Genomic DNA, 57,671 nt, shown 5'->3' on the forward strand with positions numbered 1-57,671 from the left:
TGAAGCTTTCAGTGAATGAAAACCAAGCGTCTTGTGGGCTAAAATTAAATACCAGTTGGTTTAACGATAGATAGTTAGCTGAGTTAATTGGCATGTCAGGGGTATTACTTAGCAGTATTAATACTAATAACCCGACGATATTTATTAAACTGGGCATACTGACCCATACCGACATAGCATACCAACTGCCATAAGATCTTTTATGGCCAGGGTTACCAACCAGCATAATATAAACCGCTTGAATTGCGAGCATAATAGGTAGGTAAATTAAAGTTAACAAAGAAAAATATTTTGACTTATCAGCCATTTGCCCCATAACCGCGCGCGTGTTCTCAATTTCTGCCGGGGTTAATGTATGGGCAACCGCGAGCATTTGTTGTTCGACTATCCAGCTTGGGCTCATCCCTGCAAAAAACACATACATGACCACGGCAGACGTTATTAACAATAATAAAAAAGGCACAATGCTCCAGCCTTTTTTGTCTTGTAATGTATCAAACAAACTTTTCGGGTCGACATAAATGTCTATTAAACCCTGTGCAATACTTTTGCTCATGATGTTTCCTTTAGTGATGAGTATGTTGTTAAAGTATCATGCAAGGTGGAAGAGAAATAATGATTTTTTGTAACAAAATATAATAAAAGACGTGTTTTATTCAGTTAGAGGGCTATCTTGCCCAATATATTGAAAGCGGGGGAGCAGCTCGCCAGCAATGTCTACGTTTTCAGTAAACATAGCTAATGGTCTGGCCCATAGGCCAAAATCGCCATATAAAGCGCGGTAAATAACTAGCCATTCTTCGGTTTCGCTATGTCGTGCACAACCAATAACCTGATAATAATAGCCTTTATAATGCTGATAATAACCCGTTTGTAGTGGGGCGTTAATGTTGTTGCTCATACCAGCTCTCAAAAATTATTTTTGCGGAAAAACTATCAACTTTATCTTTGCTTAAGTTTTTAAAGCCGCCTGCGGCAAATAACTGACTACGTGCTTCGGCGGTGGTTAAACGCTCGTCTTTTAATTCAACCGGTAAGCCAAACCGGCCATGTAAGCGGTTAGCAAACTTGCGGGTGCGTGCGGTAAAATCTTGTTCTGTGCCGTCCATATTCAGTGGTAAACCCACTAATAATAGCTGTGGTTGCCATTCTTTAATCAGCTTTTCTAGTTGTAGCCAGTCTGGTGTGCCATCTTGGGCTTTAAGCGCGCTAAGCAGCGACGCGGTGCCAGTAAGCTCCTGGCCAACCGCGACGCCAATGCTTTTGGTGCCGTAATCAAAAGTTAATACTGTGCGATTCATTAGGCGTGTCCGGCCTCGCTAGTTAATTGCCACGTTTTAATGCCAAAAGTAGCGGTGGCTGATTGCCATTTTTCAGCGTGGGTTAAATCAAATATAATACTGTTATCAGCAGGGATAACTAGCCATGAGTTATCGGCAATTTCTTGTTCTAGTTGGCCAGCAGTCCAGCCGGCATAACCTAGTGCTAATATAAACTTTTCTGGTGCGTGTTCAGTGGTTAAATCAAACAAAATGTCTTTGGAAGTGGTAACCATTAGCTCGTTATTTAAATGCATGCTACTGCTGTAGCCTTCTTTTGCAGTGTGTAAAACAAACCCACGGTCGTGCTGCACTGGGCCGCCGGCGCAAACGTGCGCGGTAGCGGCAGGGCTGTCGGTGTTAAATTCTATTTGTAATTGTTTAAGCAAATCTGCCACTCTTACATCTAGCGGATGGTTAATAACTATACCCATCGCGCCTTCGTCGTTGTGTTCGCAAACATAGGTAACACTGCGTTTAAACATCGGATCGTCTAGTGCGGGCATAGCAATTAAAAAATGATTTTGAAAACTCTGCATAGTGACCTCGCTACAACTGGGTTGTCACTGGCTAGCTGCCAGCAGCTGTTCAATTTCGTCAAATAACATAGCAGTAATACTGATTGGAAACGCCGCTTCAATTTCGCGGATACAGGTGGGGCTGGTAACATTAATCTCGGTAAGCTTATCACCAATTACATCTAAACCAACAAAAATTAACCCTTTTGCCTTAAGTGTTGGGCCAATAGCATTGGCAATAGCCCAGTCTGACTCTGATAATGGCCGAGCTTCGCCGCGACCACCCGCCGCCAAATTGCCTCGGGTTTCGCCGCTGGCAGGAATGCGTGCTAATGAGTATGGCACGGGTTTGCCATTTACTACTAAAATTCGTTTATCACCGTCAGTAATTGCTGAAATATAACGCTGCGCCATCGCATAACGCGTGCCGTGCTCAGTTAGGGTTTCTAAAATTACACTAACGTTAGCATCACTGGGTTTTAAGCGAAAAATTGATGCACCGCCCATGCCGTCTAGTGGCTTTAAAATTACGTCTTGCTCAGCTTGGTAAAACGCCTTTAGGCGCGCTATATCGCTGGTAACTAGTGTTTTTGGCGTAAACTGATTAAACCAACTGGTATAAAGTTTTTCATTCGCATCGCGCAGGCTTTGCGGTTTATTCACAATTAATGCCCCCGCGTCTTCTGCCCGTTCCAAAATGTAGGTGGCGTAAAGAAACTCAGTATCAAACGGTGGGTCTTTACGCATTAAAATAACGTTTAGTTCGCCAAGCGCGATATCTTGTTGGCTGCCAAATTGGTACCAGTCATCTTTATTTTGCGCAACGTTGAGTAATTTAGTGCTGGCACGGGCTTCGCCTTCTAGCAAGTAAAGGTCTGCCATTTCCATATAGTGAATTTCATAGCCGCGTTGCTGGGCTTGCAATAACATGGCAAAACTGGAGTCTTTAGTAATATTAATGGCGCTAATTGGGTCCATTACGATACCCAGTTTTATGGTTTTGCTCATGCTGTTAATCCTTATGCTAAATCACCAAATTGTAACTGCAGTGCGCTAATAGCGGTTAATGCTGCGGTTTCAGTACGTAATACGCGTGGGCCTAGTTGTATGCCGATAAAGCCAGCGTCGCTGGTTTGGCTCATTTCGGCATCAGTAAAACCACCCTCTGGGCCAATAACCAAGCGAATTCCAGTGCTGGGCGCTAGGGTCTTAATGGTGTCTTTTGCCCACGGATGCAAGGTTAGTTTTAATTCTTTTGTTTGCTGGGCCAACCACTGCGTTAGATTAATAGCAGGGTGCACCTTAGGCACAATACTTCGGCCACTTTGTTCACAAGCGCTAATCGCGATTTTTTGCCATTGCTCAGTGCGTTTCGCTAAGCGTTCAGTATCTAGCTTTACACCACAGCGCTCGGTAAATAGCGGCGTTATTTCTGTTACACCCAGCTCAACCGCTTTTTGAATGGCGAAATCCATGCGATCACCGCGAGAAATGCCTTGGCCTAAATGAATGCTTAGCGGTGACTCTACAGTGTTAGGTTGCTGCTCTGAGGCAATAACGCTAACCCGCTTTTTATCGCTACTACTGATCACGGCCGCATAGTTAAAACCGTCACCATTAAACAGGGTAATGGCGCTGCCGACCGGCATACGTAATACGCGGCCAACATGGTTTGCTGCATCGTCATCAAGATTAAATTCACTGTTTAGTGAAATGGCACTGCTATGAAAAATACGAGGAATACGCATAGAAATTACACTATTGAAAATATGTTGGAATGTTAACAGGCAAAACTGTTTGGTGGTAGAAAAACTAACCCTGCAACAGCAGGGTTAGTTTTTTTAGATAGCGTATATAAATATAGTTTAACCGGCTGCAGGGTAGGTGTAACTTGCACCTACGCCAAGTGGTAAATCTAACGCCCAAAAGCCAAGTAAGAACGTCGTCCAGAGTAATAACATCGCAATAGAAAATGGCAGCATTAATGCGATAAGTGTGCCTATACCGGTCGACTTAACGTATTTTTGGCAAAACACCACTATTAACGGAAAATACGGCATTAACGGCGTAATAATATTGGTTGATGAGTCACCAACGCGGTATGCTGCCTGAGTTAAGTCGGGTGATACACCAAGCTCCATTAACATAGGTACCATAACTGCACCAATTAATGCCCATTTAGCTGATGCTGAGCCGACTAGTAGATTAATAAAGCCAGATAAAAATACGATGCCTACTAAGGTTACTCCCATAGGAAAAGCCATGTGTTGTAACCAGTTCGCGCCTTTAATGGCGATTAGTGCACCAAGATTACTTTGGCCAAACGCATAAATAAACTGGGCACAGAAAAACGCCATAACGATGTAGTAACCCATGCCGCTCATGGCTTTGGTCATGCCTTTAATAATATCGCGATGATTTTTAGCGTTGCCAGAAACGTAGCCATACACTACACCCGGAATTAAAAAGAACACAAAGATAATGCCAACAATAGATTGCATTAACGGCGCCGAAGAGTGAGTGAGTTCACCATTTAGCGGAGAGCGCCATGCTGAAGTTTCTGGCACTGCTGAAACCATAAGTAACACGCCGCTTAATATCATAGCAAAAGTGGCCCAGCGTAAACCTTTACGCTCATGGGGTTTTAATGCGTCCATTTTCGGTAGTTCAGCCGGATCACCATCGATAGGCGTGTTATTTAACCGCGGTTCAATAAATTTATCGGTAAGTACCCAACCAATAATAATAATAAGAAAGGTCGATGCCGTAGTGAAAACATAGTTATTCAGTGGGTTAATAACCAGTTCAGCGGCGGCTGGATCGGCTGATAATCGAGCCGAAGCTTGAGTTAAACCGGCTAGCAGCGGATCTAGGCTTGAAGGCACGAAAAAAGTAGCAGAAAACCCACCTGATACGCCTGCAAATGCCGCGGCAATACCTGCTAACGGATGACGCCCCGCGGCATAAAAAATAACGGCACCAAGGGGAATAACTAATACATAACCGGCATCTACTGCAACATGACTTAACACACCAACGCCAATTAATACCGGCGTTAATAACATTTTTGGTGTAACCGATAAAATAGAGCGTAAACCGGCATTAATATAACCAGTGTACTCGGCAACACCTAAACCTAACATGGCAACTAGTACCACACCTAGCGGTGGAAAGCTAACAAAGGTAGCAACCATCTTAGCCATAAAGGTGGTAAGCGACGTGGGTTCTAATAGATTATTAATTACAATGGCTTCGCCGGTACGAGGGTCTACTTCAGCGAATGTCACCCCTGATAATAACCAAGAGCCAAGCCAAACGATAATCATCAGTAGCGCAAACAGCACTGCCGGATCGGGTAACTTATTGCCTACTACCTCAATGGCATTAAGTGCCCGGTTAAGCCAGCTGCTTTTAGCTGCAGTGGCGGTTTGTTGGTTCATACTGGTTCCTTCCTTTCTTATTGTTTTGTATTTTAAGCGCCGCCTATCATACACAAAATAAACCGGATGATAAGTGGCGAAAGGGCAAGTGATAGTTATAAAAAAGGAGAGCTAGACTCTCCTTGTTAAACCTAATTAAGGTTATTTGGCATACTGGCGCAGTAGTTCAGCTTTATCGGTTTGCTCCCATGGGAACTCATCACGGCCAAAATGGCCATAAGCCGCAGTTGGCAAATAAATAGGCCGTTCTAGCTGTAACATTTCAATTAGGCCATAAGGGCGTAAGTCGAAATGTTCGCGTATCAGCTTTATTAGCTGCTCTTCACTTAACTTGCTGGTGCCAAAAGTTTCAATGCTAATAGAGGTTGGCTCTGCTACACCAATAGCATAAGACACTTGTAGCTCACAGCGCTCAGCAAGGCCCGCAGCAACAATGTTTTTTGCCACGTAACGTGCCGCATAAGCAGCTGAGCGGTCAACTTTTGATGGATCTTTACCCGAAAAGGCACCACCACCATGACGCGCCATACCACCATAGGTATCGACAATAATTTTACGACCGGTTAAACCGCAGTCGCCCATTGGCCCACCAATAACAAAACGGCCAGTTGGGTTAATAAAATACTTGGTATTCGCCGTTAACCATTCAGCAGGTAATACTGGCTTAATAATGGTTTCCATTACCGCTTCGCGTAAATCTTTAGTATTAATGCTGTCACAGTGCTGAGTTGATAACACCACGGCATCTATACCTACTGGCTTACCATCTTCGTAAATAAAACTTAATTGTGATTTAGCATCTGGGCGCAACCAAGGTAAGGAGCCGTCTTTGCGCACTTTGGCTTGTTGTTGCATTAAGCGGTGTGCGTAGGTAATAGGTGCTGGCATTAGTACGTCAGTTTCGTTACTGGCATAACCAAACATTAAGCCTTGGTCACCGGCGCCTTGCTCTCTTGGATCTGTACGATCAACACCTTGATTAATATCAGGCGATTGTTTACCAATGGCATTTAGTACGGCACAAGAGCCTGCATCAAAACCCATTTCTGAATTGGTATAGCCAATTTCACGAACGGTTTTACGGGTTAATTCTTCAATATCAACCCAAGCGGTAGTCGTGATTTCACCGCCAACTAATACCATACCGGTTTTTACATAGGTTTCGCATGCAACACGTGCTTTGGGATCTTGCTCTAGGATTGCATCCAATACGGCGTCGGAAATCTGATCAGCAATTTTATCCGGATGCCCTTCAGATACTGATTCAGAAGTAAAAATGTGTTGTGCCATAGGTTGTATTCCAAAATAAAGTTAATACAGTTAGCCCAAATACGGCATTAAGCGTAAACATTAGGCCAAAAATAGGCGGCTATTTTAGATAAAGTACTAATACTTTGCCAGACAAATCTGCCGCCCAGACGTCTTTAATGCTATTTTAGGTTGGTTTATACGTTATGTTCTGCGCTTGGATCTATAAAGCGTAATTTTATCCGTTGAATTAGATTTAAATTTGCCATATCGCGGGTGCTCTGGGAAAATGGCGCCCATATCGCTTTAATCTTTCAGCTTAATAATAAATAGCTTCGTTAAATTGAAGCCGTGCAATATCAGGAGTGAACATGCCATCTCGTAAACAACTCGCTAATGCAATTCGTGCTTTAAGCATGGATGCAGTGCAAAAAGCTAAATCAGGCCATCCAGGCGCCCCTATGGGTATGGCTGATATAGCCGAAGTATTATGGCGTGATTTTCTTCAGCACAATCCACAAGATCCGCAGTGGCCAAACCGTGACCGGTTTATCTTATCTAATGGTCATGGTTCCATGTTGCTATATTCGCTACTGCATTTAACCGGTTATGATTTAAGCATTGAAGATTTAAAACAGTTTCGGCAGTTACATTCAAAAACGCCTGGCCACCCAGAATATGGTTATGCGCCTGGGGTAGAAACCACTACGGGTCCTTTAGGGCAGGGCATTACCAATGCGGTGGGCATGGCGCTGGCAGAAAAAGCGTTGGCAGCACAATTTAATCAGCCTGGTTATGACATTGTTGATCATTATACCTATACCTTTTTAGGCGATGGCTGCCTAATGGAAGGCATTTCGCATGAAGCCTGTTCGTTAGCTGGTACCCTAGGTTTAGGTAAGCTAATTGCGTTTTGGGATGACAACGGCATTTCAATTGACGGTCAAGTAGAAGGTTGGTTTACCGACAATACCCCTAAACGGTTTGAGGCCTACGGCTGGCAGGTAATTAGTAATGTTGATGGCCATGACGCTGCCGCGGTTGAAGCGGCAATTAAACAAGCTAAAGCACAAAGCGATAAGCCAACACTAATATGTTGTCGCACTGTTATTGGTTATGGCTCGCCCAATAAAGGCGGTAGTCAAGATTGTCATGGTGCACCGCTAGGTGATGCTGAAATTGCTGCTACTCGCGAATTTTTACAATGGCCATATGCCCCCTTTGAAATTCCAGCAGATATTTATGCCGACTGGGATGCCAAAGATAAGGGCGCTAAAGCACAGCAAAACTGGCAGCAATTGTTTGCCCGTTATAGCGCTGCATTTCCGGCACAAGCCGCCGAATTTAGTCGGCGTATCGCTGGGCAGTTGCCTGCCAACTGGGCAGAACAATCTAATGCCTACATTAAAAAGCTACAAGCTAACCCTGCGAATATTGCTAGCCGTAAAGCATCACAAAATGCATTAAATGCGTTTGGCTCTTTACTACCTGAATTTATGGGTGGCTCTGCCGACTTAGCTGGTTCTAACCTGACTATATGGGATGGTAGTAAGGCGGTTACCGCGAAAGATGCCAGCGGCAACTATATTTATTATGGCGTGCGTGAATTTGGTATGTCGGCAATGATGAATGGTATTGCTTTGCACGGTGGCTTTATACCCTACGGCGCAACCTTTCTCATGTTTATGGAATACGCACGTAATGCAGTACGCATGGCCGCGTTAATGAAGCAACGTGTCATTTTTGTGTATACGCATGATTCTATTGGTTTAGGCGAAGATGGCCCAACTCACCAACCGGTTGAACAATTAGCCGCCCTGCGCGCCACTCCTAACTTAATTAACTGGCGCCCTTGTGATCAAGTGGAATCTGCTATTGCTTGGCAAGCGGCCATTGAGCGCGCTGATGGGCCAACTACACTGATTTTCTCTAGACAGAATTTAGTGCAACAAGCACGTAACGCTGAGCAATTAGCTAACGTAAAACGTGGCGGTTATATTTTACGTGACTGTGTCGGTACGCCTGAGTTAATTATTATTGCTACTGGTTCAGAGGTCGAACTGGCGATGCAAGCGGCTACGCAGTTAACTGAGCAAGGTAAAGCTGTGCGCGTTGTGTCTATGCCATCAACTGATACCTTTGACCTGCAAGATGCCGCTTATCGCGAAGCCGTGTTGCCAGCGGCAGTAACCAAGCGTATTGCAGTAGAAGCTTGCATAGTTGATAGCTGGTACAAGTACGTAGGCTTAAACGGTAAAATTATTGGTATGACCAGTTTTGGTGAGTCGGCGCCAGCCGAGCAGTTATTTGCCTATTTTGGTATCACTACTGAAAAAGTGCTTGAAGCCGCGCAGCAATTGCTGGCGTAATAATTAACCTAATGGGATCAGTGTTGATCCCATTTTTCTATGTGGTGTTATGGCAATCAGATTAGCAATAAACGGCTTTGGCCGCATAGGGCGCAATATTTTGCGCGCTGTCTATGAAAACGGTTTGCAGCATGAACTGCAGGTGGTGGCCATTAATGAACTGGCTGATGCTAAGGGTGTGGCGCATTTACTAAAATACGACAGTTCGCACGGCCGTTTTGGTTTTACTGTTAGTTCATACGCTGGCGGCATTAGCGTAAATGACGACAAGATTGCGTTATTCTGTGAAGCTGATCCGCAAGCTCTGCCTTGGGCGGAGCTAGATGTTGATATAGTACTGGAATGTACAGGTGTGTTTCATAGTCGCGAACATGCCAGTTGGCATCTGCAAGCTGGGGCAAAAAAAGTGTTGTTTTCGCATCCAGCGGATACTGACATTGATGCCACTATTATCTATGGCATCAACCACCATAGCTTAACTGCCGATATGACCGTTATTTCAGCCGGTTCTTGTACTACTAACTGCATAGTGCCGGTTATTCAGACGCTTGATCAGCATTTTGGTGTTGAAAGTGGCACCATAACCACTATTCATGCCTCGATGAATGATCAGCAAGTTATTGATGCTTATCACCCTGATTTACGTCGTACTCGAGCCGCTAGCCAGTCGATTATTCCCGTTGATACCAAGTTAGCTTTAGGCATTGAACGTATATTGCCAAAATTTGCTGGGCGCTTTGAGGCTATTGCCGTAAGGGTGCCAACCTTAAATGTTACCGCGATGGACTTAAGCGTAAGTTTGCAGCAAGACGTGAGTATTGCACAGGTGAATAAGGTATTACGCCAAGCTAAGCTTGGTGAATTAGCGGGTATTTTAGATTACACCGAAGAGCCATTAGTCTCGGTAGATTTTAACCATGATCCACATTCGTGCATTGTAGATGGTTCGCAAACCCGAGTGAGTCATAAGCGGCTAGTAAAGTGTTTAGTTTGGTGTGATAACGAATGGGGTTTTGCCAACCGCATGCTCGACACGGCTAAAGCTATGCTGCAACCGAATTTATAACAAGGAGCTAAAAATGTCTGTTATTCGCATGAGCGATTTGGATCTTAACAGCAAACGTGTCTTGATCCGTGAAGATTTAAACGTACCAATAAAAAACGGTAAAGTAACCTCAGACGCGCGTTTAAAAGCCGCAATACCCACCATTGAGTTGGCATTGCAAAAGGGCGCAAAAGTAATGGTGATGTCGCATTTAGGCCGCCCAGAAGAGGGCGTTTACGACAGCGAGTCGTCGTTGCAGCCAGTAGCGGATTATCTTGCTGCTGTGCTAACTGTGCCGGTTCGTTTAGCCAAAGATTACTTAAATGGTATAGAAGTAGCCGCGTCAGAAGTCGTTATTTTTGAAAACGTACGTTTTAATCACGGTGAAGCTAAGAATGACGACGTGCTGGCAAAACAGTTAGCCGCGTTATGTGATGTATTTGTTATGGATGCCTTTGGCACCGCACATCGCGCGCAGGCATCAACACACGGAGTGGCGAAGTTTGCGCCTATTGCTTGTGCTGGACCATTATTAGTGGCTGAATTAGATGCCTTAGCCGCTGCATTGAAAAACCCGAAACGTCCATTAGTGGCAATTGTTGGTGGTTCTAAAGTATCCACTAAGCTTACGGTGCTAGAATCCTTATCTGGCATGGTTGATCAGCTTATTGTCGGTGGCGGCATTGCCAATACCTTTATTGCGGCTAACGGTAACAATGTAGGCAAATCATTATATGAAGCCGATTTAATTCCTCAAGCCCAGCGTTTAATGGCCGCAGCTAAAGCACGCGGTGCGAATATTCCGGTACCAACCGATGTCGTAGTAGGCCAAGCCTTTAGTGAAACTACGCCGGCTAGTTTAAAAAACGTAGCGGATGTTGCCGATAGCGATATGATTTTTGATATCGGGCCAGACACCAGCGCAGAATTGGTTAAGATACTTAAATCTGCCGGTACTATTGTTTGGAATGGACCCGTCGGCGTATTTGAATTTGAGCAGTTTGCTGCCGGCACAGAAGCAATAGCCAGAGCGATTGCTGATAGTGATGCATTCTCTATTGCTGGCGGTGGTGATACCCTAGCGGCAATAGATAAATATAATATCGCGGATAATATATCCTATGTGTCTACTGGTGGCGGTGCATTTTTAGAATTTTTAGAAGGCAAAACACTGCCAGCTGTAGCTATACTGGAACAGCGCGCAAAAATATTATAATAAACTGATTATTAAAACGGCACATTAAAAAGATTAAGAGAGGATTTCATGGCCCTTATTTCACTACGTCAAATGCTAGATCACGCCGCCGAGTTCGGTTACGGCATTCCAGCTTTTAACGTAAACAACCTAGAGCAGATGCGCGCAATAATGATGGCTGCCGACAAAACTGATAGTCCTGTCATCGTTCAGGCATCGGCGGGTGCCCGTAAATATGCCGGTGCGCCGTTTTTGCGTCACTTAATTTTAGCTGCAGTGGAAGAGTTTCCGCATATTCCTGTAGTTATGCATCAAGACCATGGTACGTCGTTAGCAGTTTGTCAGCGTTCAATTCAAATGGGCTTTTCATCAGTAATGATGGATGGATCTCTAGGTGAAGACGGTAAAACACCAAAAGATTATGCCTATAATGCCAACATAACACGTAAAGTTGTTGAAATAGCGCATGCGTGTGGTGTGTCGGTTGAAGGCGAGCTAGGTTGTTTAGGCTCACTTGAAACTGGCGCAGCTGGTGAAGAGGATGGTATAGGTGCAGATTGCATTCTTAGCCATGAGCAAATGTTAACTGATCCAGAAGAAGCGGCGCAGTTTGTGCGTGAAACGCAAGTTGATGCCTTGGCTATTGCTTGCGGTACATCACACGGCGCTTATAAATTTAGTCGGCCGCCAACCGACGATATTTTGGCGATAGACCGAATTAAAGCTATTCATGAACGTATTCCAGATACCCATTTGGTTATGCATGGTTCATCATCGGTACCGCAGGAGTGGTTAAAGATCATTAATGAAAATGGTGGTCAAATTCCTGAAACCTATGGTGTACCTGTAGAGCAAATCCAACAAGGGATTAAATATGGCGTACGTAAAGTAAATATTGACACCGATTTACGTTTAGCTTCAACTGGTGCTATTCGCCGTTATTTAACAGAACATCCCGCTGAATTTGATCCGCGTAAATATTTACAAGCATCAGTTAAAGCGATGATGGAAATCTGTGTAGCGCGTTACGAAGCGTTTAACGCTGCAGGGCACGGTAGCAAAATAAAACCGATTTCGTTAGATGATATGGTGGCTTTGTATTCAGCAGGAAAGTTAACGCCGAATATAAAATAAACTAAAAATTTAATGAATTTTAAGAAATTAATTTTCATTGCTTTAAAAGTAGAAAAACTGGGTAATAAACCATATAAAAAGCCGCATAAAATCAGCTCTACAGACGTCTTTGTTGTCTTGACAAGGGCGTTTTTACCTGTAATGATGCGGACGGTTTACCCTCTAACCGAGGGCCTTTTCTGTCTGTAAGAACAGCATGGCCCTTACAACTTCAGGTTACGTTAATCAGCAATAATTGGTTGGGAACTATGTTTAACAATAAAATTCGCAAGAGTCTTGTTGCAACAGCTCTGGCTGGCGCTTTCGCTTTATCAGCGAACGTTCTAGCAACAGATTTAAAAGCTTTGCATCAAGAAGGTAATCAGATTCAACGCGCAGCGGTTCAGTCTCAAGAAAAAATTAATAACATTTATGAGCAGTCGCAAGAGCTGTTAGGTGAGTACCGTCAGGTTGTTGACCAGACTGAAAACTTAAAAGTATATAACGACTTCTTAGCAACTTTAGTTGCCGATCAGAAGCGTCAGATAGACTCAGTTCAGCGCCAAATTGAAGGTTTAGAAGATACTCGCAAGGGTACTGTACCTTTAATGTTCCGTATGATTGATGCGTTAGAGCAGTTTGTTAAAGCTGACATTCCTTTACGTACAGAGCGTCGTTTAGAGCGTGTTGAGCGTTTACGTGAGCTTATGGGACGTTCAGACGTTCAACTTTCAGAGCAATATCGTCAAATTTTAGAAGCTTATAGCATTGAAGTGGCTTACGGTTCAGAACTAGCAGCATTCCAAGGTACGTTGCCACTTAACGGCCAGGAAACTACAGTAGATTATGTTCATGTTGGTCGTCTGTCTTTAATGGCGTTATCGCTAGATGGAAAGTCAGGCTGGGTGTGGGACAAAGAGACCTCAAACTGGGACGAATTGCCAGGTTCATACCTGACATCTGTAGCTCAGTTTATCAAGATGGCACGTCGTGAAGCCACGCTTGAAATGGATCGCGTACCACTTATCGCAGCGGAGTAAGAACACATGAAACTAGTATTCAAATCAATGTTAATCGCTGCCGCTGTGACTTTGTCAGCTGGTATCGCTTTTAACGCGACTGCTGACACTGGCAAGCTAGATCAGCTTTTAGAACAATTAAAGAAAGAGCGTACTGTTGAAGGTCGTGTTAACCAAGATCGCGAAAAAGCATTCTTGGCTGATCGCGCTGCACAACAGTCATTATTAAACACAGCGAAAAAGCAATTTTCTGATGAAGAAGGTCGCGGTAAGCGTTTACAAAAAGAATATGCTGATAACGATATTCTTATTGGCCAGAAGCAACAAGAATTAGAAAGCGCTTTAGGTACAATGGGTGAGTTGTTTGGTGTTGTACGCCAATCTGCTAACCAATCGATCGGTACTATTACTGGCTCTCTTGTAAGTGCTCAGTATCCTGGTCGTGATGTACCACTGCGAAGCGTAGCGTCAGCTACTGAATTACCTACGTTAAGCCAGATGGAAGATTTATGGATGGCTTTATTAACTGAAATGACAGAATCAGGCAAAATTGCTGATTTTGACGCTGAAGTAGTAAAGTTAGACGGTGGTGTTGAAACTAAACGTGTTACACGTTTTGGTACATTCCACTTAACCACTGCGACTGAATATTTAATTCTGAATTCATCTACTGACCAAATTCAACCTTTGGGTCGTGAACCACAGTCAAAAATTCATGATTCAGTTGCCGCATTCCATAATGCTAAAAAAGGTGAGATCACTGGTTTATACCTAGATCCAACCAAAGGCAATAGCTTATTACGTTTAAACCAGCAGCGTTCAACGTTGATGGAATACTACCACGCAGGCGGTGAGGTTGGTTATATCATCACTGTAGTATTCTTTATCGGTTTATTAATAGCGCTTGAGCGTATTATTGTACTAAGCGTTGTTGGCAGCAAAATTCGCGCACAGCTGAAAAACTTAGGTAATCCATCACCGCAGAATCCATTGGGCCGTATTTTACGTGTATACAATGAGAATAAAACGTCTGATACAGAAAACTTAGAGTTGAAATTAGATGAAGCCATTTTACGTGAAACACCAAAGGTTGACCGTGGTATTGGTTTAATCAAGTTAATCTCTGCTGTTGCTCCGTTACTAGGTTTATTAGGTACGGTTATCGGTATGATCTTAACGTTCCAGCAAATTACTTTGTACGGAACAGGCGATCCTAAACTGATGGCTGGCTCAATCTCTTTAGCGTTGGTAACAACTGCTCAGGGCCTAGTTGCAGCAATTCCATTACTGTTCGTGCACTCTCTTGTTTCAGCAAAAGCTCGTACTATTCTGCATGTTTTAGATGAACAAGCTGCTGGTATTATTGCTGCGCACGCGGAGAAGGAGAAAGCCTAATGATGCTCCAGCTAGTAGGGCTGTGGGAATCTGTTCAGGATTTTATCCATACTGGTGGCAACGTATTATACGTTGTCGCCTTGGTACTCTTCGTCATGTGGGTATTGATGATAGAGCGGTTCTGGTTTCTTAAAGCCGAATATCCAAAGTTAAAAAAGGATATTGTGGCTCGCTGGGATGCCAGAGCAGATACCACATCATGGTATGCGCATAAGATCCGTGAGCGCTGGATTTCCGAGGCTTCAGAAAAATTAGAACAGCGTATGCTGATTATAAAAACCTTGGTTGCACTGTGTCCATTGGTTGGATTATTAGGAACGGTTACTGGGATGATTGCGGTGTTTGATATTATGGCAACGCAAGGTACGGGTAACCCAAGAACCATGGCAACGGGTATCTCAATGGCAACTATTCCAACGATGTCAGGATTAGTAGCTGCGATATCAGGTGTATTTTTCAGTGCGCGGTTAGACTTAACGGTTAAACGGGAAAAAGCCAGTTTAGCCGATAGTTTACCGCATCATTAAAGAGAGTGTTTTATGGCCCGCAAACCTATACGCGAAGCTGAACAGGCGGAGATTGATATCACGCCGATGATGGATATCGTATTCATCATGTTAATTTTCTTCATTGTAACCACGTCTTTCGTGAAGGAAGCTGGTATCGATGTAAATAAACCAGAAGCTGCTCAGGCTCAGAAAAAACCAAGTGCGACTATCTTTATTGCGATCCGTGCAAACGGTGAAATATGGATGGATAAGCGCCCAGTTGATGTTGAGCGTGTTTCAGCAAACATCGAACGGTTAAGAGCAGAATCACCAACTGACACCATTATCATTCAAGCTGATAAAGAAGCTAAACATGGTGTGGTAATGGAAGTTATGGATCAGATTAAAACTGCAGATCCGTCGCTGGTGATTAGCGTAGCTGGGGAGACTAAGTAATTATGGTACGTTTCCTGTCATCGTTAATAATCGGTGCGGTGGTAACGTTTCTGTTGTTCTTAATGATGGCCACTTTGCTTAAGTCAAGTGGCGATCGTAAAGTCGCTGAGCAAGAGCGTATTGTTATAGAAATTAACACTACGCCACCTGAATCAGAAACACAGACCCGGCGGCCACCACCGCCACCACCGCCACCACCACCGGCTCAGCCGCCAAAAGCGCCTCAGCCACAACCGGATACGGCCAACGCTGCTGGTGCTATAGGCTTTAATATGCCTGGTTTGAACTTAGGTTCTTCATCAGGTGGTTTAGGTGATCCATCGAGTATGATGCGCGATGGTGACGCTACGCCAATAGTACGTATTGAACCGCGTTATCCCGTTCAAGCAGCACGTGATGGTTTACAAGGCTGGGTAAAACTTCGTTTTAGCATTATGGAAGATGGTAGTGTTGATGAAGTTGAGGTTATCGAAGCTGAACCACGTCGAGTGTTTGACCGTGAAGCTATCCGTGCCTTACGGCGCTGGAAATACAGTCCGAAAGTGGTTGATGGTAAAACAATGAAGCAAACTGGACAGCAAGTTCAGTTAGATTTCACCTTAGATATGGCCGGAGGTTAAGATGATTAAGCTTAAAAAACTTACCTCAGCATTGGTTGTTTGTGTAGCGCTTAGCGTAACCGCAACGTCAGTTATGGCTGCTGTGCAACCTAACATGGCTAAGGTAGAAGAGCGTAAAGCGCGTAAAACCCAAATAGTGGGCGAACGTGTTGGTAAAACGCTAGTTAAAGCTTTTGATTTGTATAACGAAGAAAAACTTGACGAAGCACTTGCCGTGTTGCTTGACGCAAAATCTAGTAATGAATTTGATACCGCTACCTTAAATCGTTTTTTGGGTAACCTTTACGCGACTAAAGATGAAAAACAGGCAATTAAATATTTAACAATGGCAGTTAAGCCTGACTTGTTAACTTTTGCCGACCAAGCTGCATCGATGAAACTACTTGCTGATATGTTGCTACAAGATAAGCAGTATCAAAAGGCAGTAAAAGCATATGAAGACTGGATTATGTTCACTGGTGAGCAAAATTCAGAAGTTTATATGCGAATTGCTAATGCTTATTACCTTATGAATCAGCACGACAAGGTGTTAGCGCCAGCAGATGATGCAATTCGCTTTGCTACTAAGCAAATTGAAGGGCCTTATCAGTTGAAAATGGCGGCACTTTATGAGCTTAAGCGCTATAAAGATCTTATTGCCGTCGTTGAAACCATGGTGCAGTTATTTCCAGAAAACAAGCAGTTCTGGGTTTACCTAGGTAACTTTTATACGTTAACTGAAGAATATGGTAAGTCTTTATCGACTCTGCAGTTAGCTTATAGCCAAGGTTACTTAGAGAAAGACTCTGAAGTAAGAATGTTAGCGCAAATGTATGCTAACAATAGTATTCCTTACAAAGCTGCAACGGTCATGGAAAAGCACATGAAGAGCGGGTTGGTCAAGAAAGACAAAAACAACCTGACCTTTATCGCATCAAATTATTTAGCTGCTCGTGAATTTTTAAAAGCTGCTGAGTATTATGGTGAAGTTGCTAAGATGACGAATGAAGCTGACGCTTATCGTCGCCAAGGTTCTGCTTATTTATCTATTCAGCGTTATAACGATGCGATAGTTGCGTTTGATAAAGCCTTGTCAATGAATGTTGATAAGCAGTCAGGTGTTTATATGAACTTGGTAGATGCTTATTTCTATCAGAAGAAATATAAAGAAGCCTATGCTGCTTTAATGAATGCGAAGAAAGATCCTGCTATGGCACGTCAGGTGCGTAGTTGGGAATCGTATATCAAAGATAAAGCAAAACAAAAAGGCGTAAGCCTTTAATAAAAAACCCCACAATTGTGGGGTTTTTTTTTAGCTTGATTTTTAGCTAAGGCTTAAGTTAAACCTAGCCTTCTGTTTCAGTATTACGCAAGTCGTGCAACCGATATTTATCAATTAGAGCATAGAGCGTAGGCCGTGTAATGCCTAATGAGTCTGCCGTTTTTGATAGGTTGCCAGACGCCAGTGTATAGGCTTGACGTATCGCTTTAGTTTCTGCCAACTCACGAACTTTGCGCAAGGTATCAATTTTAATATCACGCATCGATAAACCAAGATCTTCTGGCGTAATGTATTTGCTATCAGCCAAAATGACCGCCGATTTTAACTTGTTCTGTAATTCACGAATATTGCCTGGCCAGGCGTGCTGTAACATGGCTTGCATAGCCGATTCGGTAAAACCTTGTACGTGGGTATTAAACTCTTGGTTAAACTTACCTAACAGCGCCTTAGCGATAATGATAATGTCATTACCTCGTTGGCGTAGTGGCGGAATTAGCAGAGTAATTTCACTTACTCGGTAATATAAATCTTCACGAAAGGTTTGTGCAGCAACCATTTCAGCTAAGTTGCGATGGGTAGCACAAATAACCCTAACATCGACTTCTAATTCCTGACGCCCACCGACGCGTTCAATAACGCGCTCTTGCAAAAAGCGTAGCATTTTAGCTTGTAGACTTAATGGCATATCACCAATTTCATCAAGTAGTAAGGTACCACCATTTGCACATTCTATTTTACCAAGCGTGGTTTTATTGGCCCCAGTAAACGCGCCTTTTTCGTAGCCAAATAACTCACTTTCTAGCAAATTTTCTGGAATTGACGCACAGTTAATCGCAACAAAGGGTTTACCTGCCCTTGGGCTTTGCCGATGAATTGAGCGAGCAAACACTTCTTTACCGGTTCCGCTTTCGCCCAGTAGTAGCGTAGTAATTTCGGTGGGGGCAATTTTTTCTACAGTACGGCACGCTTTTAAAATGCTTTCACTATTACCAATGATGTCGTTATTACTTGGTGCGGCACTTTTTAATGCGCGATTTTCGGTTTCTAACTCGCTTATTTTAAACGCTCTGGCCAAGATGATATTTAGCACGTCGGCATCTAAAGGTTTTTGATAGTAGTCGTAAGCGCCCAAAGCGATGGCCTTAAGTGCATGCTCATTATCGGCGTTGCCGGTAATAACAATAATTTTGCAGCTAGGTTGAATGGTTAAAATATCGTTTAAACAAGCTAAACCTTCGCTTGCGTTAGCAGGGTCTGGTGGAAGACCGAGATCAAGAGTAACGACATTGGGTTCATAACGGCGTAATTGGGTTAAAGCTGATGCTCTGTCGTGGGCAAATACTAGCTCGTAATCTGATAGGCTCCATTTTAATTGTTTTTGGATGCCAATATCATCTTCTATGACTAATATAGTCTTCATTTAACGATCCTTGTTATTTTATCTTTAGTAAGCCAATTAAATAGCCTTCGAAAGAGAACGTCTTTCCTATACTAACTTGGTAAACCAGAACTTATATATTACATCATTTTAAAAGCCTAGCCCATTGCAGCTTAATTTACTTGAGATTGAAACAGAATTAGCTACAAATTTGATTTGTAATAGTACCTGAAATTAATAGAAATAACTGCAGCGCTACCGAGTTTAGTGTTTAAGAATAGTGATATTGTATATCGAAAAATAGTGAGAGGTTTTATGTTAAAACAATGTTTATATAGTGTTTTTTTTTGAAGCAAAAAGCCGCTGATAATAGCGGCTTGTTTGAGCAGTAACTGATTATACTTTGCCGCGTTTGATAATTTCTTGTGCCATTAAATCTGCAACCTGACTGGTTGGTTTGTTTTCTGCATCTGCGCGTTGAAATAGATTTAATAAAGTATCATAAATAGCCATAACTTTTTGCGTTGATTCTTCTGCAGAGTAACCTTCTGGGCGCATTTCAGATGCCACGTTGATAATACCTCCAGCGTTAATAACGTAATCTGGTGTGTACAAAATGCCTTTTTGACGCAGTACTTCGCCATGTCTGGCTTCTTTTAACTGGTTGTTGGCACAACCGGCGACAACACGAACTTTTAACTGTGGAATAGTATCGTCGTTTAATGTTGCACCTAGTGCACAAGGAGCATAGATATCGGCATCTACAGCGTAGATAGCATCTAAATCAACAGCCGTGGCGCCAAACTGGGTTACCGCGCGTTGTACCGCATCTTGGTTAATATCAGTAACGATTAACTTAGCACCTTCTTTATGTAGGTGTTCACATAAGTAAAAACCTACGCTGCCTAAGCCTTGTACTGCAACGGTTTTACCGTTTAAGTTATCTGAACCAAACTGGTGTTTAGCAGCAGCTTTAATACCACGGTAAGTGCCAAGTGCAGTAAAAGGTGCAGGGTTGCCGCTTTGACCTTCTAAACCGGCAACATAAGGTGTTTCTTTATTAACAATCATAATGTCGCTAGTCGTAATGTTAACGTCTTCAGCGCTGTAATAGGTGCCAGATAAACGATGCACCATGCGACCAAACGCACGGAATAGGGCTTCAGATTTAATTTTCTTAGCATCACCTAAAATTACCGCTTTGCCGCCGCCTAAAGGCAAACCAGCCATTGCATTTTTATAGGTCATACCGCGTGATAAGCGCAGAACGTCGTTTAATGCTGCTTCGTCTGATACGTAATCCCATAAACGGCAGCCACCAACCGCTGGACCAAGTGCTGTGCTATGAACCGCAATTATCGCTTTTAAGCCGGTTTCAGCGTCAGAGCAAAATACAACTTGTTCATGATTATCAAATTCAGAATGGTTAAATAATGCCACGAATAATTTCTCCGTTTAATTAGCTGCCACAAGAATGAGGGCAGGTTAGTCACCTAATAATTACCACATAATCAGCGGTAGTTTTGTGTCGCGAAATGTAGCATTTCGACATCATTTAAACCAGAAATAGATAGAAATATAATCTGGTCATTCCAGTGGATTGTCGACAATTTGTCGCAACACTTGATTGTCAGCTCTGAGTCCAATAAAGTAGCTAAAAACTTTAAATAGGAAGAAAGTAAATGAGTGAGCAGCTAACACCTGAACAAATTGAACAGGCCGAACAAGAAAGAGCGCAATGGGTTAGAGCTCAGTTTCAAAAAGCCAATGAGTACTTGGCAAGTAAAGGTATTATACCCGATAACGTTGCGGTGACGGAAAGCCGCTATTTACCGCCTTATTTTTCTGTTTGGAAATTAAACACCAAAGATAAACAGTCATATTGGGTAGTCAGTGGCGATTTACCGACCGATCATATGGCTTATGCTGCGGCGGTTAGTCCTCGTGAAGCGGTGCGTGCGTTTTCATTACGTTGGCAATTAAAGGCACAACAAATCATCGATGCTGGTATTCATGATAAAACGCAACAGGATTTTGCTAATCTGCTGATTAATCGTGCGCACAGTTTGTATGATATGTTTAATCAAGATAATTTATGGCAAGAAGAATTAGCCAGTTAAGTGTAATTATTAATTTACGGAAAATAAAAAACCGCCTTCAAGGCGGTTTTTTATGCTCAAAATGCAGCTCGCTAATTAGCTACGCTTATTCGCTAAAATACCAGTAACCTTGATTAATCAAACTGGTAATTAGCATTACGCGTTCATTAGACTGATTAAAATGTAGGTTCTGCGCTGATGCCAGCTCGGTATGATCGCAGAGCAACTGTGCAGTGCTTAGCTCGTTGCTCGGTAGAGTAATTTGCTCACCATTAATAAACAGTAGAATATCGCTGCTGTTATTGGCTTGATAATAGCAACAACGTAAACCGCCAGTGCGGCTTAGCACAGAACCTTCCTCTATATATTCACTAATTTCGTCCGCAGAATAATGCGGATCTGGTTCATTTAAATCCAGTTCGTGTTTAGCTCGGGTAATTAGATTACCAAACCAGCTTGGCAACATAGCTTTGTCATTGACCAGCTGTTGCAGTAGTTGTTGTACTTGATTGAGATCAGCATCAGATATTGCACCAACAGACGTCGCTTGCGCGCGGTTGGTATCACTAAACCGACTACCTGTTACATCATGGTCAATTAAATGATCAACCAACCCGGTGAGCAAGTCTTTTTGTGCCGGTGCGCGAAAGCCAACCGAGTAGTTGAGGCTGTTTTCTATACTAATACCGTCATGTGGACAGCCAGGTGGGATATATAAAATATCGCCAGGTTCAGTAATAACATCGATACAGGCGATAAAAGGGCTGACTTGCAGCAGACGAGGGTGCGGACAAAGCTGCTGTAAATTTTTATCTGGCATGCCAACGCGCCAGTGACGTTTACCTTCGCCCTGAATAATAAATACGTCATATTGATCTAAATGTGGGCCGACACCGCCGCCTGGCGCTGAGAAGCTGATCATCAAATCATCAATACGCCAGTTGGGTATGAAACGAAACGGATCTAATAATTTAGCAGCTTCTGGATGCCAATGATCAACGGCTTGCACTAATAAAGTCCAGTGTTTGTCGCCAAAAGTAGAAAAGTCTTCAAACGGGCCAGTGTGCATATCCCATTGTTTATCAACGCAACTAACAATACGTGATTCAATTTCTTCTTCCATCGCCAAACCGGCTAACTCATCGGCTGTTAATGGATCAACAAACTGTTTAAAGCCACCTTTTATTAACAGTGGCTTTTTTTGCCAATATTCATTAAGAAAATCGGCAATGCTTAGTTCACCTAACTGTAATTGATACATGATGCTTTCCTAAGAACAAGGCGCTGAATACAGCGCCTTGTTTAAACTCGTATTATGATAATGTACTGGTAATATCTATTGCGGCGCCAATATAGTTAGCGGGTGTCAGCTGTTTAAGCTGCGTTTTAACGTCGTCTGGCAGCTCCAGTTTATCAATAAATATATGCAAATCAGCTTGCGTAATACGCTTACCACGGGTTAACTCTTTTAACTTTTCATATGGCTGTTCGATGGCATATTTACGCATTACTGTTTGCACTGGCTCCGCCAGTAATTCCCAGTTTGCATCTAGTTCAGCGCGTAGGTTAGCTTCGTTAACTTCGAGTTTGCTAATGCCTTTAAGCGTGGCTTGGTAAGCAATTAATGTGTAACCAAAGCCAACACCTAGATTACGCAATACAGTAGAGTCAGTTAGGTCGCGCTGCCAACGTGATACTGGTAACTTAGCAGATAAATGATTAAACAGCGCGTTAGCAATACCCAGATTGCCTTCAGAGTTTTCAAAGTCTATAGGGTTAACTTTATGCGGCATGGTAGATGAGCCAATTTCGCCAGCAATAGTGCGTTGCTTAAAGTGACCAAGGGCAATGTAGCCCCAAACATCACGATCGAAATCGAGTAAAATAGTATTAAACCGAGCAACCGCGTCAAACAACTCGGCAATATAATCATGTGGCTCAATTTGCGTAGTAAACGCATTCCAGCTTAGGCCTAAGCTAGTAACAAATTGTTCAGAGATCTGATGCCAGTTAAGATCTGGATAGGCAGATAAGTGCGCATTATAGTTACCGACAGCACCGTTGAATTTACCTAAAATTTCAACGTTAGCTATTTGTTCACGTTGGCGTTTTAAGCGCATATACACGTTAGCCATCTCTTTACCTAACGTAGTAGGTGAAGCAGGTTGGCCATGTGTTCTAGCCATCATAGGCACAGTTTTATGCTGGTTTGCTAATTGCTTAATGGCATCCAGTAGCGCATCGCATTGTGGCAATAAAACCTCAGCTCTTGCTGCGTTTAGCATTAAGCCATGCGACAAGTTGTTAATGTCTTCAGAGGTACAGGCAAAGTGGATAAATTCACTTATTGCGGCAAGTTCGGCATTGCCGGTCACTTTCTCTTTTAGTAGATATTCTACCGCTTTAACATCGTGGTTTGTGGTACGTTCAATTTCTTTAACACGCTCAGCATCGCTTAAACTAAAATTGTCGACAATATCATTTAAAACCCGATTAGCTTCTGCCGATAGCGCTGGCACTTCTTTAATGCTAGTAACTGCTGCGAGCTGCTGTAACCAACGCACTTCTACCATCACACGGTATTTTATTAAGCCAAACTCACTGAAATAATTACGTAAATCAGTAGTTTTGCTGCCATAACGCCCGTCAACGGGAGAAATAGCGGTAAGGGCATTCAGTTGCATACAGGCTCCTATAAGCTTGATAAAGGCAGCTGTGCAAGCATCAATTTTGCTTGTGCCACCAGCTTGCGACGTTTAAAAATAAAGTTAAGACGGCTGCCACCCGCTTGGCGCCATAATACGGCTGAGCGAATAGCGGTTAACAACAATGCACGTACTTTATGTTGTACCCGTGGTTGTTTCAGTAATTCTGGTTGGCCATATATTTGAATTTTTCCGCCTAAGCTACTAATACAACTAGAATAGGTATCGGCCAAGCTAGCTAAGATAGTGTCATCAGTAATACTAAAATGTTGTAATTGGCGTTCTAAATGTTGCAGCTTGTCGCCGAGCTTTTTTAAGTTAGCTGGGCTTTTATTTAAACGCCGTTCTAGAGCTAAAACACCAACAAGATAACGAGTAAGCTCGACATCTTTTTGTGGTTTATCACCTAGCTGGTCAATAATAATTTGTAAACCGGTTTGTAAGTTAGCTGCGTTATTACCATAAATTAGCAGCGGCTCATCGGCGTTAAGCACTGCAACACTGCTTAGCATCACGCTTAGTGCGGCTTTATCTTGCTCTGAACTGGGTTCGGTGCTGCGCGCAGTTTGTTGAACTAGTTTTAGCGCTTGGCAAAGGCCGGCTAGGGCAATAATTTGAGTTGATAAGGAAAATTGCATACTAGTTCAGCGCCACATCAATAATACCGCCACCCAAACATACATCAGCTGAGTAAAATACGGCTGACTGGCCTGGCGTTACTGCTTTTTGCGGGGTGTCGAATAGCACCTCTACTGTGCCATTACTGTTTGGCGTTAATAAGCAGGGGATATCGGTTTGCCGATAACGCGTTTTTACCGTGCAGCGCAGAGCTTGTTGTGGCCCTTTACGGTCGGTCCAGTGTAACTGGCTGGCGACTAAACCATTAGACAACAAGCTTGGGTGGTCATGGCCTTGTGCGACAATTAACTGGTTAGTCTCGAGGTTTTTATCTACTACATACCAAGGTTCGTCGCCGCCATCGCGCATGCCACCAATACCTAGGCCTTTGCGTTGACCAAGTGTATGGTACATTAAGCCTTCGTGCCGGCCGATAACGTCACCCTCTATCGACACAATATCACCAGGCTGAGCAGGTAAATACTGCTGAAGAAAATCTTTAAATTTACGCTCACCAATAAAACAAATACCGGTGCTGTCTTTTTTGTCGTGGGTAATTAAATCTTGTTGTTCAGCAATCGCACGCACTGCAGGTTTTTCTAGTTCACCTACAGGAAATAATGTTTGCGCAACATGCTCTTCGCCAATGGTATAAAGAAAATAGCTTTGATCTTTATTATTATCTATGCCACGTAATAGTTGCCAATGACCGTCTAGGTAACGGCGGCGTACGTAATGCCCAGTAGCAATATAATCAGCACCTAAGGCCTCTGCGGCAAATTCAAGAAAGGCTTTAAATTTAATTTCTTTATTGCACATAATATCGGGATTGGGTGTGCGCCCAGCTTTATATTCGGCAAGAAAATACTCAAATACGTTATCCCAGTACTCGGCAGCAAAGTTTACTTTATGTAAAACAATACCCAATTTATCGCATACCGCCTGCGCATCACGCATATCTTCAGCCGCAGCGCAATATTCGTCGTTGTCGTCTTCTTCCCAGTTTTTCATAAACAGGCCTTCAACCTGATAGCCTTGTTGTATTAACAGATAAGCTGAAACTGATGAGTCGACGCCGCCGGACATACCGACGATGACTTTTTTACTACTATTTTCTGCGCTATTCGCTGAGCGATTGTCTGGCATGATACCTGCTCTGTTGAAGACCGAAAAATTAAAGCGCGGATTATACATTAAATTTGTGCTCAGCGCATGTTATCGCGTTGGCTGAATTAGCATTAAAGGTAAGCGCGTGCCATCAATGTAGGATTGTATTGCATCGCTAACCAGACGACTGCGTAATGGCAATGCAGCTTGTAATAATTGTTCTGCGCTAAACCAATGTAAAGCGAGAATGTCGGCGTCTTGGGGCTGGTAGTATTTAGGCAAGTTGGTTGGTTCAAAAATAAAGTTTAACCGCACATAGCGGTGGCCATTTGCTGCTTGTAATTGCGAAATACCAAGCCAAGCTGACGGCTCAAGCTCTAAGCCCGTTTCCTCATATAGCTCGCGCTTTACCGCTTGCAGTAGATCTTCATCTTGCTCAACGTGTCCTGCTGGCTGATTAAGCACTAACTTGCCTGTTTGTTTATCAATTTCTTCGACTAATAAAAACTTACCTTGAAACTGAACAATGGCGGCAACGGTAAGATGTAACTGCTCTCTACTCATATATTGCGGTTGCTCCTTGGCATAGCGTTGTTGCTATGCTTATAAATTGTTTTGCCATAAAAGGCGATTTTATTACGAGTTATAAGGCGAATTAGGTTAGTGACTGTGGTTTTAATTACGCTAAAAACGCAGCAGCTTTGTACAGCAAACCGCCTATTTTATTGAATGTCATGCTGTTATACTACGGCCGCTTTGCAACAAATGCGTTTAAAACATCAACATCGCCCGGATGAAGGTGCGAACTGGCTAATAAAATCCAGCTGATCGCAAACACATTACAGGAACTAACATGTCAAAAGAAATTGCAAAAATTATTTACACTGAAACCGACGAAGCGCCAGCGCTGGCGACGTACTCTTTTTTACCTATTGTACAGGCATTTACAGTTGCAGCAGGTATTGCGGTAGAAACTCGCGATATTTCTCTGTCTGGTCGCATTATTGCCAACTTTTCCGATTTTTTACAGCCAGAACAGCGTATTGCTGATGCTTTGGCTGAACTTGGTGAGCTGGCCAACCAGCCTGATGCAAATATCATTAAGCTACCTAATATTAGTGCGTCAATTCCGCAGTTAAAAGCAGCAATTAAAGAGTTACAACAGCAAGGTTATGCTTTACCTGAATACCCTGCTGAGCCAAAAACGGACCAAGAGCGTGATGTTAGATCTCGCTATGACAAAATTAAAGGCAGTGCCGTAAACCCGGTATTGCGTGAAGGCAACTCAGACCGCCGCGCACCAGCTTCAGTTAAACAGTACGCCAAGAAAAATCCACACAGTATGGGTGCTTGGGCAGCAGATTCTAAATCACACGTTGCACATATGACGCAAGGTGATTTTTACGGTAGTGAGAAATCAACTACGTTTGCTACTGCTGATGCATTAAAAATTCAACATGTTGCCAAAGACGGCACCGTATCAGTATTAAAAGAAAAAGTAGCGGTGTTAGCGGGCGAGGTTATTGATGCCGCGACCATGAGTAAAAAAGCACTATGCGCGTTTTATAAACAAGAAATTGCCGCAGCAAAGCAGCAAGACATTCTATTATCACTGCATTTAAAAGCCACCATGATGAAGGTGTCGGATCCGATTATGTTTGGTTATGCGGTGGTCGAGTTCTTTAAACCGGTATTTGATAAGTACGCTGCACTATTCGCAGAGCTGGGTGTTGATGTTAATAACGGCGCCGGTGATGTGTTTGCTAAGATAGCGAGTTTACCTCAAGCCAAACAAGATGAAATTTTGGCTGAAATTAAAGCCTGCTACGCGGCGCAGCCTGCATTGGCAATGGTTAATTCTGATAAGGGAATAACCAATTTACATGTGCCAAGTGACGTGATTATTGATGCCTCAATGCCGGCAATGATTAGAAGTTCTGGCAAAATGTGGGGTGCCGATGGCAAGTTAAAAGACACAATAGCGATGATCCCAGACCGTTGCTACGCTGGTGTTTATCAAGAAACTATTGATTTTTGTAAAAAGAATGGTGCTTTTGATCCGAAAACAATGGGTTCAGTGCCTAACGTTGGCTTAATGGCGCAAAAAGCGGAAGAATACGGCTCACATGATAAAACGTTTGAAATTGCTGCAGATGGCAAGGTTCAAGCACTTAATACTAAAGGTGATGTGGTATTTGAGCATAATGTCGAGCAGGGCGATATTTGGCGTATGTGCCAAGTAAAAGATGCGCCGATTCGTGATTGGGTAAAGCTAGCGGTTAACCGTGCTCGTTTAAGTAACACACCGGCTATTTTTTGGTTAGATAGCGCTCGTGCACACGATGCGCAAATCATTACCAAGGTTCAAACGTATTTAAAAGACCATGATACTAGTGGCTTAGATATTCAGATCTTATCACCAGTAGAAGCAACTCGCTTATCGTTACAGCGCATTAAGCAAGGTTTAGATACCATTTCGGTAACTGGCAACGTACTGCGTGATTACTTAACAGACTTATTCCCAATTTTAGAGTTGGGTACTAGCGCCAAGATGTTATCGGTTGTGCCTTTGATGAACGGCGGTGGTTTGTTTGAAACCGGTGCTGGTGGTTCTGCGCCTAAGCACGTCGAGCAGTTTATCGAAGAAGATTATTTACGTTGGGACTCGCTAGGTGAGTTTTTAGCCCTAGCGGCATCATTAGAACATTTAAGCCAAGTAACGGGTAATAAAAAAGCTAAAGTTATGGCGGATGCATTAGATGCAGCAACGGCAAAATTTTTAGATAATGATAAGTCGCCACGGCGCAAGCTAGGTGAGCTCGACAACCGAGGTAGCCACTTTTATTTAGCCATGTACTGGGCAGAAGCATTAGCTGCGCAAAGCACAGATACAGAGCTACAGTCGCGTTTTGCTAAATTAGCAACGAACTTGCAGCAGCACGAAGCAACCATCATTGCCGAGTTAAATGGTGCACAAGGTAAAGTGGTCGATATTGGTGGTTATTATCGACCAAACCCAGAACTAGTGGCTAAGGCAATGCGGCCAAGTAAAACGTTTAATCAAGCATTAGCTAACATCTAAGGTTAGTAAACTCAAAAAGTAAAAGCAGGCGCAATGCCTGCTTTTTTATGCCGTTGCCATATCGTTACTTTTATAACACTACGCTTAGTTAAACGTTATGCGAACATTTTACTCTGTCAGATCATCGGGCAGTTTAATATTCACAGCGTGTAAGCCTTTAGGGCCCTCAGACAAGTCGAACTTGACATCTTGTCCGGCTTTTAGCGTGCGATAGCCATCCATACTAATGGTTGAATAATGAGCAAAGATGTCTTCGTCACGGCCGTCTTCACGAATAAATCCAAAACCTTTAGCATTATTGAACCATTTTACTTTACCGGTAGCCATACCACTTACTTCCTTCTCTAAGTTAGCTAAACTCTGTATTCTAGTTCTGAACGCGGAAATGTTGTTGCGCCCAACAACTAATGTAGATAATTTGAGCATACAGTCAAGTTATTTGCAAAAATAAACCAAATATTAACCAATAATTAACGTAAAGCTCCTTTGATGGATCACACAGGCATGGCTATAGTTTATGAGTGGCAATAAAAACAGTAATGAACAACATGGTGGCTTAGAAGAGTTAACACGACAGCGTGTTGCGCCACCACCAATGTATAAAGTACTTTTACATAATGACGATTACACTCCGATGGATTTTGTTATTGATATTTTAAGTCGATTTTTTAATATGCAATTCGAACAAGCAACTGAAGTAATGTTAAAAGTACATTACGAAGGCAAGGGGGAATGTGGTGTATTTACTGCAGAAATTGCAGAAACAAAAGTGCAGCAGGTGATGCAGTATGCCAAAGAGCATCAGCACCCGTTGTTATGTACTATGGAACGCGCATAAGGTAAGCCTTTGCATGATTCTGGTGTCGTTACTCAGGTGGATTAGGAGTTGTATATGTTGAATAAAGATCTTGAGTTAACTCTGAATTTAGCTTTCAGGTTTGCACGCGAACGCCGGCATGAATATATGACGGTAGAACATTTATTGTTAGCTTTGTTAGATAACCCCGCAGCAGGTGAAGCGCTGCGTTCATGTGGTGCTAATATCGACAAGCTACGTCAAGAGCTGTCTAGTTTTATTGACTCAACCACGCCAGTGCTTCCAGATGGGGAGTTAGAGCGCGATACCCAACCTACACTCGGTTTTCAGCGCGTTTTACAGCGCGCGGTATTTCATGTGCAATCGTCGGGAAAAGCGGAAGTAACTGGGGCTAATGTGCTAGTGGCAATATTTAGCGAACAAGAATCCCAAGCGGTATACCTGCTGAAAAAAACCGACATCACTCGACTTGATGTGGTTAATTTTATCTCGCATGGTGTTACTAAAACAGAAAAGTTAGAACAGCATGACGAACAAGCACAGGAAGAGAGCGGTGAAGCCGTTGCGGACGATAGTAAATATTTAGAAAACTTCACCACTAACCTAAACATACAAGCTAAAAATGGCCATATTGACCCGTTAATTGGTCGCGAACAAGAAGTGGAACGTGCCATCCAAGTATTGTGTCGTAGAAAGAAAAACAACCCGTTACTGGTTGGCGAAGCGGGGGTGGGTAAAACCGCTATTGCTGAAGGTTTGGCATACCGTATTGTGCATAATGAGGTACCAGAGGTTATTGCTAACGCGACTATTTATTCACTAGATATGGGCTCGTTATTGGCAGGTACTAAATACCGTGGAGATTTTGAAAAGCGCTTAAAATCTTTATTAAAAGAGTTAGAGCGTGAGAAAGACTCTATTTTATTTATCGACGAAATACACACCATTATTGGAGCCGGTGCGGCTTCAGGTGGCGTGATGGATGCTAGTAATTTAATTAAACCCTTGTTATCAAGCGGCCGTTTACGTTGCATGGGTTCAACTACCTATCAAGAGTTTAAGAGTGTGTTTGAAAAAGACACCGCATTGGCACGTCGGTTTCAAAAAATTGATGTTACAGAGCCTAGCGTGGAAGATACCACGCGTATTTTGCTAGGTTTAAAAGAGCGTTATGAGCAGCATCATAATGTGCGGTACACACAAAAAGCACTGCGGGCAGCGGCTGAATTATCAGCTAAATACATTAATGAACGTTTTTTGCCTGATAAAGCTATTGATGTTATTGATGAAGCTGGTGCTAGCCAACGCTTATTGCCGGCATCTAAACGACGCAAAGTTATTAATGTGCCGGAAATTGAGCATGTTGTTGCCAAGATGGCGCGTATTCCTGAGAAGTCGGTATCGGCATCTGATAAGGATGTGTTAGCTAACCTAGACCGTAACCTAAAACTAGTGGTATTTGGCCAAGACGAGCCAATAGAGGTGCTTACCGCGGCTATTCGCTTATCACGTTCAGGTCTTGGTAACGAAGAAAAGCCAATAGGTAACTTTTTATTTGCTGGCCCAACCGGCGTAGGTAAAACTGAGGTAACCAAGCAACTGGCTAAAGTTATGGGGGTTGAGTTACTGCGCTTTGATATGTCGGAGTACATGGAGCGCCATGCCATTAGCCGACTTATTGGTGCGCCACCAGGTTATGTTGGTTTTGAGCAGGGCGGCTTGTTAACCGATGCTGTGTCTAAGCATCCATACTCAGTGGTATTACTTGATGAAATTGAAAAAGCGCACAGCGATATATACAACATATTGCTGCAAGTAATGGATCACGGTACGTTAACTGATAATAACGGGCGAAAAATTGATTTTCGTAATGTGGTATTAGTTATGACGACCAACGCGGGTGTACAGGAAACTGTACGTAAATCGATTGGTTTTCAGCAACAAGATCACAGCCATGATGCGTTAGCGGAAATTAATCGCACTTTTAGCCCTGAATTTCGTAACCGTTTAGACGGTATTATTTGGTTTAAACATTTATCGATAGATATTATTTTGCAAATTGTCGATAAGTTTATCTGCGATTTACAAGTGCAGCTGGATAAAAAGCAAGTGTCGTTAGAAATCAGCGCCAGTGCAAGGCAGTGGTTAGCGGATAAGGGATACGATCGGGCGATGGGTGCTAGACCTATGGCGAGGGTTATTCAAGAGCAGCTGAAAAAAGCCTTGGCCAATGAAATTCTATTTGGTCGGTTAATGCATGGTGGCGAAGTAAGAATTGATCTTGTTGAAGATAAATTAAGCTTTGATTATCAAACCGCGGATGAGGCCGCTTTAGCCGAGTAATAGCGGTTAACAAATTGATAGAAAACACTAAACCCGGCTTCGGCCGGGTTTGTATTAGCTAGTGTAAAGTAGTGGGAGCCGGCTTAACGCTGGCGGAACACGATACGGCCTTTCGTTAAATCGTATGGTGTTAACTCTACGGTTACCTTATCGCCAGTTAAAATACGGATATAGTTTTTACGCATTTTACCTGAAATATGAGCGATAACGACATGGCCGTTTTCCAGTTCAACTTTGAACATGGTATTTGGCAGGGTATCCAAAATGGTACCTTGCATTTCAATTACGTCTTCCTTCGCCATTCAGCGTACTTGCCTCTTAATATTGGGTGAACCACAAAAAAACTGCGCAGATTGTGCCGAAATCATCGGCATAAGTAAAGCAGCATGCGCTTTTTTAACCAAATGAATGCCATTGTCCCTGAATAAAGCGTTGTTGCGGCATAAATGCAGCCTTATAGGCCATTTTTTGGCAGGCATCAACTTGATAGCCTAAATATAACCATTGCTTTTGGTTTTGTTTAGCATATTGCAATAAATATAAAACCGCTAAAACGCCCGGTGAAAACGCACTGATCTCGGGTGCAAAAAAAGTATACACCGCCGAGTATGCGTCGCTAGTTTCATCGACCACCGTTACACTCACCAATTGCTGGTTATAATACTGTTCTAATACCCGTACGTTTAACCATGAGCAGTTTAGCATTGAGCTTAGTTGTTCAGGCGTTGGCGGAAACATACTGCCGTCGGCATGTTTATGCGTAATATAATTAGCAAATAGCGGGTAGTAATCAGTATTGGTGATATTAACTAATTGATGCTGCCAGTTATGACGCTGGGCCTTATTAAGTAACCGTTTTTGGCTGCGGCTTGGCACAAATTCGTTATAGCTTAGGCGTACCGAATGACATGCTCTACAACTAGGGCAGTGTGGTGTGTACACTTGTTCACCGCTACGACGAAAATTTAACTGCATTAGCTGCTGATAAAGCGCGGCGCTTAAAGGCTGGTGAGGCAACAAAAATACCAGTTGTTCTTGTTGCTCTGGCAAGTAACTACATTGTGCTGGTGCGGTTAAACCAAATTGCAGTTCATGCATGCGATTTATCTAACCAAATAGTTTTAGCTTGCCAATGCGCCGTTGGTGTAGATAACTGACGATATTGCTGAAGTAACCGAACATAGTCTGCACGAGGCATGGGAATAACGCCTAATTGCAATAAAAATGGATTCACCAGTTGGCAATCTATCCAGCCGTCAGCGACTTGCTGTAAATGATGTTGTAGTGCAATTAACGCTAGCTTAGCGGCATTAGGTATGAGATTAAACATAGACTCACCACAAAATAACTGGCCAACAAGTACACCGTACAAGCCGCCAACTAATTTATCTTGTTGCCACACTTCAATGCTGTGTGCATGGCCTTGCAAATGTAATTGTATATAGGCTTGTTGTATCTCGGGTAAAATCCAGGTGCTGGGCTGTTTAGCTCTTGGTGCCGCGCAGCTGGCTATTACGTCAGAAAATGCGCGATTAACACTAAAAGTAAGATTATAGCGTTGAAGTTGTTTTCGTAAGGTGCGGTTTAGTGTCACGGTATTGGGTGCAAATACCGCCCGTACAGAAGGGCTCCACCAAAGTAGCGGATCACCATCGCTAAACCAAGGAAAAATAGCTTGGGAGTATGCACTGATTAAGCGTTCAGTACTAAGGTCGCCACCCATAGCAAGTAAACCGTCAGGGTCAGCAAGCGCACGATGTAACTTGGGAAAGCTAACATCGTGTGCTGATAACGCCGGCAGATAAATTGCCATGGTTAACTTACTTGCTAAGTGCGTCCAAATACCGCTCGGCATCCAGTGCTGCCATGCAACCAGTACCAGCCGAGGTAATGGCTTGACGGTAGATATGGTCAGACACATCACCAGCAGCATAAACACCTTCAATGCTGGTTTGGGTTGCGTTACCTTCGCTGCCTGAATGAACCTTTAAGTAACCGCCATTCATTTCTAATTGCCCAGCAAAAATATCGGTGTTTGGTTTGTGGCCGATGGCAATAAATACACCTTGTAGCGCTAATTCTTCGTCAGTTTCGCCATTTGTTGATTTTAAACGTACGCCAGTAACACCCATATCGTCGCCTAGCACTTCATCAAGTTGACGATGTGTGTGCAGTATAATATTGCCGCTGGCAACTTTCGCCATTAGGCGGTCTACCAGGATTTTTTCTGCTTTAAAGCTATCACGACGGTGCACTAGATGCACTTCAGCGGCGATATTAGATAAATACAATGCTTCTTCTACCGCTGTATTACCGCCGCCAATAACAGCAACTTTTTGGTTGCGATAAAAGAAACCGTCACAAGTGGCACAAGCTGAAACGCCGCGGCCACTAAACGCTTGTTCTGAGGGTAAACCGAGATATTTAGCTGATGCACCAGTGCAGATAATTAAGGCGTCACAAGTATAGGTGCCATTGTCGCCAGTTAATGTGAACGGACGCTGTTGTAAATTAACGGTGTGAATATGGTCAAACACAATTTCGGTATTAAAGGTTTCAGCATGTTCACGCATCCGCTCCATTAATGCGGGGCCCGTTAAACCGTGCGCATCACCTGGCCAATTTTCTACTTCTGTAGTGGTTGTCAGTTGGCCACCTTGTTGCATTCCAGTAATTAGCACCGGTTTTAGGTTAGCGCGAGCTGCATAAACTGCAGCGGTGTAACCAGCAGGACCTGAACCAAGAATAAGCAGGCGGCTGTGTTTAACATCAGACATGTATTTCTCCGAAAGCGACGCAATTAAAACGAGTTATGGTGGCAATTCTAAAAGAATGCAAGCCTAAGCGAAAGGCTTGGTGGGCATTTAATCCGCGCCGGTAAAATATGGAGGCGGTTGTGCTGCATTTTACGAAATGGTTAGCGCACTTTAGTGCGAGTAAAAAGTATTAAAGTAAACACTGAAAAATAAGTTAAAAAATTAACATAGGTAATTTTACATTTTTAAATTTTTATGTTGTACCTAATAAACTTATTTTGTTTCTGATAGTTATAATGTTTTCCGTTAATCGGTCAATGTCATCTATTTGTAAAGAATTTATAAGGGCTTTGTGGTGGTATATCGGTTTGGCTCTGGTAGTTTCGTCTCAGCAGGATGCACTAAGTACAATATGTACGAAACGGATTCTAATAAGATAACTAATCAAGGGTACTACTAAGATGAAAAAGACGACAACAATGCTAGCTGCGGTATCAGCTGGTTGTTTTGCACTAAGCCTTACGTCAGTTGCTGTTGCTGAGGGCATGAAAAGCCCAGAAATACTGATCAACTTATCTGATTTGGTCGAAGTTGAACCAACTCAATATATTATCAAATTTAAAGAACCTGCTGTGCAGTTAAGCGCTGATACTAATGCAAAAGAACTTGCGTCTTTATCTATTGCTCGTGCGACACAAGCGTTACAAAAAGTAAATGTTCAGGCGATTTCACACCTTACTTTTGTTAATGCCAGTGTGGCGAAATTAACGCCTACACAGCTTAAACAGTTGCAAGCCGATCCTAATGTTGAATACGTAGAAGAAGATAGTAAGCGTTATTTAATGAATAACATTATTACGCCGATGGCTCAGTCTACGCCTTACGGTATTACTATGGTGCAAGCCAACCAAGTAAGTGACTCAAGCGCCGGTAATATTAAGGTGTGTATTATTGATACCGGTTATCAATCCAATCATGAAGATTTACCTAGCTCAGGTGTAACAGGTGCTGCATTTTCTGGCCACGGTAATTGGTATTCAGATGGCAACGGCCACGGTACACACGTTGCAGGTACTATGGTTGGTTTAAACAATAACAAAGGTGTAGTAGGTGTTATTGGTTCAGGCCAAGCAGGCGTGCATATTGTTAAAATATTCGACAATAATGGTGAGTGGACTAACGCGTCTAATTTAGTTAGTGCAATTCAATCATGTAAAGACGCTGGCGCTAAAGTCGTAAATATGAGCTTAGGCGGCGGCTCATCGAATCAGACTGAAAAGACTGCGATGAACAACTTCTACAATAGCGGTATGTTATTAATTGCTGCTGCGGGTAACGGTGGCAATACGTCGTTTTCGTACCCAGCGTCTTATGATGCGGTGGTTTCAGTCGCAGCGGTTGATTCTAGCGCTAATTTAGCCAGCTTCTCACAACGTAACACGCAAGTTGAAATTGCCGGTCCTGGTGTGAACGTAAGTTCAACCTGGAATAATGGTGGCTATAACAGCATCAGCGGTACTTCAATGGCATCGCCTCACGTTGCTGGGGTAGCTGCGTTAGTGTGGAGCAACCATATACAGTGTACTGCACCACAAATTCGTAATGCGTTAAACAAAACCGCACAAGACCGCGGTGCTGCCGGGCGTGACTCATCTTATGGCTGGGGTATCATTAAGGCAAAAGCCGCGCACGACTATTTAACCAATAATGGCTGTAGTGGTAATGGCGGCGGCGATGGTGGCACACCTCCGCCAGAGGGCGGTGGTGCAACCTTCCCTAATTTATCAGCTAGTACTGGCCAGTGGTTAAGAGGCAGCTATCAGATCCCTTCTGGCGTATCGTCTATTAGCTTTAAAACGTCAGGCGGTTCAGGTGATGCTGACTTGTATGTCCGTTATGGTAGTGCACCCACGACAACTGCCTACACCTGTCGTCCATACCTACAAGGTAGCAATGAAATTTGTACCATTAGCAACCCGCAAGCAGGTACATGGCACGTCGGTATTCGTGCTTATGCAGCTTATAGCGGTTTAACTTTCAGTTATCAGTATTAATAGTTAGCTGTAAAAAGGGCCGGTTACCCGGCCCTTTTTTATTTAGGCAAGAACGTAAAAATACACAGCAAAAAAATGCAGAATACTGCCGGCTAAGACAAATAGGTGCCAGATAACGTGATGTAAATATAGTTTTTTCCAAGCATAAAAAATAACACCAACGGAATAACTAAGCCCACCGGCTAACAGCAGCAGTAAACCACCTATCTCAACATTATCTAACATTGGTTTAATTGCCAGCACTACCAACCAACCCATGCCTAAATATAAGCTAAGCGATAACTTTTTATATTTAAGTTTAGTGGCCAGTTCTAAGATTACTCCGACAAGCGCCACTGACCAAATTAAGGCAAATAACGCGATCCCCCAGTCAGCACGTAAATTAATAAGTGTAAATGGGGTGTAGGTACCCGCGATCAGAATAAATATGGCTGCGTGATCTAATTGACGCAACTTGCGTTTAATTTCAATATTTGCAATCGAGTGATACAAGGTCGAGCTGCTATAAAGCAATACCAAGCTAACACCATAAATAATGCTACTAGCATAATGCCAACTATCGTTATGCAGTGCTGACAGCCTAAGCATTGAAATTACGGCAAATACACTTAATATTGCACCAATACCATGGCTTAATGCATGTAGGCGCTCTTCAAACGGGGTATAAAACGTCGTGCTCATAAAGTTTACCATTGTTGTGTATGGCTTATTTTAGCATGACATTGTCAACTGCGACGCTGTTGTTGCTAGCAATTTATGGTTAGAATGCGCCATTTTCTACGGAGTTACTATGCATATTGCTGTGCAACCGCTGCTAATTATTGTTGGTTATGTCTGGCCTGAACCTAATTCTTCTGCGGCTGGCTATCGTATGCTTAGTTTAATTCAATTATTTTTAAGTCAAGGTTGGCGTGTTATTTTTGCCAGTGCGGCAGAGAAAAGTACGCACCGTTTCGAATTAGAGCAACTGGGTGTTGTAGAGCATAGCATTAACCTAAATGACAGCAGTTTTGATCAGTGGATTACTGCCCAGGCACCCGACGCAGTAATGTTTGACCGTTTTATGTTAGAGGAACAATTTGGTTGGCGTGTAGAGCAAGCCTGCCCACAGGCATTACGTATTTTGGATATGGAAGACTGTCATGCGCTGCGTGATGCTCGGCAACGTTGCTTTAATAGTGGTAATGAACTTAACCCAGATGCACTAAACTCTGAATTAGCGCTGCGCGAAATAGCAGCTATTTATCGTTGCGATCTCACCTTAGTTATATCTGAATTTGAAATGCAATTACTGCAACAACATTACCGCGTGCCTAGCGCACTATTATGTTACTGCCCGTTCTTGCTTGATGATGCCGCAATGCAATCTGCGGCCGAAATAACTGAACAGCCAGATTTTGCTTTTTCCGCCAGACAGCATTTTATTGCGATTGGTAATTTTCGCCATGCACCAAATTGGCATTCAGTATTGTGGCTGCAACAAACAATATGGCCACTTATTCGCAAACAATTGCCTGAGGCGGAGCTACATATTTATGGTGCTTATCCACCACCTAAAGCCACAGCGTTGCATAACCCTAAACAAGGCTTTTTCATTAAAGGTTGGGCAGATGATGCCTATGTCGTATTGCAGCAGGCCAGAGTGTGTTTGGCGCCGTTAGCATTTGGTGCGGGTTTAAAAGGGAAATTATTAGATGCTATGCGCTGTGGTACGCCAAGTGTTACTACCGACATTGGTGCTGAAGGTATGTTAGTTCTGGATGAGTGGGCAGGGTTTATTGCTAATGATAGTCAAGCATTAGCAGATGCAGCAGTGCGTTTATATCAGCAACAGGATACATGGCAGCGCGCACAGCAGTGTGGGTTTTCAATACTAAAAGAAAAATTTAGCCTAGCGCAACAGCAACAGCGTATTTGGCAACAGCTTAGCCAGGTTCAACAGCAATTAGATACCCATCGCCAGCAAAACTTCACGGGGCTAATGTTGCGACATCATGCTTATCGCAGTACTAAATTTATGGGGCAGTGGATTGAAACAAAAGCCCGTCTGGCTGCATTAACGCAGCCAGACTAGCGCTTTTTTAACGGCTACCGCGCGGCGCTCGCTGTCCGACACCAATGTGCTGTATCCACACTTTAGCGGCTACCTGACCATTGCCACTGGCTTTGGTTTTTGGTGCTTTAGCTGCAGGCTTAGCTGCGGTTTTGGTTGTTTTAGCTGCTGCGGCTTTCTTTTCAGCGGCAGGCTTAGCTTTAGCCTTAGCTGAACTATAACTAGCCCCAAGTTCTGCTAACTCAGCCAGACGAATGTTTTTGTCACCATCTACGCTAAACCAGCCTGGTTTTTGCTCCAGTTTCGGGGCTTTACCAAAAGCGGCTTTATAGGCTGCAGTAAAGTCGGCAACAACCTGATCTTTATCCAATTTGGTCATATTGATCCTTAACAGACATTATTTGTGCATGTAGCTCGCTATTTATACAACATTTTGCCAGGGTAAGACAAATGTACCGGCATTTTTTGTTTGTTACAGTACAATAGTCAGTATTATCCACCATGGAATACTCGTTAAATGATAGTACGTGACCAGTTAGTTAAATTTCTCAATGATGAATTACAAGTTGATAAAATTCGCGACTACTGCCCCAACGGTTTGCAGGTTGAAGGTAAAGTTGAAATACGGCGGATTATTACGGGTGTAACGGCTAGCCAAGCTTTACTTGAGGCTGCAATTAGCGCCAACGCGGATGCAATTTTGGTGCACCATGGTTATTTTTGGAAAGATGAAGCGGCACAAATTACCGGTATTAAAAAAAAGCGACTGCAGGCATTACTAGCAAATGATATTAATTTATTGGCTTATCATTTACCGTTAGATGCACACAAAACCCTAGGTAATAATGCGCAATTAGGCGCATTACTAGGCGTCGAGGGTATTACTGCCGTTGCCGGTGTTGAACCAGCCGGCGTGTTGATGCAAGGCCAGTTTAAACAAAGCACACCGTTATTAGCGCTTAAACAGCAGTTACAACAGCTGCTAGGCCGTGACGTGTTGGTAAGTGACGCAGGTATTGGCGCCGTAACAACACTAGCTTGGTGTACTGGCGGTGGCCAAGGTTATATTGAACAGGCCGCAAGTGCTGGTGCGCAGCTATTTATTAGTGGCGAAGTATCTGAAAAAACCATTCACTTATCGCGTGAGCTGGGCATTCATTTTATTGCAGCAGGGCACCATGCTACTGAACGCTATGGTGTAAAAGCGCTAGGTGAATATATTGCTCAGCAGTTTGATGTCGACGTTGAATTTATTGATATTGATAATCCAGCATGAAACACAAAACCGATCGTAGCTTCGATGGTATCGCTGCTAAATTTCAAAAAAATATCTATAGCAGCACCAAAGGCAAGCTTCGCCAATTGGTTTTATTGCGCGACTTAGCTAGGTTAGATGTACTGCAACAGCCAAGCAAAATTTTAGATGTTGGCGCAGGGCAGGGGCAATTAGCGTTAGCCTTAGCTGGGCAAGGACACAGTGTGCATTTAACCGATATTTCGGCTGATATGTTAGCACTCGCTCAGCAACAAGCTGCTGCGTTATCTTTAACCCAAGTGAGTGTTGAGCAAATAGGGCTGGCTGATCTGGTTCGCACGCATTCACAGCGCTATCCGCTTATTTTGTGCCATGCCATGCTCGAATGGCTTGCCGAGCCTGAACTTGCTATTGCCCAGTTGAGGCAACTACTTGAACCAGGTGGGATGTTATCCTTAATGTTCTATAACAAAGATGCAAAACGTTTTGCTAATATTTTGTTTGGTAACTTTGACTATGTGGCAGCAGATTTTCAGGTGAAGAAAAAGGTGAGTTTAAACCCACAGCATCCATTAACCCCGGATGATGTATTGCGCTGGTGCCAAGCTGCGGGGTTTAAGGTAATACAAAAAACGGGTGTGCGCTGTTTTCATGACTATTTGCGCGACCGTGGCTTGCAGCACAGTCATTTTGACCAGCTACTGGCCCTAGAGCTGCAATACAACCAAATAGAACCTTACGCTTCCCTTGGTCGATATCAGCATCTAGTGCTAAAAGCAGACTAGTTAAATTCAAATTTATACAATAAGTCGACCGTATCATTTACGCCGGTTACCGCTTCTAGGTATAAGCTGCGCATTAGGCGGTAACGCAAAGTAAATTCACCCAAGGCATTAAAAATACCGTAACCATATTTTAATTGTAAATCTCGGGAGAGGTAGCCGCTCACTGTAACTTGCGAGTTATCACCGGCGCCTGCGGTGTCTAAGGTTAAGTCTCTTAAACCGAAGGCTTCGCCCAGCTCGCCAACCACCTTGCTGCTAGATGACAATGTCATGCCAATTAGGCTAGTAGTAACTGCGTTACCGGTATCACCAGAGGTACTATCAAGATCACGACCCATTAATAAATAAGCTAAAGCATTAGCTTGGGCTTTTGCCGGCTCGGAAAAAATAACTACGCTGGGTTCATCGGCCGGGCCATTCACCCGGATCCCTGCAATAACATCATCCTCCATGTTGGCAGGATTACGAATAGCTTCGATATTTAAAAATGGTTGATCAGCAGGGCCGTTAAAGCTCATTTTACCTTTACGGATCAATAAATCTTGGCCATAAGCGCGAAAGGTTCCGTCTTGTAGAACCACTTCACCATTTAACTCTAAGGCTTGTTGCGGCTGTTGTCGTACCCGTAAGTTACCTTTTAATAAGGTTTTTAAACCAAAAGCCGATAATTTAACCTTATTACCCAGTACTACATTGATATCCGTTTGAAACAGAAAAGTAGACTTTTCTTCAAATGGTAAGGGTTTTAACTGTTTATCAAGCAGTACTAAATCATCTGATATCTCTACCGCATTTTGCGGTAGGCTATCAATACTAATATTGGCTGACGGAATAGTAACGCTGCCGGTTAAACGTGTTAGTTCTGGGCTGGCATGTAGCGTAAGATCGGGTGCTACTTTTAGCCGCGCCTGTGGCACCTGTAATTGCAGCTCGTCGCCTTTTATTCTAATTACCGCCTGCCAGTCAATTAACTGCTGCCAGCTTGCGTCGCCGCTAATATTAATTTCACCATTGGGTGTTTTTACCAAACCCAATAACTGTGCTTGTTGATCGGCAAAATTTAGGCTGATTTCGGCGTCATCAACATCAATAGGGGCTTTTTTACCTTTTACTCTGATTTTACTTAAGGCTATTTCACCGTTTAATAATGGTTGTTGCAAACTGCCGGCAATGGCTAAGTTGCTAGAAAGCTGGCCGTTAAACTCGTTTAGTTCACCTAATAGCGGTTGCAATATATCTAAAGCGAATTGCTGCAATTTCACATGCCCTTGTAACTTATTGCCTGCACTTTGTAGCTCACTAACTTGAAGCTCAGCATTTAAGCTAGTGTCATCAGTAAAATTAATAGCTAATGTATTCTTTAGCACGTCTCCACTTAGCGTGCTCTGCAGTGTTAGCTGATGCCACGAAATTGCCATTGGGCTATTGAGTTGTTGGGTTAGCTTACCGCTGTTGCTACTAATATTAAGCGTTGCCTCGGGTAAATTACCTAGCTGCCAGTTAGCTGCCAGTGTTGCATCTAAGGCACCCTCAATAGAAAACTGGCTAGGCATAAAAGCGGTTAATGTTGCTAAATTAAACTGATTAACATCCAGATTAAGCTGAATGTTTTTACTATTGGCGGTTAAGTTTTTACTTAGACAAACACTACTATCTTGTTGTTGCCAGCAATGCGGCGCCATTACAAATTGTTGTTTAGGAATAGAAACCTGCATCGTTGTAGCTTGCGCTAACTGCCAAGTACCTAGCATGCTACTTAATTCTGCTTGCGTTAGCTGTCCTTGCCATTGTTGTTGATCATCGGACAACCCGCCATTCAGTGTGAGTTGGGCGTTATAGTCATTACTATTTAACGCAAAGTTCAATTGATGTTTTCGCTCACTGCCGTCGAGACTTAGGCTAATTTTGGCAATTTTTTGCTCTGCAAAAGAGGCGTTATTGGCACTGAGACTCAGTTTGGTATTAAGTTTTTTTGCATCGTCTAACCACAGCACTGAGTTTAGCGTTAACTGTTCCAAATCAAATTGTTGCCAGTGCATTTGTTTAGCAATAATTTCGCCATTAAGTCTAGGTAATGCCCTGGCGCCGGTAACAGTAAATCGGCCATCTAGGCTACCTTTAGCGTCATTTATTGATTGCTCTAATTTAGGAATATCGATCAGTACCGATAGCTGCCAGTCTTGTTGCAATTTACCGGCTATAGCCACTGAGTTATCGGCGTGATTTAGCTTCAGCTCTGGGGTATTTAATTCAATGTCTCCATTACCGCTAGTGTCGGCAACGGTCAATTTTCCATCAAGCGCCAGAGCATAATCACGTAAACGGCCATTTAAGTTAATACGTTCTAAGTTGAGTTGCCAGCTGTTGTTGTCATTAAGAGTACCTTTATAGCTTAGCTCGCCTTGTAGTTGCCCAGCATAGTCGGGCCAAAAGGTACCGGGTTGAATATTATTTAGCTTGGTTACACCTTGCCATTGCAGGTTATGTTGCCAATTTGCACTAGCGGTCGTTTGAATTTGGCCACTTAGCGTATCAATTAGTAGTTTATCAAGTGTTATGCCGTTTAAACCAACAAAACCGGTAAACTCGGTAGCCGCGCTCGGTATTTGGACGGCATTAATACTGGCACGGCCGCTAAAGTCGCTGCGTTGTAAATCACCGGCAAATGATAACTGAGTGCGTGACAAGCTAATGTCTGGCTCTGTGGCTGATAGTGGCCATTGCAGGTTGTCACTACTAATATCTAACTGATGCGGAAGCTTTGCATCGAGTAGGTTAAGGCTTGCATTTAACGTTGCACTGACGGGCCCCAATGCAGTGATATCAAGTTGCAGTGCGGCTAAATTACCGCTGGCGTTAAGCCGCAATTGTTGCTGGTTAAAGTCGCCATTAATAACAGTTAACTCAAGTTGTGTTTGCAGTGGGTAGTCTTGTGCTGTCGTAACTTTTGCACTTGCATGCAAATTTGCTTGGCTGTGATGTATATCCAGCTGCAGTATATCCAGTTGCTGCTTTTGCCATTGTAGTGACAGTGCTAGTTTACTGATATGTTGCTGCTCGGTTTGCTGCTGTATCGTAAAGTCGGTTAACTCGAAACCATCAATAAATAAACTCAGTGGTAAACTAAAGTCGGGTAAAGTAGGCGGCTGATATGCAAAAGACGTATTACCAGTATCTGTATTGCTGTTATCAGCCAAATGTAATATCACCTGTTGCCATTGTGGCTGGGTAAGCTGCAGCTTGTTGCCCCAGACGTAAATCGCGGTATTAAAGCTATGCCAGTTTAGTTGGTTACCCATAATATCTAATTGGGCATCGTTAAGTTGCAACTGGGTTATGGTTATCGGCACTGGTAACCACAGGGGTGACATGGGCACAGCGGTAACGGCTGTTTCCGGTTCAGGCTCTGTTGCAGGCATAGTAAGTTGTATGCCGTTTAGCCCAAGCTTATCGACACAAATAGCCAATTTAAAAAAACAGCCGTTATTAAACGTTAGTTCAGCTTGTTGTAAAACTAGCTCCATACCCTGTTGCTGGTAGCGCACGTTATACAGGGTGTTTCCGCCTAGTACGCTACCTTGACTACGCTCTATATTTAGGCCGTCGACAGCGGCTTCGGCTAGCCATAGGCTTAGGTGCAAGCCGGGTGGCGTATATAACATAACGCCAGTTAAGCCTAGTAAAACCAGTAATGGCAGTACTAGCGTCCAGTTCAGCCATTTTAGGCACTGCTTAGCAATGTACTTGGCGCGCTGTAACGTCATAGTTCTGGACCCAAAGAAAAATGTAGCTGAAATTTTTGCTTGTCAACAGGTTCATCAATACCCCAGGCAAAATCTAAGCGTATTGGCCCAACAGGTGAAGCCCAGCGGATCCCGGCGCCGACGCCTTGTACCCAATCTGGCTTGTCATCCCAGGCGCTGCCATAATCGGTAAAGGCCGCTAGCCACCAATCGCCAGTAATTCTGTATTGATACTCGGCGGTGCCTGTTAGCATATAACGGCCACCGGTGGTTTCGTTGTCACTATTGCGTGGGCCTACCGACTCATAACCATAGCCGCGAATACTATTATCACCACCGGCATAAAAACGTAGAGAGGGTGGTAAGTTAAGTAAGGTTTCCATTAAAATAGCACCACCATCTACGCGGGTAACAAAACGATGATTATCACTAAGGCTACCAATCCAGCCGGCACGACCGCGCAAACGAATAAAGCTAGCGTCAGAGCCCCATGCTTGATCGGATATCTCAACTTTTAGCGATAGTCTGTCAGCAGAATAGGGCATAGCACCGCCTTTTTGTCGCGTTCGGTTATAGCTGATCCCTGGCATAATAAGGCTAATGTTGTCGCTTTGGTCGGCTTGGACGAAATCTTCATATAGCCAACGCACCGATGCCGTACGATACCAATCACTGCTTAACAACCAATGCCTTTCTAGCGCTAAATTAGATTCTTTACGTGAAATACCGGTTTCACTGCGGTGGCGAAACCCCAGTTGTACTTGATAAAAATCGGTGGCGGCAGTTTGTAACGGTAACTTGTAGGCGCCTTCTATACTTTGTTCAGTTTCTGATATGGAAATATCAGAACGCAGACTATGACCCGAGCTATTTAGCCAAGGCTTTAGCCAGTTAAGCTTTAATCTAGGGCCGATATCGGTTGAATAGCCAATACCAGTTTCGATGATATTGCGTTTTTCAGGCTCTAAACTAATCGAAATCGGCAGATGGTATTGCTGTACGTTATCTGCATCACCTTCAACTAAAATAGAACTAAACCAGCCGCTAGCTGCCAGCGATTGATTTAATGTACCAAGCTTACTGGCTAAGTAATCGTCATTTTCTGCAAATGGAAGCATTGAATTTAGCCGCGAAGAATCTATTTGGCTGCCATTAAAACTGATAGCGCCAAACTTATAGCGTGGGCCAGCGTCAAAGTGTAAATGTACAAACGCCTGATTTAATTCCGGTGCCACCTCAAGCTTGGCTAGGCTAAAGTTAGCATTAAAATAACCATGGCGCAGAGCAAGGTTACGTAGCGCACTTTTAAAGCCTTCATATTGTCCGTGGTGTAGCACCTTGCCGACAACCGGTGCTTGCTCTTGCAACAACAATTGAAATTCGGGGTCGGTTACAGCATCGCCAAACAGCTTAATATCGGCTTGTGCAATCAGTACTGGCGCACCAGCTTGCACGTTAATAGTAATGGCATAAGGGTCGTCTGGGGATGGGTCGATACTGATCTGAGCCTGATAATAACCTAAGGCCTCTAACGCAATGCGCGTATCTTGTTCTAGCTCTTTATGAAAACGAAAACCGGGGCGAACATCATCTTCATGAAATTTTTTCAGATAAATATCAACGTTGTCTTTTAGAGCACCCGAGATGCCCTTAACCTGCAATTTTATCTGAGATTGAGCGCTTAGCGTAAAAGGTGCAAGTAACAGGAATAGCAGCACGGTGCTGTTCAGTAACCTGAATATCGGCATTAGTAATGTATTGTCCTGACAAAACGTGATAAGAAAAACAACGCTATTATGGCCCAAAGGCAGTGTTACTGTATACCGCTACATATAAATATGCCCTGAACGATGCCCTAATTGTAACAGCAATTTATATTGGCGCATAAATTCAGTTATACTGAGCGCACAGTCAGGTGGTTCTACCACTTTCGCACAGGGTTATTATTATGAAAAACGTTGTTATTAGTGGCTCAGGCTTATATACGCCAACAGAAATTATTACAAATGACGAGTTGGTTAATAGTTTTAATCATTATGTTGATCAATTTAATGCCGTGCACGTTGAGGCAATAGCCTGCGGCGATGTTACGGCGTTAGCCCATTCTAGTAGTGAATTTATTGAAAAAGCCTCTGGTATAAAAGCGCGGCACGTATTACACAAAGAGGGTATTTTGGATACTGCGATTATGCGCCCGATCTTTGCGCGTCGCAGTGCAGAGCAAATGCCAGAGATGGTTGAAATGGCACTTGATGCCGCTCGTGAAGCCATGGCACAGGCTAATAAAACCGCGTCCGATATTGATCTTATTATTTGCGCAGCATCAAATATGCAGCGACCTTATCCGGCACTCGCTATTGAATTACAGCAGTTACTGGGTGCGAGTGGTTATGCTTTTGATATGAATGTGGCCTGTTCTTCAGCAACTTTTGCTATCAGTAACGCGGTAAATGCCATCCGTGGTGAAACCGCCAAGGTGGTATTAGTGGTTAACCCTGAGTTTGCCTCGCCGCAGGTAAATTATCGTAGCCGCGACAGCCACTTTATTTTCGGTGATGTATGTGCCGCCACTATTATTGAGGCTGAGGACAGTTGCACTAGCGATAACGCCTGGCGTATTAATAGTATGCGTTTAAAAACGGAGTTTTCTAATAATATACGTTGTGATGTCGGTTATACCGAACATTGTCTTCCTGCTGATCCGCTAGTGCCGTTTTTTAAGCAAGAAGGCCGCAAAGTATTTAAAGAACTCTTGCCTATTGTTGCCGATGTTATTTTAAGCGAAATGGCCAGTGCGCAGGTTGCGCCTGAACAGTTAAAACGCTTATGGTTACACCAAGCTAATATCAATATGAACATTTTTGCCGTGAAAAAAATTCTCGGCCGTGATCCTTTACCAGAAGAAGCTCCGTTAGTTTTAGATACTTATGCGAATACCGCTTCTGCAGGTTCAATTATTGCATTTCACAAATATAAAACCGGTTTAGTTGCCGGCGATCACGCTATTTTGTGCTCATTTGGTGCTGGTTATTCGGTAGGCTGCTTAATGCTACAAAAATGTTGATATTCGCCAATGGCAGACTAATAAAGGCCACGCATTTGAGTGGCCTTTTAATTGACTAAACAAGACTGAGTATTTAGTAAGCTTGACTGTGTACATCGCGAACGGCACGACCAGAAGGGTCGGTCATTTGCGCCATTTTCGCATCCCAAGCTAACGCTTCTGGTGTTGAGCAAGCAACCGATTTACCGCCCGGTACACAGGCAATAGCACCGGCGTGTGGAAAGTGCTCCTCAAAAATAACCCGATAATAATAGGCTTCTTTACTATCTGGCGTGTTCACTGGAAAGCGAAAGCTCGCGGTAGCCATTTGTTGATCTGACACTTCCTTTTCGGCATGGGCTTTTAAGCTATCAATCCAGCTATAGCCTACGCCATCAGAAAATTGCTCTTTTTGCCGCCATAAAATATCGTTTGGCAGTAAGCCTTCAAACGCTTGGCGTAAAATGTGTTTCTCCATTTTACCGCCGCCACACATTTTAGCTTGTGGGTTTAAGCGCATGGCAACGTCCATAAAGGTTTTATCTAAAAATGGCACTCGGGCTTCAATACCCCAAGCCGACATCGCCTTATTCGCGCGGTTGCAGTCGAACATATGCAAGCGGTCAAGTTTACGTAGCGTTTCTTGATGAAATTCTTGCGCATTCGGCGCTTTATGAAAATACAAATAACCGCCAAATAGTTCATCAGAGCCTTCACCCGATAACACCATTTTTATACCCATGGCTTTAATCTTTCGAGCCATTAGGTACATTGGCGTAGAGGCACGAATGGTTGTAACATCATAGGTTTCTAAGAAGTAGATCACATCGCGCAGCGCATCTAGGCCTTCTTGTACCGTAAATTCAACGGTATGATGCACAGTGCCAATGGCATCGGCGACCTTTTTCGCTGCCACTAAATCTGGCGAGCCAGCTAAACCAACTGCAAACGAGTGTAAGCGCGGCCACCACGCTTCGGATTGATCGTTGTCTTCGATTCGACGTTTAGCAAACTGCTGCGCAATGGCAGAAATAAGTGATGAATCTAAGCCACCAGACAATAATACACCGTAGGGTACATCAGACATTAAGTGGCTTTTAACACTGCGTACTAAGGCCGCGTTTAGCTCGGTTAAGCTGGCTGAGTTATCTTTAACCGCGTCAAAACTTTGCCAATCGCGTTTATAATAACACTGCAATTCACCCACTTTGCTATCAAAGTAGTGCCCCGGAGGGAATTCTTTAATTTGCTTACAAACCGGCACTAGCGCTTTTAATTCTGATGCGACAAATAGTTGGCCGTGTTCGTCATAACCATAATACAACGGGATAATACCAATATGATCACGGGCTATTAGATAGCGATTTTGCTCAGCATCATACAAAATAAACGCAAACATACCCTGAAGTTGGTCAATAAATTCAGCACCATGTTCTAAATAAAGTGGCAGAATAACTTCACAGTCAGATTTGGTTTTAAAGGCATAAGCGCTCGCGAGCTCATGCTCGAGTTGCTTATGATTATAGATCTCGCCATTCACTGCCAGAATGTGATTTCGATTATTATTAATGAGGGGCTGGGCGCCATTTTCAGTATCTACAATCGCCAGACGCTCGTGTACTAAAATGGCATTGTCGTTATTCCACACACCAGACCAATCTGGACCGCGATGACGTAATAACTTGGATAACTGTAGCGCCTGCTGGCGCAACGCTTTAACATCAGTTCTGATGTCAAGCACCCCAAAAATCGAACACATGGTAACCTCTATTAATTAATTTCGAATAAATACATTATTTGGCAGTGTGCACGTCTAAACGTGTCATTTGAATGTGCCATGCTGGCGCGAAAAAGCAAGTGATTTTTACTCGTATATTGTAGCGTGATAAAATGCCGCGGTTATGGCCAGAGATGAATAAGAGAAATGAAGCAACAATGTGATAAAAATCGGTTTAGCCCACCGCCGCATTGGCAGGTTGACATTATAAATACTAATCCGATTTTTGCTGTTATAACGCAAGCGTTTGCTGAACTAAGCGCAGAAAGCTGGCCAAGTTTAGCGACGTTAAACCAATGGTTAACTAACGACTATCGCTTCGTTACCAACGATAAACTCGAAGAGGACGGACGTTACTATGAGGCGTTTATTTACGCTACCAAAATGATACCTTGCCGTGAGCAAAGCTGGCACGACTTCTTTGGCGCACTCATTTGGTGTTTATTTCCGCAGACTAAAGCACTACTTAACCAGTTACATATTGCCGAAATTAAACAGCACGGCTTAAAACAGCGCAGTAAGTTACGCAATAAACTTACGCTATTTGATGAGTGTGGGTTGATTCTTTGTTTAGAACCCAGTGCGCAGCACCATGGCGCATTATTACGCAGCCATCAATGGCAACAGAGTTTTGTGCAACAGCGCCAAGATTGGTGGCGGGGCATTACGCCGGTAATTTTTGGCCATGCCTTATATGAAATGGCCACTAAGCCTTTTATTGGTTTAACCGCCAAAGCATTATTTATAGATGTGCCTGAGGGTTTTAGCCAATGGCCATTAGCCAATAAATTTTTGTTTTTAGACTCAGCGCTGTGTAATAGCATCGCAACACAAGGACTACTGCTTGATAGTCAGCAATTAACACCTTTACCGTTATTGGGCGTGCCGACGTGGTATCCGCCAAATGAGGTTGCTGAATTTTATACTAATACCAACTATTTTCGGCCCAAAACCAAGGCCGTGATGCCTTAAACCAAGCCGGTTAATGTAGTTTGGCGTAGTTGTTAGCCTGATTAAAAAGCCGTGTATATCCGTAAAAACCGCGCAAAGCGTGGTAAGCCATGTTTAGTTAGCCCGTTATAACGGTAAGTAATGGTGCTGCCAATAGCGGGTGGGTTTTTGCGTAAGGCATCGGTTAGGCCGCTACCGATAGCAAATTCTTGACCTGCGGCGTTTTTAACCAGCAATGCACCAACCATACCTTGATATTTGCCCTTGCCGGGCCGATAGCCAATTACCGTCGCTTCGGTATCAAGATAGCTTTTTAATTTTAGTAAATCGGTTGTTCTACCGGTTTTATATAATGCATCTTGATGATGCAGCATTAAGCCTTCTGCGCCTATGTTTTCCAGTTCTGCTAGCTTTTTAATCAGTTGTTCTTTATCGGCGACACGAAATTGCGGGATAACGTGCAAGTAAGCGCTATTTTGCTCGGCGACAATAGCCTGAAGTTGACTTAAGCGCTCGGTAAAGCTGCCTGCACCGTTGGGTAACTCAAAGACGTAATAACCCAGTTTTTGCCATTCACTATCAACTGGACTGTTTTTACTTATGCTACTTAAGGTATCAGCAAAGCGTTGCTGACCAAGCCATAGTTCACCGTCTAGTGCCGTGTTTGGGAAGTGGGCAGTAAACCACGTTGGTGCGGCAATAATATGGCCGCCGCGTGAAATTAACTGTTTGCCATCCCAATAAGCCCGAACACCATCCAGCTTTTCACTTACCCAATATTGGCGCACATCAAAGGTGTCGTTATATACCTCGGCTAGTATTAAATCGGGTTTAGTGGCGGCAGCTAAACTAAAGCTACCTAGTAATAAAACTAAAAGTAACAATTTGTTCATTACCTTTGCCCTGTTGCTAAAAATAAAAAGTATAGTAACCACGGCTTTTAATACAACCTAGTGCAATAAAAGCCAAAATACGCTAAGTCATGATGCGCCAGACTGTTTATATTTTGTTACAGCTTTCTTTTGTTTAGCTATTGTTTGTGTTTATAGGCTGGCTGATAATCGAGCCTAGTTAATGTAAAGGATTATCTAATGATTGAAGTAAAACAATTGGCTAAAGCGTTTGCGCTTAGTAAAAATAACAAATTATCAGATACTGAAAAACAAGATATTCGTTACAGTAAAGAGGCGTTTCATTCGGTACGTGAAGTCAGCTTTAACTGTGGCGATGGTGAAGTTCTAGGCTTGTTAGGCCCCAATGGTGCCGGTAAAACCACAACCTTACGTATGTTATCTACCGCGTTAAAACCTGATGCCGGCTCGGTGTTGTTAAATGGCGTTGACGTATTAAAACACCCGGTAAAGGCGCGGCAACAAATTGGCTTTTTATCGGCTGATACCGGCTTATACGGCAAGTTAACCGCGCTTGAAAATATCGCCTATTTTGGTCGTTTACATGGCATGAAAGAGCAAGCATTAAAACAACGTATCGATGAGCTATTTACCCTACTTAATATGCATGATTTTGCCAATCGCCGCGCGGACAATATGTCGACCGGTATGAAGCAAAAAACCGCGATTGCCCGTGCAGTTGTGCATAAGCCAAGAGTGGTTATTTTAGATGAGCCTACAACCGGTTTGGATATTATGACAGTGCAAACCGTGCTCGATTTTATCAAGGGCCTAAAGCAGGTGGGTACGCCGGTTATTTTTTCAACGCACCACCTAGATGAAGTGGCGTCATTATGTGATCGGGTAGTAGTGATTGATAAAGGCATCAGTGCTTTTAATGGTGATATTGCTGAGTTTACCGCGTTATCGCCAAATAGAGATTTACGCGAAGCCTTTTTATCGGTGTTACAGCCGGTAGCGCAAACGACAATAAAAACAGAGCAGGGAGTCGCTTAATATGTGGCAAGTTTATTTTAAAGAGCTGACAGAGCTTATGCGCGATAAAAAAACGCTGATCTTTGTTATTTTATTACCCATATTTATCTTTCCGGTTATTTTCGGTGTGATGGGCTTAGTGCTTTCTAGCACTACTAATAAAGCGATGAACGCAGAGCATCGTTATGTGATAGTTAATGCAGAACAAGCGCCAGAATTTACTGAGGCATTGTTTTATCATAAAAACTTCAAGAAAGTAGACAGTGATCTGGTTGAGCAAGACGCCCTAGCGCAAGCAATTCGTGACGATAAGTTCGATGTCGCTATCGTTATCCCTGCCGATTTTGCCAGTAAACGCCAGCATGTCGAGCAAGCAACCTGGCAAATAATTTATAACCAGTCATCACAGTTTGACTTTATGTATCGCTATTTCAACGAGTTATTAACTGACTACAACGAAAAACTACAACGGGAAAGCTTAACCAAACTAAACGTCGATCCCGTTAAGTTAGCCGCTATTATTAAACCGGTAGCCATTGAAAAACAAGATACTGCGGCCAAGCGAGAAAACATTGGTGAAAAGTTTGGCGCGCTAATCGCTTACATTCTTATCCCTTTATGTTTATTAGGAGCCTCGTATCCTGCCATTGATATGGGCGCTGGTGAAAAAGAGCGTGGCACCTTAGAAACCTTGCTTATTTGTCCTATTAGCCGCGTTAGTATTGTGTTAGGTAAGTTTTTTACCGTATTAACCACTGGCTTAGCCGGTGCGCTGATTACCGTTGCCAGCTTTGGTATTTGGGGCGCGATTATTGGCTCTTTAGCCGGCATGTCAGTAGTAGAAGAGGCAATGTCAGCAATTTCAATTACCGAGCTTGTGCTTATTTTCTCGTTGTTACTGCCTATTTCTGCGGTGTTTGCGGCAATTTTATTAGCCATTTCAATATATGCGCGCACGTTTAAAGAAGCACAAAATTATATTAGCCCACTCACCATTATTATGTTTGTGCCGCTTGTTGCCGCGATGATGCCAGGAATTGAGCTCAATGCAAAAACGGCACTAATACCCATTATGAACGTAGCGCTAGCCATTAAAGAGCTGATTAAAGGCACTGCAGATTACTGGATGCTAGCGCTTATATTTGGCTCAACCATTGCGCTGGCCGGTATCGCTATTGGTTTTTGTGTGCATTGGTTTCAGCAAGAAAAAGTGTTATTTCGCTAAGTACGACACGTTAGCAATAAACAACAACGCAGGCTTTTGCTGGCGTTGTTGTTTACGACGCATTTCAGTTTGCAAACACTATTGATAATAGTTCTTAATAGTATTAAAATGCCGGCGTATTGTTATTGGAGCGCTGTTATGTACGTCTGCCTATGTAAAGCTGTTACTGATAAAGCCATTAAACAAAAGGTGGCTGAAGGTGTATCGACCATGCGTGAGCTAAAAATGTGCACCGGTTTAGGTAGCCAATGTGGCAAATGCACCTGTCAAGCCCAGCAAATACTAAATTGCGAATTAGCACAAATATCTGCTACTCATTTTGCGTTGGCCAAACCCGCTGCTTAATTTGCATTAATATTCAAATTTATAGAATTTTAATTCGCAATATATTCTCTTCTAATACTATTCTGGTCATAATGTTGGCACTAGCCTAGGCCTACCTAGGTACTTATTAACGCATTAATGAGCGCAGATATGGATAAAATTAAACAGGTCGCTATTGTTGGCGGTGTGCATGGTAACGAATTCTCTGGTATTTATTTAGTTAAACAATATCAGGCTGCGCCTGCAGCCGCGGCTAGGCCAAGCTTTAATACTGAGCTGGTGTGGGCTAACCCAGAGGCTTTTCGTGCTAATAAACGTTATTTACATAGCGATTTAAACCGGCAGTTTAAGCTGGTTGATCTGGCCAATACGGCGCTAAGCAATTATGAACAAAGCCGCGCTAAAGTACTTAACGCGCAACTTGGCCCTAAGGGGCGGGCTAAAACTGATTTACTGATTGATTTACATAACACCACTAGCAATATGGGCGCCTGTTTAATTTTAACCCAAGCCGGTACTTTTTATAATCAGTTAGCCGCCTATGTAAAAATGGTTATGCCAGAGGCAATTATATCGCGTGACGAAGACCATATTGCCGCGCAAGACCATGCGCTTATGTGCACGCTTGGCCGTTATGGTGTGTTGGTAGAAGTAGGGCCGCAGTCACAGTCAGTGCTGCGTCACGACATATTAGAGTTAATGCACACTATGACGCAGCATATTCTTGATTTTGTTGAGTTGTACAACAACGGTAACTTACCGGCACTGCCTAAACATACTGAAGCCTTTCGCTATTTACACAGCATTAAGCTGCCAATGAACGAGCAGGGTGAGCGCATAGGTATGGTGCATAAAAATATTCAAGACAATGACTATCAACCAATTAACCCAGGCGATGCGATTTTTACTCTGTTTGATGGCACAGAAATTTATTACAACGGTGATGTAACGGTATACCCAACCTTTATTAATGAAGCGGCGTACTACGATAATAATTTAGCGATGTCATTAAACGAAAAAGTATTAATTACACTTGAGTAACATTTTCTAACTATTTGTGTTTTGCAGTTACGTTTTATGGCAACTAGAATACTAAATCTAAACAACCTAGGCGGGCAAAAGTGTGCCACTAACACTGCGTAATGTTTTTCTCGTTATTAGTTTAAACCTATTGGGCTGCAATGCTTTGCAATCTGCCGAGCCGCTGCGCCTGCTAACTGAGTATAATCCGCCGGCGGAAATTATTGATGAGCAAGGTAACGTAAACGGCGTTACCGTAAAGCTTATTCGTATATTGCAACAGCGGTTAAACCAGCCGGCAAGTATTGAGCTTATGCCTTGGAGTCGGGCGTTAAACATTGCTAAAGAAGCAAAAAATGTTGGCTTGTTTGAAACGGTTTATACCGAAAAACGAGCCGCATTATTTAAATGGGTTGGCCCACTGCGTATTAATAGTATTTCGCTGTACGGGGTCGAAACACGCTTAGGTAATGACGTTACACAACTGGTGTTTCCGGGCAAACTTATCGCCTGTAGCTATCGTGATTCAGCAACATCAGAAGAGATTATGCAATTAGGTTTTGTTGAAGGGAAAAATTTAGTACTAACTACGCGCTCAGGCGATTGCTTAGAGATGCTAGTTTTAGGGCGAGTTGATCTTATTGCCATAACCGAAGGCTCGGTCTCTAAATTCTTACCAAGGTTAGCGTCAACCTCAGAAAACTTAATTAAAGTTCACACCTTATCGGAACGCCGGCGTTATTTAGCGTTTTCAAAAGATATACCGGATGAAACCGTAGCACTGTGGCAAGCCGCATTAGAGCAAAGCTATCTTGACGGCACCATGCGTAAATTGTATCAACCGGTATATGGCGAAGACATTATTCGCCGATTAGAGCAATTTGCTGAACAAAAACATCGGATAGAACGTACTGCTACGCCAAGCATAAATTGGCATTACTAACCCAGATTGTCGGCAATGAAAGCCCATGCGGTTATAACGTATCGTATTTGGCTTTCTTCTCAATTAACTCAATAGCATAGTTATCCGGATCACGAACAAACGCAATATTGGTTGCCCCCCCTTTAACCGGGCCTGGCTCACGGCTAATTACGCCACCTTTAGCGCGAATTTTATCGCAAGCTTCATATATATTGTCTACTTCAAGCGCAATATGGCCAAATGCCGTACCAAGATCGTAGTTATCTACGCCCCAGTTGTAGGTCAGTTCTAACACTGCCGTGTCATGCTCTTCGCCATAACCGACAAAAGCCAGTGTGTATTTGTATTCAGCGTTTTCAGACTGACGCAACAGTTTCATGCCTAATATTTCGGTGTAAAACGCGATAGACTTATCTAAATCGCCAACACGTAGCATGGTATGTAACATTCTCATAAAAACCTCTATTCAGTTTTGGCGTTAAACCAGCAAATAATTGTCTTACACATTATATGTACTGCGCTATTTGTAATACCGCCACCGTCATGCGGCCTATTATGTTAACACACAATCGCATGTAAAAAGGGCGGCAAGTACTAAAAGCAAATAGCGGGTTTAATTTTTATACTGAAAAACAATACTGCAGCTTTATTCAGGTGTCACAGTTGCTCTTGCCAGATTAAAATGTACACTCTAACAATTCAGTCAAGCCGCCATCGTTTCGCGACGGGATTTTAGGTAAGCATACTCATTAGTGTCGTTTATACCTATCTTATACAAGGAATTTAGTTATGAAAAAACTTACCTTTTCAATACTGGTGCTAACCTTAGTTTTATCTTTTACTGCAACTGCAAAAGGTAGTTTTTCGCTTAAAAATACGGTAACTATTTAAAGATATCTAGTCAGTTTTGTCTTTAAACTCGCACAGATCTTCGATGATACAACTGCCGCAACGCGGTTTGCGGGCGACGCAAGTGTAGCGGCCATGCAAAATTAACCAATGATGCAAGTTGTACATAAACTCGGTTTTGTTCGGGGTATTTTTAATGATGCTTTGCTCGGTTTCTTCAACTGTTTTGCCTTTGGCATAGCCCGTGCGGTTGGCGACGCGCTGGATGTGGGTATCAACCGCGATAAAGTATTTACCTTCATTATCTTTTAGCCAACCAAATGCAGTATTAAGCACCACGTTTGCGGTTTTTCGGCCAACACCGGGTAGCGCTTCTAGGGCTGCTCGGTTTTCAGGAACTTGGCCTTGGTGTAGATCAACCAGCATGCGGCAGGTTTTTATGGTGTTTTCAGCTTTGGTATTAAATAAGCCAATGGTTTTTATATAGTGTTTAACGCCGTCTACACCTAAATCTAACATCGCTTGCGGTGTGCGGGCGACAGCGAATAGATGCTTAGTGGCTTTGTTTACGCCAACATCGGTGGCTTGTGCTGACAATAGCACTGCAATAAGGAGTTCAAACGGTGAGCTGTATTCAAGTTCGGTAGTCGGGTTTGGATTAGCCGCGCGCAGGCGGCTTAGTATTTCAATACGTTTTTGTTTGTTCATATTTACTTTAACCGCATTATTGTGCTGCGCCAGTGACTCTAGCGCGTGCAATGCTACCTTTGGCAACAGCCTCTTTTTGTTTGAGTTTACTATCAATGGTATTTTTAAGCGCAATAATTAGCCCCATACCTAAGAAGGCACCTGGTGGTAACATCGCTAGTAAAAAATGGCTGTCGACGCTAAATAGTTCAATACGCAGCACTTTCGCCCAGCTGCCTAGTAGTAAATCGGCACCATCAAACAGCGTGCCTTGGCCGAGTATCTCACGTGCTGCACCAAGCACCGTTAGCACTAACATAAAGCCTAAACCCATCATAATGGCATCAATGGCTGAGGGGAGTACCGCATTTTTTGACGCAAAGGCTTCAGCGCGGCCAATAATGGCGCAGTTGGTAACAATTAATGGAATAAAAATACCCAAAGATTGATACAAGCCAAAGGTGTAAGCATTCATCAGTAACTGCACTACGGTAACTAAGCTGGCAATAATAAGCACAAATACCGGAATGCGAATTTCGCTGGCAACATGGTTGCGCACCATAGATACCGCAACGTTAGAGCCAAGTAGCACCAATAAGGTTGCCGCACCAAGGCCAAGCGCATTGGTTATGGTAGCAGTAACGGCTAACAGTGGGCATAAACCCAGTAGCTGCACCAGCCCAGGGTTGTTTTTCCACAGCCCTTG

54 protein-coding genes (2 of these 54 cut by a window edge) are annotated in these 57,671 nt (G+C 43.2%); 25 read left to right on the plus strand and 29 right to left on the minus strand.

The features are described 5' to 3' along the window. From E0Z06_RS06025 to metK, 8 genes are all read right to left on the minus strand, one after another. Positions 1–556, minus strand: the 5' portion of a protein-coding gene (locus E0Z06_RS06025; RefSeq protein WP_132582837.1) for a YIP1 family protein. It extends 137 nt beyond the left edge of the window; only the first 556 of its 693 coding nucleotides appear in the window; it begins with the start codon at positions 554–556; its stop codon lies beyond the left edge, outside the window. Between the two features lie 96 nt (positions 557–652). After that, positions 653–901, minus strand: coding sequence for a DUF1653 domain-containing protein (locus tag E0Z06_RS06030; RefSeq protein WP_132582839.1), 249 nt, complete (start codon positions 899–901; stop codon positions 653–655). Continuing rightward, a complete protein-coding gene (ruvX, locus tag E0Z06_RS06035; protein WP_132582841.1) occupies positions 885–1,301 on the minus strand; it encodes a Holliday junction resolvase RuvX in 417 nt (138 codons plus the stop codon). The genes E0Z06_RS06030 and ruvX overlap by 17 nt, the downstream gene beginning before the upstream one ends. Beyond that, positions 1,301–1,858, minus strand: a complete 558-nt coding sequence (locus E0Z06_RS06040; RefSeq protein WP_132582843.1) for a YqgE/AlgH family protein — start codon at positions 1,856–1,858, stop codon at positions 1,301–1,303. Before E0Z06_RS06040 ends, ruvX begins: the two co-directional genes overlap by 1 nt. A gap of 24 nt (positions 1,859–1,882) precedes the next feature. After that, on the minus strand, positions 1,883–2,845 hold the full coding sequence (gene gshB / locus E0Z06_RS06045) for a glutathione synthase (protein ID WP_132582845.1): 963 nt from the start codon (positions 2,843–2,845) through the stop codon (positions 1,883–1,885). 11 nt (positions 2,846–2,856) lie between these two features. Then, the gene (gene rsmE / locus E0Z06_RS06050) at positions 2,857–3,585 is read right to left on the minus strand and encodes a 16S rRNA (uracil(1498)-N(3))-methyltransferase (protein ID WP_132582847.1); all 729 of its coding nucleotides are present in this window, start codon (positions 3,583–3,585) and stop codon (positions 2,857–2,859) included. A gap of 117 nt (positions 3,586–3,702) precedes the next feature. Further along, positions 3,703–5,277: an AbgT family transporter gene (locus E0Z06_RS06055; protein ID WP_132582849.1), complete on the minus strand. Its 1,575-nt coding sequence runs from the start codon at positions 5,275–5,277 to the stop codon at positions 3,703–3,705. Between the two features lie 141 nt (positions 5,278–5,418). Beyond that, positions 5,419–6,567 carry a methionine adenosyltransferase gene (metK, locus tag E0Z06_RS06060; RefSeq protein WP_132582851.1) on the minus strand — a complete coding sequence of 383 codons (1,149 nt, stop codon included), beginning with the start codon at positions 6,565–6,567 and terminating at the stop codon, positions 5,419–5,421. A gap of 329 nt (positions 6,568–6,896) precedes the next feature. On the opposite strand from metK, the gene tkt reads away from it, so the two are divergent. The 10 genes from tkt (at position 6,897) to E0Z06_RS06110 (ending at position 17,486) form a co-directional block, all read left to right on the plus strand. Then, the gene (gene tkt, locus E0Z06_RS06065) at positions 6,897–8,894 is read left to right on the plus strand and encodes a transketolase (protein WP_132582853.1); all 1,998 of its coding nucleotides are present in this window, start codon (positions 6,897–6,899) and stop codon (positions 8,892–8,894) included. 49 nt (positions 8,895–8,943) lie between these two features. Further along, positions 8,944–9,960, plus strand: a complete 1,017-nt coding sequence (gene epd / locus E0Z06_RS06070; protein ID WP_132582855.1) for an erythrose-4-phosphate dehydrogenase — start codon at positions 8,944–8,946, stop codon at positions 9,958–9,960. Positions 9,961–9,973: 13 nt separating this feature from the next. Further along, positions 9,974–11,155 carry a phosphoglycerate kinase gene (locus tag E0Z06_RS06075; protein WP_132582857.1) on the plus strand — a complete coding sequence of 394 codons (1,182 nt, stop codon included), beginning with the start codon at positions 9,974–9,976 and terminating at the stop codon, positions 11,153–11,155. A gap of 48 nt (positions 11,156–11,203) precedes the next feature. Then, entirely contained in the window at positions 11,204–12,268 is a 1,065-nt protein-coding gene (gene fba, locus E0Z06_RS06080) for a class II fructose-bisphosphate aldolase (protein ID WP_132582859.1), read from the plus strand. A gap of 248 nt (positions 12,269–12,516) precedes the next feature. After that, positions 12,517–13,287 carry a DUF3450 domain-containing protein gene (locus E0Z06_RS06085; RefSeq protein WP_132582861.1) on the plus strand — a complete coding sequence of 257 codons (771 nt, stop codon included), beginning with the start codon at positions 12,517–12,519 and terminating at the stop codon, positions 13,285–13,287. Positions 13,288–13,293: 6 nt separating this feature from the next. Beyond that, positions 13,294–14,661 carry a MotA/TolQ/ExbB proton channel family protein gene (locus tag E0Z06_RS06090; RefSeq protein ID WP_132582863.1) on the plus strand — a complete coding sequence of 456 codons (1,368 nt, stop codon included), beginning with the start codon at positions 13,294–13,296 and terminating at the stop codon, positions 14,659–14,661. Positions 14,662–14,663: 2 nt separating this feature from the next. After that, on the plus strand, positions 14,664–15,188 hold the full coding sequence (locus E0Z06_RS06095) for a MotA/TolQ/ExbB proton channel family protein (protein WP_132586713.1): 525 nt from the start codon (positions 14,664–14,666) through the stop codon (positions 15,186–15,188). Between the two features lie 12 nt (positions 15,189–15,200). Beyond that, positions 15,201–15,605 (plus strand): biopolymer transporter ExbD, encoded by a 405-nt coding sequence (locus E0Z06_RS06100; protein ID WP_132582865.1) that lies wholly within the window; start codon positions 15,201–15,203, stop codon positions 15,603–15,605. A 2-nt stretch (positions 15,606–15,607) separates the two neighbouring features. Next, positions 15,608–16,225 (plus strand): energy transducer TonB, encoded by a 618-nt coding sequence (locus E0Z06_RS06105; protein ID WP_132582867.1) that lies wholly within the window; start codon positions 15,608–15,610, stop codon positions 16,223–16,225. 1 nt (position 16,226) lies between these two features. Next, positions 16,227–17,486 (plus strand): tetratricopeptide repeat protein, encoded by a 1,260-nt coding sequence (locus E0Z06_RS06110; RefSeq protein ID WP_132582869.1) that lies wholly within the window; start codon positions 16,227–16,229, stop codon positions 17,484–17,486. Positions 17,487–17,550: 64 nt separating this feature from the next. On the opposite strand, the gene prsR is transcribed toward E0Z06_RS06110, so the two are convergent. Beyond that, positions 17,551–18,906, minus strand: a complete 1,356-nt coding sequence (gene prsR / locus E0Z06_RS06115) for a PEP-CTERM-box response regulator transcription factor (RefSeq protein ID WP_132582871.1) — start codon at positions 18,904–18,906, stop codon at positions 17,551–17,553. Between the two features lie 354 nt (positions 18,907–19,260). Continuing rightward, positions 19,261–20,304, minus strand: a complete 1,044-nt coding sequence (locus tag E0Z06_RS06120) for a Glu/Leu/Phe/Val dehydrogenase (RefSeq protein WP_132582873.1) — start codon at positions 20,302–20,304, stop codon at positions 19,261–19,263. Between the two features lie 242 nt (positions 20,305–20,546). Here E0Z06_RS06120 and E0Z06_RS06125 point away from each other — a divergent pair, with 242 nt between their 5' ends. Continuing rightward, positions 20,547–20,984, plus strand: coding sequence for a DUF4826 family protein (locus tag E0Z06_RS06125; RefSeq protein ID WP_132582875.1), 438 nt, complete (start codon positions 20,547–20,549; stop codon positions 20,982–20,984). Positions 20,985–21,069: 85 nt separating this feature from the next. Here the strand turns inward: E0Z06_RS06125 and E0Z06_RS06130 are convergent, their stop codons facing one another. The 5 genes from E0Z06_RS06130 to E0Z06_RS06150 all read right to left on the minus strand — a co-directional run bounded on the left by E0Z06_RS06130 (position 21,070) and on the right by E0Z06_RS06150 (position 25,957). Next, positions 21,070–22,224 (minus strand): cupin domain-containing protein, encoded by a 1,155-nt coding sequence (locus E0Z06_RS06130; RefSeq protein ID WP_132582877.1) that lies wholly within the window; start codon positions 22,222–22,224, stop codon positions 21,070–21,072. A gap of 52 nt (positions 22,225–22,276) precedes the next feature. Next, on the minus strand, positions 22,277–23,647 hold the full coding sequence (gene purB, locus E0Z06_RS06135) for an adenylosuccinate lyase (protein ID WP_132582879.1): 1,371 nt from the start codon (positions 23,645–23,647) through the stop codon (positions 22,277–22,279). Positions 23,648–23,655: 8 nt separating this feature from the next. After that, positions 23,656–24,306, minus strand: a complete 651-nt coding sequence (hflD, locus tag E0Z06_RS06140) for a high frequency lysogenization protein HflD (protein ID WP_132582881.1) — start codon at positions 24,304–24,306, stop codon at positions 23,656–23,658. Between the two features lies 1 nt (position 24,307). Next, a complete protein-coding gene (gene mnmA / locus E0Z06_RS06145; RefSeq protein WP_132582883.1) occupies positions 24,308–25,432 on the minus strand; it encodes a tRNA 2-thiouridine(34) synthase MnmA in 1,125 nt (374 codons plus the stop codon). Between the two features lie 69 nt (positions 25,433–25,501). Then, positions 25,502–25,957, minus strand: coding sequence for an NUDIX domain-containing protein (locus tag E0Z06_RS06150; protein ID WP_132582885.1), 456 nt, complete (start codon positions 25,955–25,957; stop codon positions 25,502–25,504). A gap of 289 nt (positions 25,958–26,246) precedes the next feature. Between E0Z06_RS06150 and E0Z06_RS06155 the strand changes: the two genes are divergently transcribed. Beyond that, positions 26,247–28,475 (plus strand): NADP-dependent isocitrate dehydrogenase, encoded by a 2,229-nt coding sequence (locus E0Z06_RS06155; RefSeq protein ID WP_132582887.1) that lies wholly within the window; start codon positions 26,247–26,249, stop codon positions 28,473–28,475. A gap of 108 nt (positions 28,476–28,583) precedes the next feature. Here the strand turns inward: E0Z06_RS06155 and cspD are convergent, their stop codons facing one another. Next, entirely contained in the window at positions 28,584–28,802 is a 219-nt protein-coding gene (cspD, locus tag E0Z06_RS06160; protein ID WP_132582889.1) for a cold shock domain-containing protein CspD, read from the minus strand. Between the two features lie 190 nt (positions 28,803–28,992). Here cspD and clpS point away from each other — a divergent pair, with 190 nt between their 5' ends. Next, a complete protein-coding gene (gene clpS / locus E0Z06_RS06165) occupies positions 28,993–29,313 on the plus strand; it encodes an ATP-dependent Clp protease adapter ClpS (protein ID WP_132582891.1) in 321 nt (106 codons plus the stop codon). Positions 29,314–29,367: 54 nt separating this feature from the next. After that, positions 29,368–31,635 (plus strand): ATP-dependent Clp protease ATP-binding subunit ClpA, encoded by a 2,268-nt coding sequence (clpA, locus tag E0Z06_RS06170; RefSeq protein WP_132582893.1) that lies wholly within the window; start codon positions 29,368–29,370, stop codon positions 31,633–31,635. Between the two features lie 83 nt (positions 31,636–31,718). On the opposite strand, the gene infA is transcribed toward clpA, so the two are convergent. The 4 genes from infA to trxB form a co-directional block, all read right to left on the minus strand. Then, entirely contained in the window at positions 31,719–31,937 is a 219-nt protein-coding gene (gene infA, locus E0Z06_RS06175; RefSeq protein WP_008610216.1) for a translation initiation factor IF-1, read from the minus strand. A gap of 94 nt (positions 31,938–32,031) precedes the next feature. Continuing rightward, entirely contained in the window at positions 32,032–32,733 is a 702-nt protein-coding gene (locus E0Z06_RS06180) for an arginyltransferase (RefSeq protein WP_132582895.1), read from the minus strand. Continuing rightward, the gene (aat, locus tag E0Z06_RS06185; protein ID WP_132582897.1) at positions 32,726–33,448 is read right to left on the minus strand and encodes a leucyl/phenylalanyl-tRNA--protein transferase; all 723 of its coding nucleotides are present in this window, start codon (positions 33,446–33,448) and stop codon (positions 32,726–32,728) included. The genes E0Z06_RS06180 and aat overlap by 8 nt, the downstream gene beginning before the upstream one ends. 7 nt (positions 33,449–33,455) lie before the next feature. After that, positions 33,456–34,412: a thioredoxin-disulfide reductase gene (gene trxB, locus E0Z06_RS06190; protein WP_132582899.1), complete on the minus strand. Its 957-nt coding sequence runs from the start codon at positions 34,410–34,412 to the stop codon at positions 33,456–33,458. 440 nt (positions 34,413–34,852) lie between these two features. On the opposite strand from trxB, the gene E0Z06_RS06195 reads away from it, so the two are divergent. Then, positions 34,853–36,445 (plus strand): S8 family serine peptidase, encoded by a 1,593-nt coding sequence (locus E0Z06_RS06195; protein ID WP_132582901.1) that lies wholly within the window; start codon positions 34,853–34,855, stop codon positions 36,443–36,445. Between the two features lie 42 nt (positions 36,446–36,487). On the opposite strand, the gene E0Z06_RS06200 is transcribed toward E0Z06_RS06195, so the two are convergent. Then, positions 36,488–37,126, minus strand: coding sequence for a hemolysin III family protein (locus E0Z06_RS06200; RefSeq protein ID WP_132582903.1), 639 nt, complete (start codon positions 37,124–37,126; stop codon positions 36,488–36,490). 109 nt (positions 37,127–37,235) lie between these two features. Here E0Z06_RS06200 and E0Z06_RS06205 point away from each other — a divergent pair, with 109 nt between their 5' ends. Next, on the plus strand, positions 37,236–38,519 hold the full coding sequence (locus E0Z06_RS06205; RefSeq protein ID WP_132582905.1) for a glycosyltransferase: 1,284 nt from the start codon (positions 37,236–37,238) through the stop codon (positions 38,517–38,519). Between the two features lie 7 nt (positions 38,520–38,526). Here E0Z06_RS06205 and E0Z06_RS06210 read toward each other — a convergent pair whose 3' ends face one another. Then, a complete protein-coding gene (locus tag E0Z06_RS06210) occupies positions 38,527–38,877 on the minus strand; it encodes a hypothetical protein (protein WP_132582907.1) in 351 nt (116 codons plus the stop codon). 138 nt (positions 38,878–39,015) lie between these two features. Here E0Z06_RS06210 and E0Z06_RS06215 point away from each other — a divergent pair, with 138 nt between their 5' ends. Together E0Z06_RS06215 and E0Z06_RS06220 are read left to right on the plus strand one after the other, a co-directional pair. Then, the gene (locus E0Z06_RS06215; protein ID WP_132582909.1) at positions 39,016–39,774 is read left to right on the plus strand and encodes a Nif3-like dinuclear metal center hexameric protein; all 759 of its coding nucleotides are present in this window, start codon (positions 39,016–39,018) and stop codon (positions 39,772–39,774) included. Next, complete coding sequence (locus E0Z06_RS06220) at positions 39,771–40,538, plus strand: methyltransferase (RefSeq protein ID WP_132582911.1); 768 nt, start codon at positions 39,771–39,773, stop codon at positions 40,536–40,538. Before E0Z06_RS06215 ends, E0Z06_RS06220 begins: the two co-directional genes overlap by 4 nt. Here E0Z06_RS06220 and E0Z06_RS06225 read toward each other — a convergent pair. Then, the gene (locus E0Z06_RS06225) at positions 40,535–44,302 is read right to left on the minus strand and encodes a translocation/assembly module TamB domain-containing protein (RefSeq protein ID WP_132582913.1); all 3,768 of its coding nucleotides are present in this window, start codon (positions 44,300–44,302) and stop codon (positions 40,535–40,537) included. The genes E0Z06_RS06220 and E0Z06_RS06225 overlap by 4 nt on opposite strands. Further along, positions 44,299–46,029 (minus strand): autotransporter assembly complex family protein, encoded by a 1,731-nt coding sequence (locus E0Z06_RS06230; RefSeq protein WP_207903152.1) that lies wholly within the window; start codon positions 46,027–46,029, stop codon positions 44,299–44,301. Before E0Z06_RS06230 ends, E0Z06_RS06225 begins: the two co-directional genes overlap by 4 nt. Before the next feature lie 200 nt (positions 46,030–46,229). On the opposite strand from E0Z06_RS06230, the gene E0Z06_RS06235 reads away from it, so the two are divergent. After that, positions 46,230–47,345 carry a beta-ketoacyl-ACP synthase III gene (locus E0Z06_RS06235; protein WP_132582915.1) on the plus strand — a complete coding sequence of 372 codons (1,116 nt, stop codon included), beginning with the start codon at positions 46,230–46,232 and terminating at the stop codon, positions 47,343–47,345. Positions 47,346–47,418: 73 nt separating this feature from the next. On the opposite strand, the gene asnB is transcribed toward E0Z06_RS06235, so the two are convergent. After that, positions 47,419–49,083 (minus strand): asparagine synthase B, encoded by a 1,665-nt coding sequence (gene asnB, locus E0Z06_RS06240; RefSeq protein ID WP_132582917.1) that lies wholly within the window; start codon positions 49,081–49,083, stop codon positions 47,419–47,421. 165 nt (positions 49,084–49,248) lie between these two features. On the opposite strand from asnB, the gene E0Z06_RS06245 reads away from it, so the two are divergent. Further along, positions 49,249–50,073, plus strand: a complete 825-nt coding sequence (locus E0Z06_RS06245) for a DUF3025 domain-containing protein (protein ID WP_132582919.1) — start codon at positions 49,249–49,251, stop codon at positions 50,071–50,073. A 41-nt stretch (positions 50,074–50,114) separates the two neighbouring features. Here the strand turns inward: E0Z06_RS06245 and E0Z06_RS06250 are convergent, their stop codons facing one another. Further along, positions 50,115–50,945 (minus strand): DNA ligase, encoded by an 831-nt coding sequence (locus tag E0Z06_RS06250; protein WP_132582921.1) that lies wholly within the window; start codon positions 50,943–50,945, stop codon positions 50,115–50,117. A gap of 198 nt (positions 50,946–51,143) precedes the next feature. Here E0Z06_RS06250 and E0Z06_RS06255 point away from each other — a divergent pair, with 198 nt between their 5' ends. From E0Z06_RS06255 to E0Z06_RS06275, 5 genes are all read left to right on the plus strand, one after another. Continuing rightward, a complete protein-coding gene (locus E0Z06_RS06255; protein ID WP_132582923.1) occupies positions 51,144–51,959 on the plus strand; it encodes an ATP-binding cassette domain-containing protein in 816 nt (271 codons plus the stop codon). A 1-nt stretch (position 51,960) separates the two neighbouring features. After that, positions 51,961–53,163, plus strand: coding sequence for an ABC transporter permease (locus E0Z06_RS06260; RefSeq protein WP_132582925.1), 1,203 nt, complete (start codon positions 51,961–51,963; stop codon positions 53,161–53,163). 138 nt (positions 53,164–53,301) lie between these two features. After that, positions 53,302–53,508 carry a bacterioferritin-associated ferredoxin gene (locus E0Z06_RS06265; RefSeq protein WP_132582927.1) on the plus strand — a complete coding sequence of 69 codons (207 nt, stop codon included), beginning with the start codon at positions 53,302–53,304 and terminating at the stop codon, positions 53,506–53,508. Positions 53,509–53,637: 129 nt separating this feature from the next. Beyond that, positions 53,638–54,528 carry an aspartoacylase gene (locus tag E0Z06_RS06270; protein WP_132582929.1) on the plus strand — a complete coding sequence of 297 codons (891 nt, stop codon included), beginning with the start codon at positions 53,638–53,640 and terminating at the stop codon, positions 54,526–54,528. An 82-nt stretch (positions 54,529–54,610) separates the two neighbouring features. Next, positions 54,611–55,450 (plus strand): transporter substrate-binding domain-containing protein, encoded by an 840-nt coding sequence (locus E0Z06_RS06275; RefSeq protein ID WP_132582931.1) that lies wholly within the window; start codon positions 54,611–54,613, stop codon positions 55,448–55,450. A 31-nt stretch (positions 55,451–55,481) separates the two neighbouring features. Here E0Z06_RS06275 and gloA read toward each other — a convergent pair whose 3' ends face one another. From gloA to E0Z06_RS06290, 3 genes are all read right to left on the minus strand, one after another. Further along, a complete protein-coding gene (gene gloA / locus E0Z06_RS06280) occupies positions 55,482–55,883 on the minus strand; it encodes a lactoylglutathione lyase (protein WP_132582933.1) in 402 nt (133 codons plus the stop codon). A 443-nt stretch (positions 55,884–56,326) separates the two neighbouring features. Continuing rightward, complete coding sequence (gene nth / locus E0Z06_RS06285) at positions 56,327–56,986, minus strand: endonuclease III (protein WP_132582935.1); 660 nt, start codon at positions 56,984–56,986, stop codon at positions 56,327–56,329. Positions 56,987–57,002: 16 nt separating this feature from the next. Continuing rightward, positions 57,003–57,671: the 3' portion of an electron transport complex subunit E gene (locus tag E0Z06_RS06290; protein ID WP_132582937.1), read on the minus strand. 27 nt of this gene lie beyond the right edge of the window; 669 of the gene's 696 nt are visible here — the last part of the coding sequence; its start codon lies beyond the right edge, outside the window; the stop codon is at positions 57,003–57,005.

The sequence above is a fragment of the Rheinheimera sp. D18 genome (assembly GCF_004345025.1).
GTDB classification, from domain to species: Bacteria; Pseudomonadota; Gammaproteobacteria; order Enterobacterales; family Alteromonadaceae; genus Alishewanella; species Alishewanella metallidurans.

Excerpts from the sequence above, each read along its gene's own strand:
- E0Z06_RS06030 (WP_132582839.1), bottom strand. The coding sequence starts at position 901 with ATGAGCAACAACATTAACGCCCCACTACAAACGGGTTATTATCAGCAT.
- ruvX (WP_132582841.1), bottom strand. The coding sequence starts at position 1,301 with ATGAATCGCACAGTATTAACTTTTGATTACGGCACCAAAAGCATTGGC.
- E0Z06_RS06040 (WP_132582843.1), bottom strand. The coding sequence starts at position 1,858 with ATGCAGAGTTTTCAAAATCATTTTTTAATTGCTATGCCCGCACTAGAC.
- gshB (WP_132582845.1), bottom strand. The coding sequence starts at position 2,845 with ATGAGCAAAACCATAAAACTGGGTATCGTAATGGACCCAATTAGCGCC.
- rsmE (WP_132582847.1), bottom strand. The coding sequence starts at position 3,585 with ATGCGTATTCCTCGTATTTTTCATAGCAGTGCCATTTCACTAAACAGT.
- E0Z06_RS06055 (WP_132582849.1), bottom strand. The coding sequence starts at position 5,277 with ATGAACCAACAAACCGCCACTGCAGCTAAAAGCAGCTGGCTTAACCGG.
- metK (WP_132582851.1), bottom strand. The coding sequence starts at position 6,567 with ATGGCACAACACATTTTTACTTCTGAATCAGTATCTGAAGGGCATCCG.
- tkt (WP_132582853.1), top strand. The coding sequence starts at position 6,897 with ATGCCATCTCGTAAACAACTCGCTAATGCAATTCGTGCTTTAAGCATG.
- epd (WP_132582855.1), top strand. The coding sequence starts at position 8,944 with ATGGCAATCAGATTAGCAATAAACGGCTTTGGCCGCATAGGGCGCAAT.
- E0Z06_RS06075 (WP_132582857.1), top strand. The coding sequence starts at position 9,974 with ATGTCTGTTATTCGCATGAGCGATTTGGATCTTAACAGCAAACGTGTC.
- fba (WP_132582859.1), top strand. The coding sequence starts at position 11,204 with ATGGCCCTTATTTCACTACGTCAAATGCTAGATCACGCCGCCGAGTTC.
- E0Z06_RS06085 (WP_132582861.1), top strand. The coding sequence starts at position 12,517 with ATGTTTAACAATAAAATTCGCAAGAGTCTTGTTGCAACAGCTCTGGCT.
- E0Z06_RS06090 (WP_132582863.1), top strand. The coding sequence starts at position 13,294 with ATGAAACTAGTATTCAAATCAATGTTAATCGCTGCCGCTGTGACTTTG.
- E0Z06_RS06095 (WP_132586713.1), top strand. The coding sequence starts at position 14,664 with ATGCTCCAGCTAGTAGGGCTGTGGGAATCTGTTCAGGATTTTATCCAT.
- E0Z06_RS06100 (WP_132582865.1), top strand. The coding sequence starts at position 15,201 with ATGGCCCGCAAACCTATACGCGAAGCTGAACAGGCGGAGATTGATATC.
- E0Z06_RS06105 (WP_132582867.1), top strand. The coding sequence starts at position 15,608 with ATGGTACGTTTCCTGTCATCGTTAATAATCGGTGCGGTGGTAACGTTT.
- E0Z06_RS06110 (WP_132582869.1), top strand. The coding sequence starts at position 16,227 with ATGATTAAGCTTAAAAAACTTACCTCAGCATTGGTTGTTTGTGTAGCG.
- prsR (WP_132582871.1), bottom strand. The coding sequence starts at position 18,906 with ATGAAGACTATATTAGTCATAGAAGATGATATTGGCATCCAAAAACAA.
- E0Z06_RS06125 (WP_132582875.1), top strand. The coding sequence starts at position 20,547 with ATGAGTGAGCAGCTAACACCTGAACAAATTGAACAGGCCGAACAAGAA.
- E0Z06_RS06130 (WP_132582877.1), bottom strand. The coding sequence starts at position 22,224 with ATGTATCAATTACAGTTAGGTGAACTAAGCATTGCCGATTTTCTTAAT.
- purB (WP_132582879.1), bottom strand. The coding sequence starts at position 23,647 with ATGCAACTGAATGCCCTTACCGCTATTTCTCCCGTTGACGGGCGTTAT.
- hflD (WP_132582881.1), bottom strand. The coding sequence starts at position 24,306 with ATGCAATTTTCCTTATCAACTCAAATTATTGCCCTAGCCGGCCTTTGC.
- mnmA (WP_132582883.1), bottom strand. The coding sequence starts at position 25,432 with ATGCCAGACAATCGCTCAGCGAATAGCGCAGAAAATAGTAGTAAAAAA.
- E0Z06_RS06150 (WP_132582885.1), bottom strand. The coding sequence starts at position 25,957 with ATGAGTAGAGAGCAGTTACATCTTACCGTTGCCGCCATTGTTCAGTTT.
- E0Z06_RS06155 (WP_132582887.1), top strand. The coding sequence starts at position 26,247 with ATGTCAAAAGAAATTGCAAAAATTATTTACACTGAAACCGACGAAGCG.
- cspD (WP_132582889.1), bottom strand. The coding sequence starts at position 28,802 with ATGGCTACCGGTAAAGTAAAATGGTTCAATAATGCTAAAGGTTTTGGA.
- clpS (WP_132582891.1), top strand. The coding sequence starts at position 28,993 with ATGAGTGGCAATAAAAACAGTAATGAACAACATGGTGGCTTAGAAGAG.
- clpA (WP_132582893.1), top strand. The coding sequence starts at position 29,368 with ATGTTGAATAAAGATCTTGAGTTAACTCTGAATTTAGCTTTCAGGTTT.
- infA (WP_008610216.1), bottom strand. The coding sequence starts at position 31,937 with ATGGCGAAGGAAGACGTAATTGAAATGCAAGGTACCATTTTGGATACC.
- E0Z06_RS06180 (WP_132582895.1), bottom strand. The coding sequence starts at position 32,733 with ATGCATGAACTGCAATTTGGTTTAACCGCACCAGCACAATGTAGTTAC.
- aat (WP_132582897.1), bottom strand. The coding sequence starts at position 33,448 with ATGGCAATTTATCTGCCGGCGTTATCAGCACACGATGTTAGCTTTCCC.
- trxB (WP_132582899.1), bottom strand. The coding sequence starts at position 34,412 with ATGTCTGATGTTAAACACAGCCGCCTGCTTATTCTTGGTTCAGGTCCT.
- E0Z06_RS06195 (WP_132582901.1), top strand. The coding sequence starts at position 34,853 with ATGAAAAAGACGACAACAATGCTAGCTGCGGTATCAGCTGGTTGTTTT.
- E0Z06_RS06200 (WP_132582903.1), bottom strand. The coding sequence starts at position 37,126 with ATGAGCACGACGTTTTATACCCCGTTTGAAGAGCGCCTACATGCATTA.
- E0Z06_RS06205 (WP_132582905.1), top strand. The coding sequence starts at position 37,236 with ATGCATATTGCTGTGCAACCGCTGCTAATTATTGTTGGTTATGTCTGG.
- E0Z06_RS06210 (WP_132582907.1), bottom strand. The coding sequence starts at position 38,877 with ATGACCAAATTGGATAAAGATCAGGTTGTTGCCGACTTTACTGCAGCC.
- E0Z06_RS06215 (WP_132582909.1), top strand. The coding sequence starts at position 39,016 with ATGATAGTACGTGACCAGTTAGTTAAATTTCTCAATGATGAATTACAA.
- E0Z06_RS06220 (WP_132582911.1), top strand. The coding sequence starts at position 39,771 with ATGAAACACAAAACCGATCGTAGCTTCGATGGTATCGCTGCTAAATTT.
- E0Z06_RS06225 (WP_132582913.1), bottom strand. The coding sequence starts at position 44,302 with ATGACGTTACAGCGCGCCAAGTACATTGCTAAGCAGTGCCTAAAATGG.
- E0Z06_RS06230 (WP_207903152.1), bottom strand. The coding sequence starts at position 46,029 with ATGCCGATATTCAGGTTACTGAACAGCACCGTGCTGCTATTCCTGTTA.
- E0Z06_RS06235 (WP_132582915.1), top strand. The coding sequence starts at position 46,230 with ATGAAAAACGTTGTTATTAGTGGCTCAGGCTTATATACGCCAACAGAA.
- asnB (WP_132582917.1), bottom strand. The coding sequence starts at position 49,083 with ATGTGTTCGATTTTTGGGGTGCTTGACATCAGAACTGATGTTAAAGCG.
- E0Z06_RS06245 (WP_132582919.1), top strand. The coding sequence starts at position 49,249 with ATGAAGCAACAATGTGATAAAAATCGGTTTAGCCCACCGCCGCATTGG.
- E0Z06_RS06250 (WP_132582921.1), bottom strand. The coding sequence starts at position 50,945 with ATGAACAAATTGTTACTTTTAGTTTTATTACTAGGTAGCTTTAGTTTA.
- E0Z06_RS06255 (WP_132582923.1), top strand. The coding sequence starts at position 51,144 with ATGATTGAAGTAAAACAATTGGCTAAAGCGTTTGCGCTTAGTAAAAAT.
- E0Z06_RS06260 (WP_132582925.1), top strand. The coding sequence starts at position 51,961 with ATGTGGCAAGTTTATTTTAAAGAGCTGACAGAGCTTATGCGCGATAAA.
- E0Z06_RS06265 (WP_132582927.1), top strand. The coding sequence starts at position 53,302 with ATGTACGTCTGCCTATGTAAAGCTGTTACTGATAAAGCCATTAAACAA.
- E0Z06_RS06270 (WP_132582929.1), top strand. The coding sequence starts at position 53,638 with ATGGATAAAATTAAACAGGTCGCTATTGTTGGCGGTGTGCATGGTAAC.
- gloA (WP_132582933.1), bottom strand. The coding sequence starts at position 55,883 with ATGAGAATGTTACATACCATGCTACGTGTTGGCGATTTAGATAAGTCT.
- nth (WP_132582935.1), bottom strand. The coding sequence starts at position 56,986 with ATGAACAAACAAAAACGTATTGAAATACTAAGCCGCCTGCGCGCGGCT.